This window comes from Nonomuraea turcica (genome assembly GCF_030718205.1).
Taxonomy (GTDB): Bacteria; Actinomycetota; Actinomycetes; order Streptosporangiales; family Streptosporangiaceae; genus Nonomuraea.
The window spans coordinates 222,313-277,276 of sequence record NZ_JAUZQF010000010.1; the positions used below are offsets into that span (position 1 = coordinate 222,313).

General features: G+C 71.4%; 54 protein-coding genes (2 of these 54 running past the window's edge). 25 read left to right on the forward strand and 29 right to left on the reverse strand.

The features are described from left to right. Positions 1-2,467: the 5' portion of a helix-turn-helix transcriptional regulator gene (locus Q9G87_RS26360; protein WP_305919149.1), read on the reverse strand. It extends 302 nt beyond the left edge of the window; the window shows 2,467 of its 2,769 coding nt (coding positions 1-2,467); its start codon is at positions 2,465-2,467; its stop codon lies beyond the left edge, outside the window. Positions 2,468-2,568: 101 nt separating this feature from the next. On the opposite strand from Q9G87_RS26360, the gene Q9G87_RS26365 reads away from it, so the two are divergent. Both Q9G87_RS26365 and Q9G87_RS26370 read left to right on the forward strand, forming a co-directional pair. Next, positions 2,569-3,183, forward strand: a complete 615-nt coding sequence (locus Q9G87_RS26365; RefSeq protein WP_305919150.1) for a LysE family translocator — start codon at positions 2,569-2,571, stop codon at positions 3,181-3,183. A gap of 5 nt (positions 3,184-3,188) precedes the next feature. Further along, positions 3,189-3,728: a TetR/AcrR family transcriptional regulator gene (locus Q9G87_RS26370; RefSeq protein WP_305919151.1), complete on the forward strand. Its 540-nt coding sequence runs from the start codon at positions 3,189-3,191 to the stop codon at positions 3,726-3,728. A 2-nt stretch (positions 3,729-3,730) separates the two neighbouring features. On the opposite strand, the gene Q9G87_RS26375 is transcribed toward Q9G87_RS26370, so the two are convergent. Then, on the reverse strand, positions 3,731-5,185 hold the full coding sequence (locus tag Q9G87_RS26375) for a flavin-containing monooxygenase (RefSeq protein WP_305919152.1): 1,455 nt from the start codon (positions 5,183-5,185) through the stop codon (positions 3,731-3,733). A 98-nt stretch (positions 5,186-5,283) separates the two neighbouring features. Then, entirely contained in the window at positions 5,284-5,457 is a 174-nt protein-coding gene (locus Q9G87_RS26380; protein WP_305919153.1) for a hypothetical protein, read from the reverse strand. Between the two features lie 105 nt (positions 5,458-5,562). Between Q9G87_RS26380 and Q9G87_RS26385 the strand changes: the two genes are divergently transcribed. Together Q9G87_RS26385 and Q9G87_RS26390 are read left to right on the forward strand one after the other, a co-directional pair. After that, positions 5,563-6,345, forward strand: coding sequence for an SURF1 family protein (locus Q9G87_RS26385; RefSeq protein WP_305919154.1), 783 nt, complete (start codon positions 5,563-5,565; stop codon positions 6,343-6,345). Positions 6,346-6,348: 3 nt separating this feature from the next. Next, a complete protein-coding gene (locus Q9G87_RS26390; protein ID WP_305919155.1) occupies positions 6,349-6,660 on the forward strand; it encodes a DUF3817 domain-containing protein in 312 nt (103 codons plus the stop codon). A gap of 22 nt (positions 6,661-6,682) precedes the next feature. Here Q9G87_RS26390 and Q9G87_RS26395 read toward each other — a convergent pair whose 3' ends face one another. From Q9G87_RS26395 to Q9G87_RS26405, 3 genes are all read right to left on the reverse strand, one after another. Beyond that, positions 6,683-6,874: a hypothetical protein gene (locus Q9G87_RS26395; RefSeq protein WP_305919156.1), complete on the reverse strand. Its 192-nt coding sequence runs from the start codon at positions 6,872-6,874 to the stop codon at positions 6,683-6,685. A gap of 116 nt (positions 6,875-6,990) precedes the next feature. Further along, on the reverse strand, positions 6,991-8,058 hold the full coding sequence (locus Q9G87_RS26400) for a protein kinase domain-containing protein (RefSeq protein ID WP_305919157.1): 1,068 nt from the start codon (positions 8,056-8,058) through the stop codon (positions 6,991-6,993). Between the two features lie 39 nt (positions 8,059-8,097). Beyond that, positions 8,098-8,976: an arylamine N-acetyltransferase family protein gene (locus Q9G87_RS26405; protein WP_305919158.1), complete on the reverse strand. Its 879-nt coding sequence runs from the start codon at positions 8,974-8,976 to the stop codon at positions 8,098-8,100. Between the two features lie 72 nt (positions 8,977-9,048). Here Q9G87_RS26405 and Q9G87_RS26410 point away from each other — a divergent pair, with 72 nt between their 5' ends. From Q9G87_RS26410 to Q9G87_RS26435, 6 genes are all read left to right on the forward strand, one after another. Beyond that, complete coding sequence (locus Q9G87_RS26410; RefSeq protein WP_305919159.1) at positions 9,049-9,732, forward strand: response regulator transcription factor; 684 nt, start codon at positions 9,049-9,051, stop codon at positions 9,730-9,732. Continuing rightward, the gene (locus tag Q9G87_RS26415) at positions 9,729-13,385 is read left to right on the forward strand and encodes a DUF4153 domain-containing protein (protein ID WP_305919160.1); all 3,657 of its coding nucleotides are present in this window, start codon (positions 9,729-9,731) and stop codon (positions 13,383-13,385) included. The genes Q9G87_RS26410 and Q9G87_RS26415 overlap by 4 nt, the downstream gene beginning before the upstream one ends. Before the next feature lie 8 nt (positions 13,386-13,393). Further along, positions 13,394-14,956, forward strand: a complete 1,563-nt coding sequence (locus tag Q9G87_RS26420; protein ID WP_305919161.1) for an N-acyl-D-amino-acid deacylase family protein — start codon at positions 13,394-13,396, stop codon at positions 14,954-14,956. A 154-nt stretch (positions 14,957-15,110) separates the two neighbouring features. Continuing rightward, positions 15,111-16,217, forward strand: a complete 1,107-nt coding sequence (locus tag Q9G87_RS26425) for an alanine racemase (protein ID WP_305919162.1) — start codon at positions 15,111-15,113, stop codon at positions 16,215-16,217. Positions 16,218-16,245: 28 nt separating this feature from the next. Continuing rightward, the gene (locus Q9G87_RS26430; protein ID WP_305919163.1) at positions 16,246-16,626 is read left to right on the forward strand and encodes a RidA family protein; all 381 of its coding nucleotides are present in this window, start codon (positions 16,246-16,248) and stop codon (positions 16,624-16,626) included. A gap of 9 nt (positions 16,627-16,635) precedes the next feature. Then, positions 16,636-17,832 (forward strand): hypothetical protein, encoded by a 1,197-nt coding sequence (locus Q9G87_RS26435; protein WP_305919164.1) that lies wholly within the window; start codon positions 16,636-16,638, stop codon positions 17,830-17,832. Positions 17,833-17,838: 6 nt separating this feature from the next. Here Q9G87_RS26435 and Q9G87_RS26440 read toward each other — a convergent pair whose 3' ends face one another. Genes Q9G87_RS26440 through Q9G87_RS26455 form a run of 4 tightly spaced genes read right to left on the reverse strand, consistent with a single transcriptional unit; the run spans position 17,839 to position 19,695 of the window. After that, entirely contained in the window at positions 17,839-18,219 is a 381-nt protein-coding gene (locus Q9G87_RS26440; protein ID WP_305919165.1) for a VOC family protein, read from the reverse strand. After that, entirely contained in the window at positions 18,203-18,967 is a 765-nt protein-coding gene (locus Q9G87_RS26445; RefSeq protein ID WP_305919166.1) for a class I SAM-dependent methyltransferase, read from the reverse strand. Before Q9G87_RS26445 ends, Q9G87_RS26440 begins: the two co-directional genes overlap by 17 nt. Before the next feature lie 47 nt (positions 18,968-19,014). Next, on the reverse strand, positions 19,015-19,482 hold the full coding sequence (locus Q9G87_RS26450; RefSeq protein WP_305919167.1) for a Clp protease N-terminal domain-containing protein: 468 nt from the start codon (positions 19,480-19,482) through the stop codon (positions 19,015-19,017). 9 nt (positions 19,483-19,491) lie between these two features. Beyond that, positions 19,492-19,695, reverse strand: a complete 204-nt coding sequence (locus Q9G87_RS26455; RefSeq protein WP_371825826.1) for a hypothetical protein — start codon at positions 19,693-19,695, stop codon at positions 19,492-19,494. A 51-nt stretch (positions 19,696-19,746) separates the two neighbouring features. Between Q9G87_RS26455 and Q9G87_RS26460 the strand changes: the two genes are divergently transcribed. Beyond that, positions 19,747-21,225 carry an FAD-dependent monooxygenase gene (locus Q9G87_RS26460; RefSeq protein WP_305919168.1) on the forward strand — a complete coding sequence of 493 codons (1,479 nt, stop codon included), beginning with the start codon at positions 19,747-19,749 and terminating at the stop codon, positions 21,223-21,225. Here the strand turns inward: Q9G87_RS26460 and Q9G87_RS26465 are convergent. Together Q9G87_RS26465 and Q9G87_RS26470 are read right to left on the reverse strand one after the other, a co-directional pair. Further along, positions 21,206-21,853 carry a response regulator gene (locus tag Q9G87_RS26465; RefSeq protein ID WP_305919169.1) on the reverse strand — a complete coding sequence of 216 codons (648 nt, stop codon included), beginning with the start codon at positions 21,851-21,853 and terminating at the stop codon, positions 21,206-21,208. The two genes, Q9G87_RS26460 and Q9G87_RS26465, sit on opposite strands and share 20 nt — an antisense overlap. After that, on the reverse strand, positions 21,850-22,959 hold the full coding sequence (locus Q9G87_RS26470; protein WP_305919170.1) for a sensor histidine kinase: 1,110 nt from the start codon (positions 22,957-22,959) through the stop codon (positions 21,850-21,852). Before Q9G87_RS26470 ends, Q9G87_RS26465 begins: the two co-directional genes overlap by 4 nt. Positions 22,960-23,053: 94 nt before the next feature. On the opposite strand from Q9G87_RS26470, the gene ggt reads away from it, so the two are divergent. The 4 genes from ggt (at position 23,054) to Q9G87_RS26490 (ending at position 27,408) form a co-directional block, all read left to right on the forward strand. Next, a complete protein-coding gene (gene ggt / locus Q9G87_RS26475) occupies positions 23,054-24,784 on the forward strand; it encodes a gamma-glutamyltransferase (RefSeq protein ID WP_305919171.1) in 1,731 nt (576 codons plus the stop codon). 89 nt (positions 24,785-24,873) lie between these two features. Next, a complete protein-coding gene (locus Q9G87_RS26480) occupies positions 24,874-25,074 on the forward strand; it encodes a hypothetical protein (protein ID WP_305919172.1) in 201 nt (66 codons plus the stop codon). A gap of 44 nt (positions 25,075-25,118) precedes the next feature. Beyond that, positions 25,119-25,970 (forward strand): urease accessory protein UreH domain-containing protein, encoded by an 852-nt coding sequence (locus tag Q9G87_RS26485; protein WP_305919320.1) that lies wholly within the window; start codon positions 25,119-25,121, stop codon positions 25,968-25,970. A 52-nt stretch (positions 25,971-26,022) separates the two neighbouring features. Continuing rightward, the gene (locus Q9G87_RS26490) at positions 26,023-27,408 is read left to right on the forward strand and encodes a tetratricopeptide repeat protein (protein ID WP_305919173.1); all 1,386 of its coding nucleotides are present in this window, start codon (positions 26,023-26,025) and stop codon (positions 27,406-27,408) included. Here Q9G87_RS26490 and Q9G87_RS26495 read toward each other — a convergent pair. Then, complete coding sequence (locus Q9G87_RS26495) at positions 27,405-27,773, reverse strand: VOC family protein (protein ID WP_305919174.1); 369 nt, start codon at positions 27,771-27,773, stop codon at positions 27,405-27,407. The genes Q9G87_RS26490 and Q9G87_RS26495 overlap by 4 nt on opposite strands. Before the next feature lie 60 nt (positions 27,774-27,833). Between Q9G87_RS26495 and Q9G87_RS26500 the strand changes: the two genes are divergently transcribed. Together Q9G87_RS26500 and Q9G87_RS26505 are read left to right on the forward strand one after the other, a co-directional pair. Continuing rightward, on the forward strand, positions 27,834-28,151 hold the full coding sequence (locus Q9G87_RS26500; RefSeq protein ID WP_305919175.1) for a PadR family transcriptional regulator: 318 nt from the start codon (positions 27,834-27,836) through the stop codon (positions 28,149-28,151). Further along, complete coding sequence (locus tag Q9G87_RS26505) at positions 28,148-28,597, forward strand: VOC family protein (protein ID WP_305919176.1); 450 nt, start codon at positions 28,148-28,150, stop codon at positions 28,595-28,597. Before Q9G87_RS26500 ends, Q9G87_RS26505 begins: the two co-directional genes overlap by 4 nt. Here the strand turns inward: Q9G87_RS26505 and ald are convergent. Together ald and Q9G87_RS26515 are read right to left on the reverse strand one after the other, a co-directional pair. Next, positions 28,594-29,703 (reverse strand): alanine dehydrogenase, encoded by a 1,110-nt coding sequence (gene ald / locus Q9G87_RS26510; RefSeq protein WP_305919177.1) that lies wholly within the window; start codon positions 29,701-29,703, stop codon positions 28,594-28,596. The genes Q9G87_RS26505 and ald overlap by 4 nt on opposite strands. Positions 29,704-29,755: 52 nt before the next feature. Next, positions 29,756-31,138 (reverse strand): aspartate aminotransferase family protein, encoded by a 1,383-nt coding sequence (locus Q9G87_RS26515; protein WP_305919178.1) that lies wholly within the window; start codon positions 31,136-31,138, stop codon positions 29,756-29,758. A gap of 235 nt (positions 31,139-31,373) precedes the next feature. Here Q9G87_RS26515 and Q9G87_RS26520 point away from each other — a divergent pair, with 235 nt between their 5' ends. Next, the gene (locus Q9G87_RS26520) at positions 31,374-32,729 is read left to right on the forward strand and encodes a M20/M25/M40 family metallo-hydrolase (protein ID WP_305919179.1); all 1,356 of its coding nucleotides are present in this window, start codon (positions 31,374-31,376) and stop codon (positions 32,727-32,729) included. A gap of 8 nt (positions 32,730-32,737) precedes the next feature. Here Q9G87_RS26520 and Q9G87_RS26525 read toward each other — a convergent pair whose 3' ends face one another. Then, on the reverse strand, positions 32,738-33,193 hold the full coding sequence (locus Q9G87_RS26525) for an NUDIX domain-containing protein (RefSeq protein ID WP_305919180.1): 456 nt from the start codon (positions 33,191-33,193) through the stop codon (positions 32,738-32,740). A 40-nt stretch (positions 33,194-33,233) separates the two neighbouring features. On the opposite strand from Q9G87_RS26525, the gene Q9G87_RS26530 reads away from it, so the two are divergent. Next, positions 33,234-33,860, forward strand: coding sequence for a class I SAM-dependent methyltransferase family protein (locus Q9G87_RS26530; RefSeq protein ID WP_305919181.1), 627 nt, complete (start codon positions 33,234-33,236; stop codon positions 33,858-33,860). Here the strand turns inward: Q9G87_RS26530 and Q9G87_RS26535 are convergent. Continuing rightward, the gene (locus Q9G87_RS26535) at positions 33,799-34,377 is read right to left on the reverse strand and encodes a TetR/AcrR family transcriptional regulator (RefSeq protein WP_305919182.1); all 579 of its coding nucleotides are present in this window, start codon (positions 34,375-34,377) and stop codon (positions 33,799-33,801) included. The genes Q9G87_RS26530 and Q9G87_RS26535 overlap by 62 nt on opposite strands. A 93-nt stretch (positions 34,378-34,470) precedes the next feature. On the opposite strand from Q9G87_RS26535, the gene Q9G87_RS26540 reads away from it, so the two are divergent. Further along, positions 34,471-34,875 (forward strand): ester cyclase, encoded by a 405-nt coding sequence (locus tag Q9G87_RS26540; protein ID WP_305919183.1) that lies wholly within the window; start codon positions 34,471-34,473, stop codon positions 34,873-34,875. Here Q9G87_RS26540 and Q9G87_RS26545 read toward each other — a convergent pair. Both Q9G87_RS26545 and Q9G87_RS26550 read right to left on the reverse strand, forming a co-directional pair. Further along, complete coding sequence (locus tag Q9G87_RS26545) at positions 34,869-35,285, reverse strand: winged helix-turn-helix domain-containing protein (protein ID WP_305919184.1); 417 nt, start codon at positions 35,283-35,285, stop codon at positions 34,869-34,871. The two genes, Q9G87_RS26540 and Q9G87_RS26545, sit on opposite strands and share 7 nt — an antisense overlap. Positions 35,286-35,302: 17 nt before the next feature. Then, positions 35,303-35,809, reverse strand: a complete 507-nt coding sequence (locus tag Q9G87_RS26550; protein WP_305919185.1) for a pyridoxamine 5'-phosphate oxidase family protein — start codon at positions 35,807-35,809, stop codon at positions 35,303-35,305. 76 nt (positions 35,810-35,885) lie between these two features. Here Q9G87_RS26550 and Q9G87_RS26555 point away from each other — a divergent pair, with 76 nt between their 5' ends. Beyond that, entirely contained in the window at positions 35,886-36,524 is a 639-nt protein-coding gene (locus Q9G87_RS26555; RefSeq protein ID WP_305919186.1) for an alpha/beta fold hydrolase, read from the forward strand. Here Q9G87_RS26555 and Q9G87_RS26560 read toward each other — a convergent pair. Next, positions 36,503-37,033 carry a cysteine dioxygenase family protein gene (locus tag Q9G87_RS26560; RefSeq protein ID WP_305919187.1) on the reverse strand — a complete coding sequence of 177 codons (531 nt, stop codon included), beginning with the start codon at positions 37,031-37,033 and terminating at the stop codon, positions 36,503-36,505. The genes Q9G87_RS26555 and Q9G87_RS26560 overlap by 22 nt on opposite strands. A 110-nt stretch (positions 37,034-37,143) precedes the next feature. Between Q9G87_RS26560 and Q9G87_RS26565 the strand changes: the two genes are divergently transcribed. From Q9G87_RS26565 to Q9G87_RS26575, 3 genes are all read left to right on the forward strand, one after another. Beyond that, a complete protein-coding gene (locus Q9G87_RS26565; protein ID WP_305919188.1) occupies positions 37,144-38,019 on the forward strand; it encodes a LysR family transcriptional regulator in 876 nt (291 codons plus the stop codon). A 21-nt stretch (positions 38,020-38,040) separates the two neighbouring features. Then, complete coding sequence (locus Q9G87_RS26570) at positions 38,041-38,667, forward strand: LysE family translocator (protein ID WP_305919189.1); 627 nt, start codon at positions 38,041-38,043, stop codon at positions 38,665-38,667. A gap of 101 nt (positions 38,668-38,768) precedes the next feature. Next, positions 38,769-44,507, forward strand: a complete 5,739-nt coding sequence (locus Q9G87_RS26575; RefSeq protein WP_305919190.1) for a hypothetical protein — start codon at positions 38,769-38,771, stop codon at positions 44,505-44,507. On the opposite strand, the gene Q9G87_RS26580 is transcribed toward Q9G87_RS26575, so the two are convergent. The 5 genes from Q9G87_RS26580 to Q9G87_RS26600 are packed head-to-tail and all read right to left on the reverse strand — an operon-like array spanning position 44,497 to position 50,680. Further along, on the reverse strand, positions 44,497-46,083 hold the full coding sequence (locus Q9G87_RS26580) for an acyl-CoA synthetase (protein ID WP_305919191.1): 1,587 nt from the start codon (positions 46,081-46,083) through the stop codon (positions 44,497-44,499). The genes Q9G87_RS26575 and Q9G87_RS26580 overlap by 11 nt on opposite strands. Beyond that, positions 46,083-47,231 (reverse strand): thiolase domain-containing protein, encoded by a 1,149-nt coding sequence (locus Q9G87_RS26585; protein ID WP_305919192.1) that lies wholly within the window; start codon positions 47,229-47,231, stop codon positions 46,083-46,085. Before Q9G87_RS26585 ends, Q9G87_RS26580 begins: the two co-directional genes overlap by 1 nt. After that, positions 47,231-48,250, reverse strand: coding sequence for a thiolase domain-containing protein (locus Q9G87_RS26590; RefSeq protein ID WP_305919193.1), 1,020 nt, complete (start codon positions 48,248-48,250; stop codon positions 47,231-47,233). Before Q9G87_RS26590 ends, Q9G87_RS26585 begins: the two co-directional genes overlap by 1 nt. Next, positions 48,247-49,146 carry a Zn-ribbon domain-containing OB-fold protein gene (locus Q9G87_RS26595; protein WP_305919194.1) on the reverse strand — a complete coding sequence of 300 codons (900 nt, stop codon included), beginning with the start codon at positions 49,144-49,146 and terminating at the stop codon, positions 48,247-48,249. The genes Q9G87_RS26590 and Q9G87_RS26595 overlap by 4 nt, the downstream gene beginning before the upstream one ends. Then, on the reverse strand, positions 49,136-50,680 hold the full coding sequence (locus tag Q9G87_RS26600; protein WP_305919195.1) for an acyl-CoA synthetase: 1,545 nt from the start codon (positions 50,678-50,680) through the stop codon (positions 49,136-49,138). The genes Q9G87_RS26595 and Q9G87_RS26600 overlap by 11 nt, the downstream gene beginning before the upstream one ends. 121 nt (positions 50,681-50,801) lie before the next feature. Between Q9G87_RS26600 and Q9G87_RS26605 the strand changes: the two genes are divergently transcribed. Next, positions 50,802-51,611, forward strand: coding sequence for a crotonase/enoyl-CoA hydratase family protein (locus tag Q9G87_RS26605; protein WP_305919196.1), 810 nt, complete (start codon positions 50,802-50,804; stop codon positions 51,609-51,611). A 41-nt stretch (positions 51,612-51,652) separates the two neighbouring features. On the opposite strand, the gene Q9G87_RS26610 is transcribed toward Q9G87_RS26605, so the two are convergent. From Q9G87_RS26610 to Q9G87_RS26625, 4 genes are all read right to left on the reverse strand, one after another. Next, positions 51,653-52,759, reverse strand: a complete 1,107-nt coding sequence (locus Q9G87_RS26610) for an NAD(P)H-dependent flavin oxidoreductase (protein WP_305919197.1) — start codon at positions 52,757-52,759, stop codon at positions 51,653-51,655. 84 nt (positions 52,760-52,843) lie between these two features. Then, positions 52,844-53,581: an SDR family NAD(P)-dependent oxidoreductase gene (locus Q9G87_RS26615; protein ID WP_305919198.1), complete on the reverse strand. Its 738-nt coding sequence runs from the start codon at positions 53,579-53,581 to the stop codon at positions 52,844-52,846. Continuing rightward, positions 53,578-54,897 (reverse strand): FAD-binding oxidoreductase, encoded by a 1,320-nt coding sequence (locus Q9G87_RS26620; protein WP_305919199.1) that lies wholly within the window; start codon positions 54,895-54,897, stop codon positions 53,578-53,580. The genes Q9G87_RS26615 and Q9G87_RS26620 overlap by 4 nt, the downstream gene beginning before the upstream one ends. Continuing rightward, positions 54,894-54,964, reverse strand: the 3' end of a protein-coding gene (locus tag Q9G87_RS26625; protein WP_305919200.1) for a decaprenyl-phosphate phosphoribosyltransferase. It continues 817 nt past the right edge of the window; 71 of the gene's 888 nt are visible here — the last part of the coding sequence; the start codon falls outside the window, past its right edge; its stop codon occupies positions 54,894-54,896. Before Q9G87_RS26625 ends, Q9G87_RS26620 begins: the two co-directional genes overlap by 4 nt.

Here is a 54,964-nt window from a genome sequence, read left to right on the forward strand (position 1 = left end):
TGCCCGCCGTCTCCCTGGCCAGCTCCCACTCCGCCTGCGCCGCCACCCGGTCACCGGCCGCGAGCAGTGCCTCGGCCAGGCGCCAGCGGGCCCGCGCCACCTCGTAGACGAAGCCGAAGTCGAACGCCGAGACGACCTTCCGCCACGACTCCACGTCATGGCGGCCGTGGACGCGGTGCCACTCCGCCTCGGCCCGCAGCGCCCACGCGATCCCCTCTGGCCCCAGATGCCCGCGCTCCCCGGTGAGGCCGCGCTCGACGACGAAGCGGACGCGCTCCAGCAGGTCGTCGGCGCCCTCGGTGGTGCCGAGCTCGGCGAGCGCCCACAGCCCGACGGTGGCCACCCGCAACACGCCGTGCTCGCCCGGGATCAGCATCGCCAGGACCTCGTGCACGTGCTCCAGCGCCGCGGCCGGATCGCCGTGCCACAGCGCATGCTCGGCCGCCAGACCCCTGGAAATGTAGCCGACCAACTCGTCGGACCAGAACGGCCGCAGCCAGCCGAGCCGGCTCCCGACCGCGGGCAGATCCCGCCCGACCTCGACGAACAGCGCGAACGACGACAGGGTCGCCTCATGAATCGTGCCGACCCGCACGGGGAAGCCGGCGGCCACGGTCTCCGCCTGGTCCCACTCGCCTGCCACGTAGTGGATGAGGAAGCGCAGGAAGCGCAGGTCGGTGCCGTAGGTGCTCCACTTGAGCCCGGTGTCCACGGCCATGCGAATGCCGTCGTCGGCCATCTCGGCGGCCGCGGTCAGGAACCCTTGCTCGTGGTGGATCCGGGCATGATGGAAGCGGGCCCGCAGGTCCATGGCGAGGTCGCCTGAGCTCTCTCCGGAGGCGAGCTCGAGCAGGTCGTGCGCCTGGTCCACGTCGCCCTTGTGCTCGAAGTAGGAGGCCAGCACGATCAGCGCGCCCGCCTCGGCGTCCTTGGCTCCGGCCGAGCGGGCGGTCTCCAGCGCCTTGATGGCGAGGACCTCCGCGTCCCGGTGACGCGGGCTCCAGAGCAGTGTGCGGGCGTGGGTGGCCAGCGCGCGGGCGAGGGAGGCCGGGTCCTCGGCGCTCTCGACCGCCCGCTCGGCCGCCGCGATGGCGCCTGGCTGATCGTCGGTCTCGTAGAGGTAGTAGGCCAGACGCTCGCTGACCTCGGACGTCTGCGGCAACGCACGCAACTGGACGACGGCCCGGTGGTTGTCGCCGCTGTCGGCCGCCGTCACCGCACTGCGGAAGGCCAAGGCCGTCCGGCTCTCCCCGGCCAGCTCCTCCGCCCCGTCAACCTGATCCCACAGGCTCAGCGCCTGGTCGTAGTGGCGGTGCGCCTCGGCGGGAGCGCCCAGCCGCTCGGCCAGCCGGCCCGCCTCGGCGCAGGCCGCGAGCGCGCCGGCCAGGTCGTGGCCGGCGAGATGGTGGTGCGCCAGCTCGGCAGGGGAGGTCAGCAGGCGGGCGAAGGCGGCGTGCAGCCGGGTGCGCTCGCCGGGCAGCAGGTCGGTGTAAACCGCTTCCTGCAGCAACGCGTGGCGGAAGGCATAGCCGAAGCCGTCGACCCTGAGCAGCCCGCGCGAGACGATCTCCCTGACCGCCTCCTCGAACTCGGCCAGCGGCAGCCCCGACACCTCCCTCAGCAGCTCGTCCTCCACCCGCCGCCCGGCCACGGCGGCGGCCCGAAGCACCTGCTGGCCGGGCTCGGGCAGCACCTCGACCCTGGACATCAGCAGGCTGGCCAGCCCGTCGGGCAGGTTGTCGCCCTCCGCCACGGCCGCGAACAGCTCCTCGGCGTAGAACGGATTGCCGTCGGCCCGCGTGACGATCTCGCCCAGCTCGCGGGCGTCGACCTGGCCCAGCGTGGCGACGTAGTCCGACAGGTCGCCCGTCCCGAGCGGCCCCAGCTCGACGCTCGTGACCGTCGGCAGGCGCTTGAGCTCGGCCAGCACGGACCGCAGCGGGTGGCGGCGGTGGATGTCGTCGGTGCGGTAGGTGCCCACGACGCAGACCTGCTCGGCCTGCACCATGCGGCTGAGGAAGACCAGCAGGTCGCGGGTGGAGCGGTCGGCCCAGTGCAGGTCCTCGATCACGAACAGCACCGGCTGCACGTCGGCCAGCAGCCCGAGCAGCGAGCCGAACAGCCGCTGCTGGGTGAGCCCGGTCGAGGGCGCGCTCTCGGTGCCGGGCAGCAGCTGGCCCAGCATGGGATGCGCGGCGGCGGCCTCGCGCACGGGCGGCTGCGCACCGCGCAGGGCGTCGGCCAGCGGCAGGTAGGGCAGCGCGTCACCCAGCTCGGCGCACTGGCCGACCAGCACGTGGACACCCCGCTCGCGGGCCTGCTCGACCAGCTCGGAGACCAGCCGGGTTTTGCCGATGCCCGCGTCCCCGCCGACGAGCGCGACGCCGGCCGTGCCCTCGACGGCAGACTGGAGCACCCGCACGAGTCTGGCCAGCTCCGCTGAGCGCCCGACGAGAAGACCGTTCACGTCAGCAACTATGCCACGCCGCACCGACAGTCGATTGGTCCACGAAATTAGCCTGCCATTGGCACTCGGAGGCGTACCAAAGCGGACCTAAGCTGCTCTTCATGATCTCCCCCACCACGTACGTCTTCTTCGTCAGCGCCTCGCTGGTCCTGGTGCTCATCCCCGGCCCGAACCACCTGTACATCACCGCCAGAGGGCTCGCCCAGGGCCGATCGGCAGGCCTGGCCAGCGCCTTCGGCGTGGAGGCCGGCACGCTCGTGCACATCGTCGCCGCCGCGGCGGGGCTGTCGTACGTCATCTCGCAGTCGGCCACGCTGTTCGCCCTGGTCAAGTGGGCCGGCGTCGCGTACCTGATCTATCTGGGGATCCGCGCGTTCACCGGCAAGCAGGAGGAAGGCCGGACGCCGCCCCCGCAGCCGCTGCGCAAGGTCTTCCTCGAAGGCGTGCTGGTCAACGTGCTGAACCCCAAGGTGGCACTGTTCTTCCTGGCGTTCCTGCCGCAGTTCGTGGACCCCGGCGCGGGCTCCCCCGCGCTGCAGGTGGTGGTGTTCGGCCTGACGCTGCTGCTGCTGGGCCTGCTGTCGGACATCGTGTACGCGTGCGCGGCCGGCGCCCTCGGTACCCGCATCAGCAGGCAGACCAGAGCCCTGCGGTACGTCAGCGGCGTGGTCTACCTCGGCCTGGGCGTGGCCACGGCGTTCACCGGGAGAAAATGACCCGTATGGCGCCGAGGAAGCAGCAGGAGATCTTCGATGCGACGTTGCGACTGGTCGCCGAGAAGGGCTACGACGGGCTGACCGTGGAGGGGGTCGCCGAGCGCTCCGGCGTCAACAAGACGACGATCTACCGGTGGTGGCCGTCGAAGGCGGCGCTGCTGGGGGCGGCACTGGTGGAGGCGGACGTGCTGGGGTTCGACACCCCGGACACGGGCAGTCTGCGCGGCGACCTGGTGGCGCTGGTCGAGTCCGTCAAACGGCTGCTCACCGAGCCTCCGGCCAGCGACATCGCCGTCGCCGCGCTGGCCGCCGCGGTGCGCCACCCGGAGCTGGACGCGCGCAGGTTCTTCGCCGACCGGTTCGCGCGGGAACGGGAGATCTTCGAACGTGCGGTGCGGCGGGGCGAGCTGAAGGAGTCGGCCGATCCGATGCTGATCGTCGACCTGCTGGCCGGGGCGGTGTGGATGCGTACGGTGTTCCGCGGGCTGCCCGTGCCGGACGACTTCGCCGACGAGGCGGTGGCGGCGCTGCTCGACGGCGTCTGAAGTCAGTAGATGAGCTCGTACGCGTCCGGCCGCACCCGCCTGGTACGCGCCCAATACTCGAACGTGAACCCCGGCCAGATCGTCCGGTTCGCTCCATGCTCGTCCAGATACCAGGAATGGCAGCCGCCCGCGTTCCACACCAGCGGGTCGAGCCGCGCGCGCAGCCGCCGGTTGAACGCCCGCTGCGCCTCGGGACGGACGTCGAGGGCCCTGGCCTGGGTCCTGGAGAGCAGGCGCAGGCATTCGACGACGTAGCGGACCTGCGATTCGATCATGAAGACGACGGAGGTGTGCCCGAGGCCGGTGTTCGGGCCGAGCAGGAAGAACAGGTTCGGGAAGCCGGCCGTGGCGATGCCGTAGTAGGCCTCGACGCCCTCCTTCCACGCCTCCTGGATCGTCAGCCCGCCGCGGCCGGCGATGCGCCGGTCGGCGAGCGCGTCCACCACCTTGAAACCCGTGCCATAGATGATCACGTCCACCTCGTGCTCGACGCCGGCGGCATCCACGATCGACCGCTCGCGGATCTCGGTGATCCCGTCGGTGACGAGTGAGACGTCGTCCCTGGTCAGGGCCGGGTAGTAGTCGCTGGAGACGAGGACGCGCTTGCAGCCGATCAGGTAGCCGGGCGTGAGGGCGCGGCGCAGCTCCGGGTCGGGGACCTGGGCGTCCAGGTGCCTGCGCGCCAGCCTCTCGTGGGGCTTCATCAGGCGCGGGTGCACGGCGAAGCCCAGGGCCCTGGTCTCCAGGGCCCAGTAGAGGGCGTTGCGCAGGGTCCTGGTCGCGCCGGGCAGGCGGAGGAGCCTGCGTGCGCCGGGCGAGAAGGCGAAGTCGGGCTTGGGGATGAGCCATGGGGGCGTGCGCTGGAAGACGGTCACGTGAGCGGCCGCCGGGGCGATCTGGGGGACGAACTGAACGGCGGACGCGCCGGTGCCGATGACGGCGACCCGCTTGCCGGTCAGGTCCGCCGAGTGGTCCCATTCGGCGGAGTGGAAGGCGGGACCGGCGAACGTCTCCCGTCCCACAATTTCGGGAAATTTTGGGATGTGGAGGGCGCCAATGGCGGAGACCACCGCGTTCGTCCGCAGGGTCTCACCGTCCTCGGTGGTGACCGACCAGGCACGGCGGTCGTCGTCATACTCGAGGGCGGCGACGTTCTTGCCGTACCGGATGTGCGGCGTCACGCCGTACTTGTCCGCACACGAGCGCAGGTAGGCCTGGATCTCCTCCCGTGGCGGGAACATCCGGGACCAGCCGGGGTTGAGCTCGAACGAGAAGGAGTAGAGGTGCGACGGCACGTCGCACGCGCAGCCGGGGTAGGTGTTGTCACGCCAGGTGCCGCCCAGCTCGGCGGCCTTCTCCAGGATGACGAAGTCGTGGTAGCCGGCTTCTTTCAGCTTGATGGCCATGCAGATCCCGGCGAAGCCGGAGCCGACGATCACTAACCCTGGGTCGCCCATGAGGAACCTCCTATTGGACTCATCGTCCAATGTAGGTCATGGGAGGCCACCACGAAAACCCGCCACGTCGTCGTGGCGGGTCGTCCTGGGCTCGGGGCCTACTGGAGGAGGAGGAAGGCGGCGACGCCGATGACCACGATCACCGCGACGATCGCGAGGATGGGCAGCAGGGGCGACTTCTTGGGCTTCGCCGCGGCCTCCTGCTCACGCGCGTGCGCGAACGCTCGGAAGGCCTGGGTGTTGCCCGCAGGGTCGATGTGCTGGTCAGACATGGCCAGCAGCTTAGCGTGATCGGCTGCGCCGTTTGTGCTGTTTGGCGGGATCTGTAGACAACCCCTGATGAGGGGACCACCCCATTCGGCGGATAGCTTTGAAGCATGCTCAGGACCCTTCTCTCACCCCGCGTCATGGGGTTGCACCTGCTCACGATCGGGGTCCTGATCGCATTCATCCTGCTGGGACGCTGGCAGCTCGGCGTTTTCCAAGATTCGGGAAAGCCTCAGGCCGCCGCGGACCCAGGGCCCGTCACGGTCGCCACGCTCGCTCCGGTGGGCGCGCAGATGAGCGGAGAGGCCGTCGGCCGCAGGGTCGCGGCGGAGGGCGTTTACGAGGCCGATCGCCAGCTGCTGGTGGCCGACCGGCGGGCCGACGTCGACGCCCCCGGCGGCAAGGCCTCGCAGGACGACGGCTACTGGGTGCTCACCCCGCTCAGGCTCGACGACGGCACGCTGATGCCGGTGGTGCGGGGTTGGGTGGCCACGAGCGACGATCCAGCGGTGTCGGCCGTCCCGCAGGGCAGGGTCGCGGTGGCCGGGCGGCTGCGGCCGCAGCAGGGCACCGACAGCGTGCAGCGGCGCTCCGAGGGCCTGCCGGCCGGTCAGGTCCAGACAGTGTCCACGGGCGAGCTGATCAACCTGTGGACCGGGCAGAAGGTACGCACCGGTTATGTGGTGGCGCAGCCGCCGTCCGGTTCGCTGACCCAGGTCAAGGTGGCGCCGCCAGAGGTCGGTGGCACGCTGACCTGGCGTAATCTGGCATATGCCGCTAACTGGTGGATCTTCGCCGGATTCGCCGTTTTCATGTGGTTCCACTTCGTCCGCGACGCCGTACGGGCGGATCGGGACCGCGCCAAGTCCCCTCAGATGGCTCTGGAAGGTTAAATCGTGGAATCGGCTCTGAAGCCCTTCCGGGTGCTCGCCTACGTGGTCGGCGTCATGCTGCTCGTGCTCTGCCTCGCCATGGTGCTGCGTTACGGTTTCGGCGACCCGGCCATGTCGAAGATCACCGCGCCGATCCACGGCGGGTTCTACATGATCTATCTGCTCGCGGTCATGAATCTGGGCATGAAGGCACGCTGGACGTGGCAATACATGCTCGGCGTCATGCTCGGCGGCACGGTGCCGTTCCTGTCGTTCTACATCGAGCGCAGGGTGACCCAGCGCGTGCAGTCGGCGCTGGCCGCGGCGGAGGCCTGAACGGCCCCCGCCGATCGGGGACTCAGCGGCCGATGCCGCGCTTGCGGACCCTCTTGAGCCGCTCGCGCTGCGACGGGTCGAGCATGAAATAGCCGACCACCGGGGCGGCGACCACACCGAGGACAACCAGTAGGGTGAGCCATCCGGGCAGGAAGATCAGCGAGAGCAGAACCGCGGCGCCGGCGCCTATGGCGTACTTCTGGACTGGCGACATACTCAACTTCCTCCGAGCTTCGTCCGAGCACGGAGCGCATGCCCCGCCTCTTCCACATTCTGCGTCGTGGATCCAACGAGTGAGCCCATTGTCTTGGTTCCCGTTCGCGATGTATCTCAATGACGCGCCACGGTGTGCAGATCCCGGCGCAGGTCGTCCAGGGACGGGCGGTCGGCCGGATTTCCCGACAACAGCCTGGCCAGGATCGGGGCCAGCGGGCCTGCCCTGCCCAGCGAGGCGCCCGGAGCGGGCGGCGTGCCCTCGACGGCGGCGAAGAGCGTGGCCCCGAGCGACCACAGGTCGGCCGCCGGACTCTGCCCGCCCTCGGGAGCCGTGTAGGCGGGCAGGGTGCCCGAACGCAGCGACGGGAGCAGGGTCGCCCGGCCGTGCGCGTCCATGAGAACGTTCCCGGGTTGCACCCCGCCGTGGATCCCTCGCTCGAGCCGGTCCAGCGCGGCCAGCCCGATCGCGGCGACCTCGGCGGGCGGCAGCGGCCCCAGAGACTCGATGAGCGAATCCAGCGGCTGGTCCAGGGCCAGCCGTTCGAGCGTGTCGCGGATCACCTCGACCGGTGGCGGTCCCGTGGGGTGCAGCGTCGCCCTGATCAGCGACCTGAGCGGGTCCGGGCCCTCGGCAGGCGCCTGGCCCGGCGGCCTGCCCTCGATCGCGAAGTGCAGCGTGGCACCCAGCGACCACAGGTCCGCCGACGGCCACGTGCTGCGGCTCGGCAGCCCGAACCCGGTCAGCACCGCCCGGCCCGTCCTGGTGAGCAGCACGTTGCCGGGCTCGACGTGCCCGTGCACGATCGCCGCCGCGTGCGCGGCCGTGAGCGCGGACAACACGCCGACGCCGACCCTGGCCGCCTGCATGACAGGGAGAGGGCGGCGCGAGCGCACGGTCTGCTCCAGCGACGACCCCGAGACGAACTCCATGATCAGCCACGGCGTATCGTCCTCGACCACCACGTCGAGCACCCGCACGATCGAGCCGTGCCGGAGCGCCATCGCCCGGCGCGCCCGGTGCAGCGCCGCGTCACGCAGCTCGGGCTGGATCCGCAGCTGCCTGACCGCGACGTCACGGTGCCCCTGCTCGTCGAAGGCCAGGCGCACAGAGCCCGCGCCCAGGGGGTTGAGCAGCCGGTATCGACCGGCTAGCTTCCTGGTCTCTCCCATTTCGAGGTGCACGATAGCCTCCGTCCGCACCCCGTGGCCATCACGCCCTGTTCACGGCCTCACTTCGTGAGGCGGGTTCGGTACGCCGCCGGCCATCCAGGCTTCGTGCGCGTCGTGCAATCTACGCCAGAGCTTGTCCTTCTCCTCGGCGCTCACGTCGTCCAGCGGCAATGAGAACACATCCGCCAGCGCCGCGTAATAGTCGCGTGCCGTGCTCAGAGTGACCGCGTTGGCGCCGACGCCGATGCGGGACAGGACGAGCCCGCGCAGGCTGTCCACACCCCAGGCGTCCCGCCGCTGGACCGCGGCCACGCGGACGAAGCCGGACGTCGGAGACGTGGTCAGATGGCGGTGCATCTCCACGAACGCGGACATGTCCGTGGGGGCCGCATCGAAATCCATGCCTTGGAACGAACCACTCGGATCGTGGTCGAACCGCCAGCCGCCGGGCGCGATCTCCGACGGGCGCAGGACGTACTCGAAGGGTCCTTGCCGGTACGTGCCCGCGACCAGCGGCAGCGGCTCGTGCAGCGCGTCACCGAGACCGAGGTCCACCAGCCACTCGCCGCCAGGATTGTCATCCGACGGCAGGCCGCGCACAGTCAGCACCAGGTGGTTGGCGTCGAGGTTGGCCTCGCCGCCGCGGGGCTGCACGCCGCCGACGTGCCTGGTCACGTCGTAGCCGAGCGCCATGGCGAGCGCGGAGAAGGCGCCGTTGAGGTGGAAGCAGTAGCCGCCCCGGCCCCGGATGATCCGCTCGGCGGATTCGAGGGGATCGACGGTGGTGGGGCGGCCCAGCCAGATCTCCAAGGCCTCGTAGGAGACCTTCTCGATGTGCGCGACGTGCAGCGCGCGCAGACTCTCAGCGCTGACAGGGGCGTTGAGGAGATGGGGCAGACCGATGCGGCGGAGGTACCCGGCAGTGTTCACCCGCCAAGTCTGCACCGTTTATGCACGCTAAGGAGGTAGTCGCCTGCACAGGGCGCTTCTAGGCTTTCGTACGTGGCAGAGCAGCGACGCATCCTCGTGGTCGAGGACGATGAGACGATCGCACTGGCCGTACGGAATCGGCTGGCCGCCGAGGGCTTCGACGTCAGGGTGGCCGGCGATGGGCAGGACGCCCTCGTCCAGTACGGCAAGGCGGATCCCGACCTGGTGATCCTTGACCGGCTGCTGCCGGGCATCGACGGGCTGGAGGTGTGCCGCCGGATGCAGGCGGCCAGGCCGGTGCCGGTGCTCATGCTGACCGCGCTCGGTGAGGAGACCGACGTGCTGGTCGGCTTGGGGGTGGGCGCGGACGACTACCTGGCCAAGCCGTTCAGCATGCGCGAGTTGGTGGCCCGGATCCACGCGTTGCTGCGCAGGGTGGAGCGGGCGGCCCAACTCGCCGTCGAGGACACCGTGATCAGGGTGGGCGATGTGGAGATCGACACCGCGGCCCGCCGCGTGTTCGTGCGCGGGCTCGAGGCGCAGCTCACCAGGACCGAGTTCGACCTGCTGCGCCGTCTGGCCGAACGGCCCGGGCAGGTCTTCGAGCGCGACCGGCTGTTGTGCGACGTGTGGGGCTTCTCCGAGGCCGCCGCGACCAGGACCGTGGACAGCCACGTCCGGGCGTTACGCCGCAAGCTGGGCTCCGACGTGGTGCGGACCGTGCACGGCGTCGGCTACGCGCTGGTGCGGCAATGAGGCCGTTGGACTTCCTCGGCCGGATCAAGGTCAAGCTCGGCATCGTGATCGTGCTGGCCGTGGGGACGGCCTTCATCGTCAACGAGGTCGGTCTCAACTCCGGGTTGTCCCGCGAGGTACGCATCGCGGTCGCCGTCGTCCTGGCGTTGATCATGGTGCAGGTCCTGGCCATGGGAATGACCAAGCCGCTGCGCCAGATGGCCAGCGCCGCGCAGACGATCGCCAAGGGCCGCTACGGGCTGCGGGTCACCGCCACCTCGCGGGACGAGGTGGGCGAGCTGGCCAGGGCGTTCAACGCGATGGCGGCCGACCTCGGCGAGGTGGACAGGCAGCGCCGCGAGCTCGTCGCGAACGTCAGCCACGAGCTGCGCACCCCGATCACGGGGCTGCGGGCCGTGCTGGAAAACGTCGTGGACGGCGTCTCGGCGCCCGACCCCGTCACCATGCGGACCGCGCTCGCCCAGACCGAGCGCCTCGGGCGGCTCGTGGCGCAGCTGCTGGACCTGTCGCGGCTGGACTCGGGGGCACGGCTCATGGAGCCCGAGGCCATCGAGCTGGCGCCGCTGATCGAGCAGGCCGTGCGCGAGGCTGCCATGGCCCGCGAGGATGTCGTGATCCGGGCCCAGGCGCCGGGCGATCTGGCGCTGAGGGCCGACCCCGACCTGCTCGCGCAGGTCCTCGCGAACCTCCTCGACAACGCGGTACGGCACAGCCCCCTGAACGGGGTGGTGACCGTGAGCGGGGCGGCGGAAGGGGCCGGCGTGCGAGTGGTCGTCGCCGACCTGGGGCCGGGGATCCCGGCCTCGGCCAGAGGGCGGGTCTTCGAGCGCTTCTCCCGGCTGGACGCGGGGCGGGCGGCCGACTCCGGGGGCGCGGGGCTGGGGCTGGCCATTGTGAAGGAGATCGTCGAACTGCACGGGGGTTCCATTCGCATCGACGATGGTGCGGGGTGCCGCATGGTCGTCGATTTACCAGGGAGGACGACGATGGCTGACGCGCCGTTAGAGGCGGAACAGCAGGCGGCGCTGGACACGCGGCCGGATCCGGCCGCCGTACCCGCCGAGGGGGGCGTCGTGACAGGGGTCGGTGCTTCGGTGACCGGCCGCTTCGCGACCGCACCCGGCCCGATGACCGCGGGGGCTGATCCGGACGGGCTTGTGGTGGCAGGCGCCGGGCCTGCCGGCGACGGCACCGTCGCGCGTGCCGACAGCCACCCGGCGACCGCCGGCGGCGCTCCGTTCGACAGCGAGGCCGCGATCGCGGCCGGCGCCGCGAACGACGGGCGTCCTGCGAACGTCGCAGGCGCCTCGACCGCCGGCGGGAACACCCCAAGCGACGGTCGCGCCGTGGCGGGCACCGGTGCCGGGGTGGGCGCCGGTGCCGGGGTGGGCGCCGGTGCGCTGGCAGGCGGCAGTGCCCTGGCGGGCGGCAGTGCCCCGATGGGCGTTGGTGCCGTGGCGGGCGGCAGAGCCGTAGCGGGCAGCGGTGCCGTGGCGGCGGTGCCGGGTGCACTCGCTGGAGCGGCGCTGGGTGCACCGAGTCCGCCGTCGCCGGGCAGCGCGTTGGCCAGGATGATCGGTGGTGGCGTGGTCGGGGTGCTGATCGGCTTCCTGGTCGGCATGTTCGCCGCCGTGCTGGTCAGCATGACCGCCGGGGATGCGATGGCGTTGGTCACGCTCGTCATGAGCACCGCGGTCATGGGGGCGATCGGCGCGTCCATGGGCGTCGGCTCGGCCCGCCGGGCGGCGGCCACGGCCTACCAGTCGGCGTACCATGCGGCCACCCATTCCATGGCGCAGGCAGGCCAGGCAGGAGTGCAGCCCGCAGCCGCGGCAGCGGCACAGTCCATGGGCCAGGCGGCATCGCAGCCCGCAGCCGCAGGCCAGGCATGGGCGCAGCACGCAGTCCTAGCGGCGGCGCAGACCACAGGCCAGGCAGGGACGCAGCCCGCAGCCCCGGCGGCACCGCCGGCCGCAGGCCAGGCGCGATCGCAGCACGCAGCCCCGGCACCGGCGCAGGCCGCAGGCCAGACAGGAGTACAGCCCGCAACGGCGGCGCAGGCCACAGGCCAGGCATGGGCACAGGCCGGAGGCCAGGCGGTAGGCAGGGTGGCCGGTCCGCCCGGGACCCCGATGGGAGGGCGGTTGGTGCCGCAGGCAGGAGGGCAGGCGCCACCGCCGCCGTATGTGCCGCCGCCGTTGTTCCCGAGGCCTGAGTTGCCCGAGACACCCCGATGGTTGTTGCCCGCCGCCGCAGGAGCAGGCGTGTTCGCGGCGGTGGCGTTGCCCGAGGCGCAGGTCGGGCTGGGCATCGTGCTGGTGTCCATGGTGCTGGGCGCGGCGGCGCTGCCGGCGGTGGCGCGGCGGATGACGCCGTGGACGGTGGCGTTCGGACTGACGGCGTACTGGCTGATCGCCATGGCGGCGGTGCGCGACGCCGACTGGCTGGTGGCGATTCTGCTCGTGGCGGGAGCCGGGCTGGGTGCGCTGGCCGTGTCGGGGGCGGGCGCCGGGTGGCTGGGCGTGATCAGGGGCGGCGTGTCCGTTCTGCTGGCGCTGGGCCCGGTGCCGTGGTTCCTGGCCGTCCCGTTGAAGAAGCTGACGGCCAGGCGGCGCGTCATGCCGATGCTCGCCGCACTCGGCATCACGGCGGTGCTGCTGCTGGTGTTCGGGCTGCTGTTCAGCTCGGCGGACGCGGTGTTCGCCTCCTACGTGGAGCGACTGACCACCGCACCCGCCTGGGCGGAATCGGCGCCGATGCGGATCTTCCTGTTCGGCGTCTTCGCTGTGGTGCTGGCGGCCGTGGTGCTGGTCGCGCTCCGGCCGGTGGTCGACCCCGTCGGCCCGGACACCAAGTTCACAGTGAGCAAGAGTGTCTGGGTCATCCCGCTCACGGCGGTGAACCTGCTGTTCGCGTCGTTCGTAGCCGTGCAGATCACGGCGCTGTTCGGCGGCAACACGTGGGTGCTGAAGACGGCGGGGCTGACCTATGCGGAGTACGCCAGGGAGGGGTTCTTCCAGCTCGTGGTGGTCAGCGTGTTCGTGCTCGGCATGGTCGCGGTGGCCGGCGGGCTGCTCAAGACCGAACGCCGCGAGCGCTGGGTGCTGGCCTGCCTGCTGGGCGTGCTCTGCGGGCTGACAATGGTCGTGCTGGCCTCGGCCCTGCACCGGATGAACCTCTATACCGAGGCCTACGGCCTGTCCAGGCTGCGGATCACGGTGCAGGCCACGGTCTGGTGGCTCGGCACGGTGTTCGCGCTGGTGCTGCTGGCCGGGGCGGTACGGCTCGGGGGCCGCGGCTCCGGCTGGCTGCCGCGGACGATCGTCCTGATCACCGGCATCGGCCTGGGCGCGTTCGCGATCGTGAACCCCGACCTGCGGGTCGCGTACACGCAGGTGGAGGTGCGCGGCGTCGCCAAGATGGACTCCGACTACCTGGGGGACCTCGGCGCGGAGGCGGTGCCGGCCCTGGACCGGCTGCCGGAGCCGCAGCGCAGCTGCGTGCTGGCCGACGTCGTCAGGGCCAACGGGCTGGATCGGCCCGACCCGTGGAACGGCTGGAACATGGCCCGCGCCGAGGCGCGCGACCTGCTGGCCGTAAAACCGATCGACAAGTCGGCCGTCTGCGCGGAGGTGTCGTCGCGCTCTGATTGAATCCTGAGGTGAGGTTCGACGTAGTCATCAGCGGTGGGCGGGTGCTCGACGGCACGGGCGCCCCGCCGCACCGGGTGGACGTGGCGATCGACGGCGATCGGATCGCGGCGGTCGGCCGGCTGGACGGCGCGCAGGCGGAGACCGTGATCGACGCCGCGGGGCGGTTCGTCGCGCCTGGCTTCGTGGACTGCCACGCCCACGGCGACGCAGCCGTCTTCGACCCGGCGGTGCAGCAGGCGGCGCTGCGACAGGGGGTGACGACGTTCGTGCTGGGGCAGGACGGGTTGTCCTTCGCGCCCGGGTCCGCCGAGACCGTCGCTTACGCCTCACGCTACTTCGCCGCCGTCAACGGCCCGCCGGCCAAGAGCGCCCCCTCCGGGGAGCACGTGCCGCCGTTCGAGGGATCCCTCTCCGTCGGCGAGTTGCTCGCCTCCTACGATCGCGCGGTGCCGCTCAACACCGCATACCTGCTCCCCCACGGCACCATCCGCTACGACGTCATGGGCCCGTCCCCGGATCCGGCCACGCCGGACGACCTGGCGAAGATGCTGCGGCTCGTCGAGCGCGGCCTGTCGGAGGGCGCGGCCGGGCTGTCGAGCGGACTCGAATACCTGCCGGGCCGATATGCCACCGCCGAGGAGCTGGCCACGTTGTGCGAGCCGCTCGGCGCTCTCCCCTATGTCACCCACATGCGGGCCTACGGCGCCAGGGCCGGCGTGGGCATGGCCGAGGTCGTCGAGATCGCCGGCCGTTCCGGCGCCGCCGCGCACGTCTCCCACCTGCACGGGCCCGCCGACGTGCTGCTGCCGCTGGTCGAGGACGCGCTGGCCAAGGACGTCGATTTGACCTTCGACACCTACCCCTACCTGCGGGGCAACACGATCCTGGCGATGTACGCACTGCCGCCGTCCGTGCCGGGCGCCGAGCCGGACCGCGCGCTGGAGATGATCGCCTCCGGGGAGTTGGACGGTTGGTGGGCGACGCTGGCCGAGTCGTGGCCACGGCTGACCATCTCGCATGCCCCCGGCATGGAGTGGAGCGAGGGTCTGACCATGGTGGCGGCGGCCGAGCGGGCCGGAGTCGAGCCGGGCGAGCTCTGCCGCCGCCTCCTGACGGAGACGCGCCTGGAGGCGGGGGTGGTGTTCGCCCGCCCCGACGAGGGACCCGAAGGCGAGGAGTCCGTACGCCGAATGTTGCGCCACCCCTCGCACACCGGCGGCTCCGACGGCATCTACGTGGGCGGGCATCCGCATCCGCGGGGCTACGGGGCGTTCGCCAGGTTCCTCGGGCGGCATGTCAGGGAGCTGGAGGACTGGACGTGGGAGCAGGCCGTCGTGCACCTGGCCTCGCATCCGGCCCGGCGGTTCGGGCTGGCGGAGCGGGGGCTGGTGCGGGCGGGGTTCGCGGCCGACGTGGTGGTGTTCGACCCGGCCGCGGTCGGGGACCGGGCGACGTACGCGGCGCCGCGCATGCTCGCGACCGGCATCGACGACGTGCTTGTGTCGGGCGTGCGCGTGCTGGCCGGGGGCGAGCTCACCGGTGCCACCCCCGGACGCGCGCTCCGTTCCTGACCGCCGGTGCCCGGGCGAGGGCTGACCGCCGGCGCCCGGGCGAGGGCTGACCGCCGGCGCCCGGGCGAGGGCTGCGCTCGTGGACCTTGGGACGTGGGCGTGGGATCCGTTCCTGGTCATTGGGATAGGGTCGGACCGGGATGAAGGGGGTGCTGTGCAGTCCGTCCTCGAGCAGGCCATCCTCCAACAGGCCGACCGGAGACTGTCGATCTTCGACGGCGGGCTCGGCTTCCCGCTGATGGTGGTGCATCGGGACGCGCTGGAGCACAACGTCGCGACGATGGCGGCCTTCGCCGGTGACCACGGGCTGGAGCTGGCCCCGCACGCCAAGACGCACATGTCAGCCGAGATCGCCGCCCTGCAGCTCGCGGCGGGCGCCTGGGGGCTGAGCGTGGCGACGCCGCGGCAGGCCCAGATTGTCCGGGGGTTCGGGGTCGATCGCATCATGGTGGCCAACCAGGTCGTGGATCCGGCCGGGCTCGCCTGGGCGGCTGCCGAGCTGGAGCGGGATCCGGCGTTCGAGTTCCTGAGCTTCGCCGACTCCGTGGCCGGGGTGGACATCCTCGCCGGGCACGCCGGGGCGCGGCCATTCCGGGTGCTGGTGGAGCTCGGGCACGAGGGCGGGCGGGCGGGCTGCCGCACCCTCGAGGAGCTGCTGCGAGTGGCCGGGCACGTGCAGGAGACGCCCGGGGTGGAGCTGGCCGGGGTGGCCGGGTACGAGGGCGCGCTGAAGAGCACCGACGAGGTCCGGAAATATCTGGACTCCCTGCAGGAGGCCGTCGAATACGTCCGCGTCAAGAGCCCCATCCTCAGCGTGGGCGGCAGCCAGTGGTTCGACGTGATCGGGCGGGAGCTCGTCGCCGCCCAGGCCAGGATCCTGCTGCGCAGCGGCGCGTACGTCAGCCACGACGACGGCTACTACCGCGAGCGCACCCCGTTCAACCGCATCGACGGCGAGTTGCGCCCGGCACTGGAGGTGTGGGCGCATGTCTTGTCCACACCTGAGCCCGGGCTGGCGATCGTGGGCATGGGCAAGCGGGACGCGCCCTTCGACGAGGGGCTGCCGATCCCGCGCCGCGACGGCGTCACCGTCGTGCGGATGCAGGACCAGCACACGATCGTGCGGGCCGCCGGGCTCAAGCCCGGTGACCTGCTGGCTTTCGGCATCTCCCATCCCTGCACCGCCTTCGACAAGTGGCGCGTGCTTCCCCTGGTGGACCGGGACTACCGTGTCGTAGGCACGATAAAGACCAACTTCTAGGGAAAGACCAACTTCTCAGGGAGATCGCGTGAAAAAGGAGCTCCGGACGAGCGAGGGCGCCGCCCCCATCGGCGCATACTCGCAGGGCCTCGTGGTGGGCGATTTCGTCTACACCTCCGGCATGGGGCCGCTCGACCCGCAGACCGGCGAGATCGTCGGCGACGACGTGGCCGCCCAGACGCACCAGGTTATGCGCAATCTCGGCGCCATCCTCGCCGCGCACGGCCTCGGCTTCGATGACGTGATCAAGTCCACGGTCCACCTGCAGCACCTCAAGCGGGACTTCGCCGCCTACAACGAGGTGTACAAGTCCTATTTCAACGCGCCTTACCCCGTACGCACCACTGTGGGGTCCGAGCTGCTGGACATCCTCGTGGAGATCGACTTCGTCGCGCACAAGAGCGCATAAGGTCGGCTCGTGGACAGTTCGGTTTACGTCTTCGTCGAGGACCTGCGCGGCGAGGGCGTCGAGCGGGTGCTCGACAGGATCAGCGGGTACGGCGTGACCGGCATCACCGTCGGAGCCGTGCACCACGCCTCCCGCGACGTCACCCCGCACGGGCTGTCCAGGCTGACCGTCCGGCACGACGGGGCGCACTTCGCCCCGCCGGCCGATCTGTTCGCCGGGCTGCGGTTGGCGCCGGTGCCCGGCTATCTGGAGGCGTTCGACGGGCTTCGGGAGGCCTGTGCGAAACGGTCCATGAAGCTCCACGGATGGACGGTGTTCCTGCGCAACGCCACGATCGGCATGGAGCATCCGGACGTGACCGTACGCGACTGCTTCGGCGACCGCGGCTCCCCCACCGACCTGTGCCCGGCCCATCCGGACGTGCGCGACTACGCCGTCGCGCTGGCCAGGGCGGTGGCCAGGCTGGGGGTCGACAGCGTGGTGGCCGAGTCGCTGCACTTCCGGCCACTGAAGGCACAGCGGTCGTTCGTGCCGCTCGGGCCGATGGACGCCTACCTGTTCGGGCTCTGCTTCTGCGACTACTGCATGCGGCGGGCCACCGACCTGGGCGTGCGGGCCGAGATGGCGCGGGAGGAGTGCGCCGGGATCGTGGGGCGGGTGTTCGACGGCGACCCGCCCGCGCAGGGCGAGGTGACCAGGGCGGCGCTGACCGCGTACGCGGGGCCCGACGTCGTGGCCTACGCCAGAGCCCGGTCCGAGACCGTCACGACGCTGGTGTCGGAGGTGGCGTCCGCGGTCGCCGAGGAGGGCTCCAAGCTGGTGTTCGTGGATTCGACGGGCGCGGTCAAGGGGTATGCCGACGGGTTGCCCACGCCCGGCCTCGCGGCGCACGACGCCTGGCAGTTCGGGGTCGATCTGGTGGCTCTGGGGGACCTCGTGCCGGCGTTCGGGGTGCTGGCGTACGCGCGGGACGCGGCGCGGGTGGCCGACGACGTGGGCGCCTATCTGCGGTCCGTGGGCAAGGACCGGGAGGTGCGGGCGGTGTTGCGGCCGGGCCATCCCGACAGCGATTCCGCCGACCGGCTGGTGGCCAAGGCCCGCGGGGCGAAGGCCGCCGGGGCGCAGGCGGTGGACTTCTACGCGTACGGGCTGGTGCCGCACCCGGTGCTCGACCGCATCCCGGCCGCCCTATCCGAAGCTGTGTGACTCCCCTTAGGCGGTGCTGAACAGGCAGAACTCGTTGCCCTCGGGGTCGGCCAGCGTCACCCAGTCGTCGTGCGTGGCCTGCAGGGTGGCGCCCAGCGCGGTCAACCGGGCCAGCTCGGCGTCGGGGTCGGTGCTCTCCAGGTCCACGTGAACGCGGTTCTTGACGATCTTGCGTTCGGGGACGCGCTGGAACCACAGCCGCGGTGGCCCGCCCTCCACAAGCACCGTCGGATCGTCCTCCGGATCGTTGATACCTTCGGCACGCAGCCGCGCCAGCTCGGCCTCGTCGTAGGGGGCGATGGCGTAGCCGTCCAGCGCGGCGGCCCAGAACCTGGCCAGCGAGGCCGGGTGCCGGCAGTCGATCACGATGTCACGCAGCCTGGCCACCGGGCCGCCTCGCCTCGATGAGGAACCGGCTGGAGTGCGCCACGAACGGCCCCTCGGCCTCGATGCGCTCGTGCAACGCCCGCACCTTGTCGCGGTGCCGCTCCACGGAGAACCCCGGCACGATCCAGATCACCTTGCGCAGGAAGTAGATCACCGCGCCGATGTCGCGGAACTCCATCCGCAACCGCTCATACCTCAGGTCCACGACCTCCAGCCCGGCGGACTCGGCCTCCGCCCTGGCTCGCTCGGGGTCGCGGCCCGAGCCGTCGTGGGGCCCGAGGAAGTGGTCCGTGAGCTCAGCCACGCTCCACGGCCCGATCTGCTGGGAGAAGTAGGACCCACCGGGCCGCAACACCCTGGCGATCTCCGCCCACCACGTCGTCACCGGGTGGCGGCTGCTGACCAGGTCGAAGGCCCCGTCGCGGAACGGCAGGCGCGGCTCCTCGTCGTCGGCCACCACCCACGCCCCGCGCGGGCGCAGCCGGGCGGCGGCGAGATGGAGGTTGGGCGGCCACGATTCGGTGGCCACGGTCACCGGCGGCAGGGTGGGCAGGCCCGCGATGATCTCGCCGCCGCCGGTCTGGATGTCGAGTGCCGCTCGCGCCCCCGCCATCCGCTCGCCGAGCAGGCGCGCGTAGCCCCACGAGGGCCGCTCCTCGCTGGCCCGGCCGTCGAGCCAGGAGAAGTCCCAGCCGTCCACGGAGACCGTGCTCGCCTCCCGGACAAGGTCCTCGTACGTGCTATGCATGGTTTGACCTTGTCAGCGGCCCGGCCCGGCGTTCAACCAAATTACGGTCACGCCGCGGACCCCTCCCAGCGAGCGCCTACGGCCGCGCGGTCGATCCGGAGCTGGTCGACGAGCTGGGCGACGGGGTCGGGTCGCCGCTGCGCCAGCAGGGTGAGGGCGAGCTGCCGGGGCGCCTCCTTGGCCCTGTTCCTCGCCGTTGTGGCCTTGATGGCCTGGTTGATGGCCGCCCGGGCGCTGGAGGTGAGCGCCGTGGAGGGAACCCGGGGGTGCTTGCGCGGCACCGCCGGCAGGTCGCCGGCCTCGAGGCCGAGCATGCGCAGCGCCGCCTTGTCGAGGTCGTCGAGCGCCGCCCGGGCCCCCTCCAGGTCCACGCCCAGCGCCCGTGCCGCGTCCGGGTGGTGGAGGAGGCCGAGCAGCAGGTGCTCAGTGCCCAGTCGCCGGTCACCCCGCAGCCTGGCTTCCTCGAACGCGGCCGTGACGACCACATGGAACGGGGTCTTCTGTCTGCCGAACATCGCGAATCCTCACTTCCCGTACTTGGCGTGCACAGACTGCCGTGACATGCCGAGCGCGTCGCCTATCTGCTCCCAGGTCCAGCCCTGCTCCCTGGCGAGCGCCACCGACACCGCCTCGACCTGCTCGGCCAGCCGGTGCAGCGCGCCCACCGCCCGCAGACCCATGGCGGGGTCGCCGGACCTGATCCGCTCGGAGAGCTCTGTAACGTCCACGCTGTCAGGCTAGCTTGACAGCCGCAGATTTGTCAATCTAGCCTGACAGGCATGGATGACGTGTTGATCGTAGGGGCGGGACCCGTCGGCCTCATGCTCGCGTGCGAGCTGGGCCTGTCGGGAGTCCGCCCGATCGTGCTGGAGAAAAGGACCGAGCCGAGCGAGCAGCCCAGGGCCAACGGCCTGGGTGGGCAGATCATCGAGCTGCTCGACCACCGCGGCCTGCTGGAGCGTTTCAGCGAGGGCAGCCCGTTCGCGGGCCGGGCGCCGGGGTTCCCGTTCGGCTCGGTGCCGCTGCGCTTCGATGGGCTGGACGACATCCCCCTACGCCTGCTGCTGATCCAGCAGCCGCGCATAGAGCGGCTGCTGACCGAACGGGCGATCGAGCTCGGGGCCGAGATCAGGCGAGGGTGCGAGGTGGTGTCCCTCGCCCAGGACGCCGAGGGCGTGACGCTCGGCCTGGCGGACGGCCAGGTGCGGCGCGCCCGCTACGTCGTGGGCTGCGACGGCGGTCGCAGCCTCGTGCGTGAACTGGCTGGGATCGATTTTCCCGGCACCACCGACGACCACGTGCTGCGGCTGGGCCACTTCAGTACGGATGGCGTCGCCGATCCCTTCAAGCCCCTGGAGCTGGCCGGGCTGGAACCGGGCTGGAACCGGACGCCGCGCGGCCGCGTCCTGCTCACCTCGCTCCAGCACGGCGTGCTGATCGCCGGCGTCCGGGAGAAAGGGGAGCCTCAGGACGGGCCCGTGACGATCGAGGACTTCCACGCGGCGGTGCGCCGCGTCCTTGGCCGCGACCTGCCCTTGGGGGAGCCGATCTGGTTGTCGAGCACGGCCGCGCAGGCCAGGCTGGCCGGGCGGTACCAGGCCGGGCGGGTGTTCCTGGCGGGGGACGCCGCGCACCTGTTCCCCGCGGGCGGCTCGGCGCTCAACGTCGGCATGACCGACGCGGCCAATCTGGGCTGGAAGCTGGCCGCCGCGCTCCACGGCCGCGCCCCGGAAGGACTGCTCGGCACGTACGAGGCCGAGCGCCGCCCGGCCGCCGAGCGAGCCCTCGTCCAGACCCGTGCGCAGGCGGCCCTGGACCGCCTGGACGACGAGGACGGGGCCGCACTGCGTGAGCTGCTCGCCGAGGTGTTCGCGTACGAGCAGCCGGCCCGCCACCTGGCCACGCTCCTGCACGGCTCCGACGTCCGCTACGGCTCCGCGCCGCATCCGCTGGTCGGCCACTTCGTCCCTGACCTGGCCCTGAAGGACGGCCGCCGGGTGGCCGAGCTGATGCGCGCGGGCCGGCCGGTGCTGCTCGACCTCGGCGGCGGGGCCGAGCTCGACGGCGCCGCGCTCGACGGCAGCGAGCTCGGCGGCCGCGCCGAGGTCGGCGGCGGCTGGATCGACGTGGTCAGCGCACGTGCCGACGATCCGCCCGCCGACGCGCTGCTGATCCGTCCCGACGGCTACGTGGCCTGGGCAGGCGCGGCCGGCATGCCGGAAGCGGTGTCCGCATGGTTCACACCCAGCCCGGCTTGACCAGCCCCGACTCATAGGCGATCACGACCAGCTGGGCCCGATCCCGAGCGTGCAGCTTCATCATCGCCCGGGACACGTGGGTCTTCGCGGTGGCCGGCGACATGAAGAGCTTGGCGGCGATCTCGTCGTTGGTCATGCCGGTGCCGACCAGGGAGAGCACCTCACGCTCGCGCTCGGTGAGCTGATCGAGGCCGTCGGCGGCGATCGGCTCCTTGGCGCGCGAGGCGTACTCGGCGATCAGACGGCGGGTCACGCTCGGCGACAGCAGCGCCTCGCCGGCCGCGACCACCCGGACGGCCTGGATCAGCTCGGCCGGCTCGGTGTCCTTGACCAGGAAGCCGCTGGCGCCGCCGCGCAGCGCCTCGAAGACGTATTCGTCCAGCTCGAACGTCGTCAGGATGATGATGCGCGGCCCCTCGGGCATCTGGCGGGTCGCGGTCAGGCCGTCGGTGCCGGGCATGCGGATGTCCATGAGCACCACGTCGGGCCGGTTCTGGGCCGCCAGCCGCACCGCCTCCGCGCCGTCGGCGGCCTCGGCCACCACGGTCATGTCCGCCTGGGCGTCGAGCAGCGCCTTGAAGCCCGCCCGGACCAGCGCCTGGTCGTCGGCCAGCAGCAGCTTGATCATGAGGTCTCCTCGGGTAGGGGCAGCCGGGCCTCGACCTGGAAGCCCCCGCCTGACGGGCCTGCGACCAGCGTGCCGCCCAGCGCGGCGGCCCGCTCCCGCATGCCGGGAATGCCGTTGCCGCTGCCGGACTCGGACAGGACGGCAGGCGTGGTGGCGCCGGTGTCGGTCACGCGGATGACGAGCTCGCTCGAGCAGTATTCCAGCCGCACGGTCACCGCAGAGCCGGGGGCGTGGCGGGCGGCGTTGGTGAGCGACTCCTGCACGATCCGGTAGGCGGCCCGCTCCACCGAAGGCGGCAGGGGGCGTGAGCCGACCCGCTTGAGCGTCACCTCCAGGCCCGAGCGCTCGATCAGCTCGTCGAGCCGGTCGAGCCCGGCCGTGGGCGAGCGCGGGGCGCCCTCGCGCAACACGTTCAGCACCGAGCGCATCTCGCCCAGGACCTCCTTGGACGCGGTCTTGATGGTGGCCAGGGCCGTCCTGGCCTGTTCGGGATTGTCGTCGATGAGGTGCAGCGCGGTCGACGCCTGGACGTGGATGAGTGAGATGTTGTGCGCGAGTACGTCGTGCAGCTCCTGCGCCATGGTCAGCCGCTCCTCGCTGGCCTGCCGCCTGCTCTCCTCTTCGGCGGCGCGCTGCTGCTGGGCCCGTCGTTCGCGGGCGATCCTGACCAGTTCCGCCGCGACCATGGTGAGTAGGATGAATGAGGAAACCGCCAGGTCGTGGAAGAGCCCGCGCTGCGGCTGGAGGGTGACCCAGGAGTAGAGGATGAAGGCCGCGAGCGTGATCCCGGCCAGGATCCACGCCACCAGCCGATGGCGCCGCAGGACCAGCAGGAACAACATGACGATCGGCGCGACGAACACTCCGCCGTAGGGGTAACCGCCCCAGACGTAGACGTAGGTCGCCAGGAAGGTGACGACGGCCGTGCTGATCGGGAACTTCCGGTGCAGGACGATCATCAGTGGCCCGACCAGCAGCAGCCCGTAGGCGAACGGGTCGAGCGGCTCCCTGGACGTCTGCCCGCGCTGCGCACCCTGGGACAGCCCCACTTGGAACACGGCGGTGATCAGGGCGAAGTAAGGGGCGAAGCCGGACTTCGAGTGCACGCCTCAACGCTAGGTCACCACTCTGACCGGCGCATCACCCTCATGTCGCAGGGGGCCCTACCACGACAGGCGTACCTGGTAGATGGTGGAGATCATGCGTCGAATGCTCATTCCCGCAGCAGCAGCAGTCCTCATCGCGCTCGTGCCCACGGCTCCCGTGTCGGCCGAGCCCCAGCAGAAGGTCCCGGTCGCCAAGGGGTACGGCGGCGCCGTCTCCACCGTCGACCTGGACGCGAGCAAGGCCGCCATCTCCGTGCTGAGAAAGGGCGGCAACGCCGTGGACGCCGCGGTCGCGGCCGGTGCGGTGCTCGGAGTCACCGAGCCGTACTCGGCCGGGCTGGCCGGCGGCGGTTTCATGGTCTACTACGACGCCAGGCAGCGTAAGGTCTTCACGATCGACGGCCGGGAGACCGCGCCGCAGGCCATGACGTCGACCGCGTTGGAGGGCATCCCGTTCGACCAGGCCGTCACCAGCGGGCTGTCGGCCGGCGTGCCCGGCACGGTCGCGAACTGGGACCTGGCCCTGCGCAGGTTCGGCACGATCTCGCTCAAGCAGGCGCTCCAGCCGGCCATCGAGGTGGCCGCCAAGGGCTTCGTCGTGGACCAGACGTTCTCCGACCAGACGGCCGCCAACGCCGCCCGCTTCAAGGACTTCATCTCCACGGCCTCGTTGTACCTGCCGAACGGCGCCCCGCCGCCCGTCGGCTCGGTCTTCAGGAATCCGGAGCTTGCGGACACCTACCGGGAGCTGGCCAAGCGCGGCCCCGGCTGGTTGTACGGCGGCCGGCTCGGCGAAGAGATCGTGACCACGGTCAAGAACCCGCCGGTCACCCCAGGCAGCACCCGCAACGTGCGGCCCGGCCTGATGGAGCTGGCGGACCTGCGTGCGTACCGCGCCCTCATGCGCGAGCCCACCAAGGTCTCCTATAAGGGCATGGACGTCTACGGCATGGCTCCCCCGTCCTCCGGCGGATCCACCGTCGGCGAGGCGCTCAACATCCTGGAGCCCCTGCCGGAGGTCGGCCTGCACGAGTACCTGGAGGCGTCCAGGCTGGCCTTCGCCGACCGCGGCAAGTACGTCGGCGACATCCCCGGCGTCCCTCTGGAGGAGCTGCTGTCCGACGGCTTCGCCAAGGAGCGGGCGTGCCTGATCGGCGAGCGGGCGATGACGCACCCGGCTGCGCCGGGCAGCCCGGACGGCTCGTACGAGCCCTGCGCCCAGCCCACCGGGAGCGCCACCCCGGTCGCGGACGAGGGCCCCGAGACCACGCACCTCGTGGTGGCCGACCGCTGGGGCAACGTGATCGCCTACAACCTGACCATCGAGTCCACCGGCGGCAACGGCATCGTGGTGCCGGGCCGCGGCGTGCTCCTCAACAATGAGCTGACCGACTTCACGCCCGGCCCGGCCCCCGGCGACCCGAACCTGCCGGGCCCGGGCAAGCGGCCGCGCTCGTCGATGGCGCCCACGCTGGTGTTCGACGACGGCAGGCCAATGCTGGCGGTCGGCTCCCCCGGCGGCTCGACCATCATCACGACCGTGCTGCAGATCCTCCTCAACCGGTACGAGTTCGGCATGAAGCTGCCCGAGGCGCTGGCCGCGCCGCGCGCCACGCAGCGCAACACCGCACAGACGCAGGCCGAGCCGGCGTTCCTGGCCCTGCACCAGAAGGATTTGATGGACCGCGGACACAGCTTCGCCCCCAACCCGGAGATCGGCGCCGCCACGGCGCTGGAGTTCCTCGGCGGGGGCCGCATCCAGGCCGTGGCCGAGCCGGCGAGACGAGGCGGCGGCAGCGCGATGGTGGTGGTGCCGACCCGATAAACCTCACCAAGGTGCAACTACTGTCACTGGCCGCGTCCAGGAGGTCGCGTTACGTTGCGTATACGGCTTCCGAATGAGTGGGGACACGCATGCAGTCCATCGCCAGGTTCTGCGGCCAGTGCAGCTGTGGTTGCCCTGAACTGTTCGTCGACCGGGACGCGCCCGAGGAGCGCCAGGTCATCATCACCGACGACTTCGGGCAGCGCGTGGAGATGAGCCTCGACCAGTTCGGCTCCATCGTGGAGGCGGCCAAGAGCGGGTCCCTGGACAGCCTGGCGCTCGCCCACTGAGCGCCCAGGCGGCCGGCCTGCTGGCCGGCGGGCTCGCTGCGGGACTGGTGGCAGGCACCGCGACCTGCACCGCGACGCAGAGCGGGCTGCTCATGGGCCTGGCCGATCGGCCGCACGGGCGTGGTCCGGCGCTCGTGGGGTGGTTCCTTGCCGGGCGGCTGGCCTCGTACACGTTGGCCGGGGCGCTGCTCGGGCTGCTCGGCTCGGCCATCAGCCCGCCGCCCGCGGCCCGTGCGGCGCTGCTGGTCGCCGCCGGTGTCACGGTGATCGTCTTCGCCGTCAGGCTCATGCGGCGTGGGCACTGCGCGGCGCCGCGCGACGGCCAGGTCTCCCGCTACAAGGCCCCGCTCCTGGGGGCGGCCACCATCCTCGTGCCGTGCGGCGTCACGCTCAGCATGGAGATGATCGCCGTCTCCAGCGGCTCGCCGCTGGCGGGCGCGGCGGCCATGGCGGGTTTCGTGGCCGGCACCGCCCCGGCGTTCGCGCTGCTCGGCTACGTCTTACGGCGGGTCTCTCGCACCAGGCTCGCCAGACTCACCGGGCTCGTGGCGATCGCCGCCGGGCTCTGGACCGTCGGTGCCGGGCTCAACCTGGGCGGCTGGTTGCCCGCGGCCCCGCCCCCGTCCACGCCCCCGGCCGCGGCGCGCCCCGTCTCGACGACCGTCACCGTGTGGGCGACCCGGGACGGCTACCGCCCGGCCATGGTGCCGGCGCCCGCCGGCGTCCCGGTCGAGATCGTCTTCAAGCAGGCCGACCGGGGTTGCACCGGCACGGTCGTGATCGGCGGGCGCGACGTGGCGCTGCCGGCCACCGTACGGCTGCCGCCCCAGCCGCCCGGCACGCTGCGGTACGTCTGCGGGATGGGCATGTACGCGGGCTTCATCAACTTCTCCTAGTGTGTCGGCCATTACGGTTCGCGATCGCGTGATCACGTGCCACCCTGTCGCCATGGCCTGGCAAGGAGAAGTGGCGGCGCCTGCCATACCGGCGCCCCGCGTGGGAGATGAGCCCGAGCTGCTGGCCGCCGCGCGCGCAGGCGACCCGCAGGCCGCGCACCGGCTCGGCAAGCTCTATGCGCAGCATGGCGACCGGGTGGCCGCCAGGCACTGGTGGGAGCGGGCCGCCCTGAGCGGCAACGTCGACAGCGCCTTCAACCTGGGCGTCTGGCACGAGAAACACGGCAGCCTGGACGCGGCGATCACGTGGTACGAGACGGCCGCCGCGACCGGCGACGCCGAGGCCGCGACCAACCTGGCGACGCTTCTGCTGGAGCAGCGCGGCGACGTCGCCGGGGCCAGGAGGTGGTTCGAGAGCGCGGCCCTCGCCGGTTCCCGGGCCGCGGCGCGCAGGCTGGCACTGGTGTGCGAGGACGCGGGCGAGCTCGGCGGGGCCCGCGAGTGGCATCGCCGCGCGGCGATCGACGGCGACCCGGCCTCGGCGCACGACCTCGGCTTCCTGGCCTACGCGGCGGGCGACGACGAGGAGACCGTGCGGTGGTGGGAATACGCCGCCAGGGCCGGCCACGCCGAGTCCGCGTACTGCATGGGCCTCTACCTGAACGCCGGGCGCGACCCCGAGGGCGCCGAGGCGTACTTCCGGCTGGCCGCCAAGAGCGAGCACCCGGGCGCCGCCTCCTGGCTCGGCGGGATCGCGCTGTCCAGGGGCGACCTGCGTACCGCACGGGCCTGGTTCGAGCAGGCCGCGAACGCGGGCCGGGTCGAGGACCAGCGGATGGCCGGGTTCGTGTGCGTGGAGCTGGGCGACTGCGGGGCGGCCAGCCACTGGTTCGGCCGGGCGGCGGCCGGCGGGGACGCCGAGTCGGCCTTCAACTACGGCCTGCTGCTCATCGCCGAGTTCGGTGACCTGGCCGGCGGCCGGCACTGGTTCCGCCAGGCCGCGCTGGCCGGCCACCACGGAGCGGCGCTAGAGCTGGGCGGGCTGTTGTCGGTGGCCGGCGAGCTGGGCGAGGCGCGGGAGTGGCTGTCCGACCCGCCGCCGCCTGCGTGGGCCGGCCCCACGGAGCCCGAGCTGGCCGCGCGGGCCGAGCTGGCCGCGGCAGCCACCGGCCGCAGGGGCGGGGTCCCGCTGGACGTGGCGGCGCTGACCGAGGTCCTGGGCACCTGGGACGTGGTGACCAGGCCGCTGCACGACCATTCGGACGTGGTGGGGTGGCTGGTGCGGCGCAGCGGGGTGCACGTGAGCGCCATCGAGCACCTGGCGTCCGTACGCGGCACGCTGCTGCGTCCCGGCAGCGCGCCGTGGCCGAGCCCCGGCGAGATCCAGCACGTCCTGGCCACGGCCAGGGACCTGCGCAAGCGGCTCGGCGTGCGTTAACGCTGGCCGAGGTGGAACAGGTTGCCGTCCTCGTCCTTGAAGACCGCCGACCAGCCCCAAGGCTCCTGCTTCGGCGCCTGCGTGAACTCCACGCCGCGGGCGGCGAGCTCCTCGTGCGTCTTGACGATGTCGTCGGCCTCGAACAGCACGTAGTTGGGCATGTCCTTGACCATCGCGGGCCACTTGGGGTCGGCCTTGATGATGGCCAGCCTGGTGCCGCCGGCGGGCGGCTCGACCTCGATCCAGCGGTCCTCGCCGTAGGGCATGTCCCTGGTGACCGTGCAGCCCACCTTGCCGCTCCAGAAGTCGAGGGCACGCTGCTGGTCCTCAACGTAGATGGTGACCTGGCTGATGCCGAGCGCCATTGCTCCTCCTCTGATTGTATCCACGTTGGATATAACCATCGCGGTGCTATGGTGTCAATCATGCTCACCGCGGCCGGGTTCCACGTGCTGCTCGCCCTGGCCAGCGGCGCGGGGCACGGCTACGCGGTGATGCGGTTCGTCGAGGAGGTCAGCGGCGGTGCGGTCCGGCTGGGTCCTGGCACGCTCTACCGGACGATCAGCCGCCTGGTGGCCGACGGCCTGGTCGAGGAGTCCGACGTCGCCGACCCCGCGGCGCCGCACGACGCCAGGCGGCGCTATTACAAGCTGACACCGGAGGGCGAGCGGGCCGCGCGAGCCGAGGCCGAGCTGATGGCCCGCGTGGTCGGCGCGGCGCGTGAGGCAGGATTGATCGCATGACATCGCTACGGCCGCAGGGGCTGTGCCCGCACCTGTTCGTGCGCGACGCGCAAGCGGCGATCACTTTCTACCGCGAGGGCCTGGGCGCGGTGGAGGTGTTCCGCAACACGCTGCCGGACGGAACGATCCTCTTCGTGGAGCTGCAGCTCGGGGCCGGGCGGCTGCTGGTGAGCGAGGAGACGCCGGGCCTGGGCGCGCTGGCGCCGCCGACGCTGGGCGGCAGCCCGGTGCTGATCCTGCTGGAGGTGGCGGACCCCGACGCGGTGGCCGAGCAGGCTATTGACGCCGGGGCCGAGGTGGAGCAGCCGGTGCGGGAGGTGTTCTGGGGTGAGCGCTACGGCGTGCTGCGCGACCCCTTCGGCCACCGGTGGGCGGTGACGACGGCCAGGGAGCAGCTGACGCCCGACGAGATCGTGCGGGGCACAACGTACCGCCCAGAGGACTAGACGACCTCGGCGACCGGGGTGAAGGGCAGGCCGAGGGCCTCGGCGACCGGCTGGTTCGTCAGCAGGCCGGCGTGCGTGTTGAGACCGCCAGCGAGGCCGGTGTCGGCCTTGACCGCGTCGCGCCAGCCCTGGTTGGCCAGCTTGACCGCGTACGGGAGGGTCGCGTTGGTCAGGGCGTACGTGGAGGTGTTGGCCACCGAGCCCGGCATGTTGGCCACGCAGTAGAAGACCGACTCGTGCACCTTGTACGTCGGCTCGGCGTGCGTGGTCGGGCGCGAGTCCTCGAAGCAGCCGCCCTGGTCGATGGCGATGTCGACGAGCACCGAGCCCGGCTTCATCCGCGCGACCAGGTCGTTGGAGACCAGCGTCGGGGCCTTCGCGCCGGGGATCAGCACCGCGCCGATGACCAGGTCGGCCTGCAGGACCTCCTGCTCGATCGCGTACCGCGTGGAGACCAGGGTCTTGAGCCGGCCCTGGTAGATGGCGTCGATGTAACGCAGGCGGTCGATGTTGGTGTCGAGGACGGTGACCTCGGCGCCCATGCCGACGGCGATCTGCGCCGCGTTCAGCCCGGAGACCCCGCCGCCGATCACGACCACCTTCGCCGGGGCCACGCCCGGCACGCCGCCCGGCAGGACGCCGCGGCCGCCGTTGAAGCGCATCAGGTTGTACGCCCCCACCTGCGGCGCCAGGCGGCCGGCGACCTCGGACATCGGGGCGAGCAGCGGCAGCGCGTTGCCGACCTGGACGGTCTCGTACGCGATGCCGGTCGTCTTCGCGCTCAGCAGCGCGTCCGTGCAGGCGCGGGAGGCGGCCAGGTGCAGGTAGGTGAACAGCACCAGCCCCTCACGCAGCCGGTGGTACTCCTCGGCGATCGGCTCCTTCACCTTGAGCACCATGTCCGCCTCGCCCCACACGGCGTCGGCGCCGTCGAGGATCTTCGCGCCCGCGGCGAGGTATTCCTCGTCCGTGATGTGCGAGCCCAGGCCCGCGCCCCGCTGAACGAGGACGTCGTGGCCGTTGCGCACCAGTTCGTGAACGCCCGCGGGCGTGGCGGCGACGCGGTACTCATGGTTCTTGACCTCGGCAGGGACGCCGATCTTCATTGGAGTGGTTCCTTTCGGGAACCGGCACACCGTCGTGCCGGATGGAGGGGTATCAGAGCCGGGCCCAAGCCTCGGTCAGCACGCCGCGGAGGACCGAGCCGATCTCCTTGAATTCCTCAGGGCCGGCGACCAGCGGGGGTGCGAGCTGGATGACGGGGTCGCCGCGGTCGTCGGCGCGACAGTAGAGCCCGGCGTCGAAGAGGGCCTTCGACAGGAAGCCGCGCAGGAGCCGCTCCGACTCGTCCGCGGTGAACGTCTCCTTGGTGGCCTTGTCCTTGACCAGCTCGATGCCCCAGAAGTAACCGGCGCCGCGCACGTCGCCGACGATCGGCAGGTCGCTCAGATCATCGAGGGTCTGCTTGAACAGCGGCTCGTTCCTCGTCACGTGCCCGAGCAGGTCCTCGCGCTCGAAGATGTCGAGGTTGGCCAGGGCCACGGCCGCGGACACGGGGTGCCCGCCGAAGGTGTAGCCGTGCGCGAACATTTCGTCGCCGTTCTTGAACGGCTCGAACAGCCGATCGTGCGCGATCATGGCGCCGATGGGCGAATAGCCGCTGGTCATGCCCTTGGCGCAGGTGATGATGTCCGGCACATAGTCGAACTTCTGGCCGCCGAACATGGTGCCCAGCCGGCCAAAGGCGCAGATGACCTCGTCGGAGACCAGCAGCACGTCGTACTCGTCGCAGATCTCGCGCAGGCGCTGCCAGTAGCCGGGGGGCGGCGGGAAGCAGCCGCCGGCGTTCTGCACGGGCTCGGCGAAGACGGCGGCCACCGTGTCGGGGCCCTCCATCTCGATGGCGCGGGCCACGCGGTCGGCGGCCCAGATGCCGTACTCCTCGGGCGTCATGCCCTTGACGCCGGTGATCTCGTCGGCGCGGTAGTGGTTGGTGTTGGGCACGCGGACGGACCCGGGCACGAGGGGCTCGAACATCTGCTTGAACGCCGGGATGCCGGTGATCGACAGTGCGCCCTGCGGGGTGCCGTGGTAGGCGATCTGGCGGCTGATGACCTTGTGCTTGAGCGGCTTGCCGATCAGCTTGTAATACTGCTTGGCCAGCTTCCACGCGGTCTCGACGGCCTCGCCTCCGCCGGTGGTGAAGAAGACGCGGTTCAGTTCGCCGGGAGCGAGGGCGGCCAGGCGCTGGGCCAGCTCGGCGGCCTTGGGGTGGGCGTAGGACCACAGCGGGAAGAACGCGAGCTCCTGGGCCTGCTTGGCGGCGGCCTCGGCCAGCTCATGGCGTCCGTGGCCGACCTGGACCACGAAGAGCCCGGCCAGGCCGTCGAGGTAGCGCTTGCCGTGGATGTCGTAGACGTACGACCCCTCACCGCGCACGATGGTGGGGATCTCGGACTGCTCGTAGGCGCTGTGCCTGGTGAAGTGCAACCACAGGTGGTCTTGCGCGGCCTTCAGGACGTCGTGTTCCGGCTGCGTCATGGCTATCTTCCCTCGTCTCTGAACTCCCCACAGTCTGCATGTTCACCTGCGGTTTGCCAAGCGAATCGGTCGCGCCATTGTGGATGAAAGTCGAGATCCGCAGAACCACTATGTAACAGCAACGAAATCCGCATGTAGATTGACCCGGGGGTCACGCGTGTTCCCACACCCAGGGGTCCTGGTGTGATCCAATGAGAGACAAACTGTCCAGATTTGTTTACCGGGGGACCCGTCCGTGACTCCTGATCATATTGAGAGCGCCGTCGCCGCCTCGATGCCCCAGGCCGTCGAGGAGCTCAAGCGGCTGGCCGCCATCCCCTCCGTGGCCTTCCCCGGGCACCCGCAAGAGCCCGTTCTCGCCGCCGCCGCGGCGACGGAAGAGCTCCTGCGTTCCGTCGGCCTGCCGCACGTCCAGCAGGTGGCCGTCGAGGGCAGCTTCCCGGCGATCTACGGCGAGGCGCCCGCGCCTCCCGGCACGCCGACGGTCCTGCTGTACGCGCACTACGACGTGCAGCCCGCCGGCGACCCGGCCGCCTGGCGCACGCCGCCCTTCGAGCCGACCCTGATCGACGGCCGCCTCTACGGCCGCGGCTGCGCGGACGACAAGTCGGGCATCATTTCCCACGTCACCGCCCTGCGTGTTTTCCAGGGCCGGTTCCCCGTGGGCATCAAGGTCATCATCGAGGGCCAGGAGGAGTACGCGGGCGAGCGTCTGGAGGCGTTCGCCGAGCGCAACCCCGACCTGCTGCGGGCCGACGCCATCGTGGTGGCCGACACCGGCAACCCGCGCGTCGGCGACCCGGCCGTCACCACCTCGCTCCGGGGCATGGCCGCGTTCACCATCGAGGTCCGCACCCTGAGGGAGGCCGTGCACAGCGGCTCCTTCGGCGGCGCCGCTCCTGACGCGCTGGCCGCCCTGATGCGCATGCTGACCGCGCTGCACGACGACAACGGCGACATCCGCGTGCCCGGACTGCCGCGCGGGTCGTTCCTCGGGCAGGGGCCGTCGGAGGAAGAGTTCAGGAAGACGGCAGGCGTTGTGGACGGCGTGTCGCTGGTGGGCTCGGGGTCGTTGGCGGACCGGCTCTGGTCCTCCTACGCGATCACCGTCACCGGCCTGGACGTGCCGACGGTGTCCGGCGCCGTGAACGCCGTGCAGCCGGCTGCACGCGCCCGCGTCACGGTGCGCGTGCCCCCGGCCGGAGACCCGAAGACGACCGTGAACGCGGTGGTGGAGTTCCTGCGCCAGGTGGCCCCGTGGGGTGTGCAGGTGGCGTTCGGCGACTTCACGGTGGGCTCGGGCTTCCAGGCCGACTCGGGCGGCAAGGCCCGTTCGGCCCTGAACCGGGCGATGGAACGCGCCTTCGGCCGGCCGCCGCGCGACGTGGGCGCGGGTGGCTCGATCCCGCTGGTCAACACGCTGCTGCGGCAGTTCCCCGCGGCGGAGATCCTGCTGTTCGGGGCCGAGGACGAGGACGCGGCCATCCACGCGCCGAACGAGCGGGTGGACCTGGAGGAGCTCCGCAAGGTGGCCACGACGGAGGCCCTGTTCCTCCAGGAGCTCAGCCTGCCCTCGGTGCTGGGCATCTGAGTCGGCCGTCAGAGGTGTGAGCAGAACTCGAGAAGCTGCCGGTGGGAGCCCTGTGTTCCCTCCGGCAGCTGATCGGGCCGGCACCACTTCGCTTCAAGGATCTCCAGCGGGTCGAGCTTGAGCGTGCCGCCCGTCAGCACGGCCTCGTAGGCCACCTCCACCCGGAGGGCGAAGCCGCTCTTCAGCCGTATGAGCCGGCCTGCCTTCACGGTGAGTCCGGTCTCCTCGAAGACCTCCCGTTCGACGGTGTGCTCGAACGTCTCCGACCGCTTCGCATACCCGGTGGGGAACCCCCATTGGCGGCCGTCCGGCCAGAGCCGGTGCTTGAGCACCAGCACCTGCCCTTCGTCGTCCCGTACGACCCCCGTGACGCCGACCATGAACGTGGCGTGCTTCAGCCACACCAGTCGCCATTGCAGGCGGCCGCCCAGAGACCGCCACACCCGGGTGAGCAGCCGTAGCACTGTGCCCCCTTCGACTTGATCGTTCCCTAGAGTCTGTCTCATGGACTGGCAGGAATGGCATGACGAATACGATCGCCCGGACTCACGCCTATCCCAGCGGCTGCGGGTCGTCCAGGGCCGTGTCCGGCAGGCGTTGGATGCCGCGGCGCCGGGGCCGGTGAAAGTGATCAGCCTGTGCGCGGGGCAGGGTCGCGACCTTCTCCCCGTGCTGGCGCAGCATCCACGCCGTGGTGACGTGCGAGCGCGTCTTGTGGAGCTGGATCCCGGTAACACCGCGGCCGCGCGATCCGCGGCCGAGGCCGCCGGGCTGGATCAGGTCGACGTGGTGACGGGCGACGCGACGCTCACCGACCAGTATCACGGCATGGCCCCGGCGGACATCGTGATGTTGTGCGGCATCTTCGGCAACATCGCCGATGACGACATCAAGCGCGCCGTTGGATTCTCCCCACAGCTGTGCGCCAGCGGCGGCGCGGTGATCTGGACCCGCAATCGCCGTGCGCCTGACCTGGTTCCGGTGATATGCGCCTGGTTCGAAGAGCTCGGTTTCGAGCGGGAATGGGTGTCGGATCCGGACACAGGCTTCGGCGTGGGCGTTCATCGTTTCACTGGCCGGCCCCGGCCGCTGGCGGTGGGTGAGCAGATGTTCCGCTTCGCCAGTCGATGAGAGTGAGGAGCCGTTCCGCCTGAGCCGCGTCCGCCGCGGTGAGAGCGATGCCCTTGATGAGGGCCAGCAGGTCCCGTACGTCGAGGTCGGCACGAACGGCATGCGTCTGCTTGGCCGCGTCCAGCAGTGCGGAGGCGGTGGTGAGCATGGATTGGTGCCACTCCGCGACCAGGTCAGTGCCCTGGCCGTCGGTGGCGGCCAGGGCCAGGTCGCGTTTGGCGGTGATGTGCGCCATGAACAGGCGGAGCCACTCGTGGAGCGCGTCTGCAGGGGACTCGGCGCCCAGGAGGGTCTGGCCACGTGCGCACAGCCGCGCGACCTCATCGGCGTAGACAGCTACCAGGAGGTCTGATCGGGTCGGGAAATGTCGGTACATGGTGGCGTTGCCGACCCCGGCCCGACGGGCCACCTCGTCGAGAGGAGCGTCGGTGCCGCGCTCGGCGAAGACCTGAGCGGCCGCGGCCAGCAGCAGATCGTGGTTGCGTTGCGCGTCCGCGCGGCGGGGGCGCGTTGCCACATTCGCCTCCTTGCTAATTGGGGAACTCCCCGGTTAGTGTAGCGACATCTCCATAAATGGGGACTTCCCCACTTAGAGAGGCGGATGTTGGTGATGACAGCCGGCGAGGTGCATCGGCGGATCGTCGAGCTCTACCCCGAGATGATCGCGAGCGGCCGCATGGAGGAGGCATTGGCGCTCGTCGATCCCGAGGTGATCGACCATCGGGGCGGCGCGGACGGCGACCACTACGGGATCGACGCGTGGCGGGAGAAGTGGGAGCAGGTGCTCTCCGGAGGGAGCGGGTTCCATGACGTGTCCGTCGTCGTCGAGCAGAACGTCGCGACGGATGATTTGTCGGCGAATGTCTACCTCAGCCGGGGTACGCACACCGCGTCGGGGCGGCGCTACGAGGTGCGGGGAATGGACATGATCCGGGTGCGGGACGAAAGGATCGTCGAGCACTGGGCCATACGGGACGCGGTGGCGATGCGGCACCAACTCCAGGTGGATCAGTGATGCGCGGCGCGGCGGTGGAGCACGCGGAGGCCCGTTTCCACCAGGGCCCAGCCCAGGCGGGTGCGTAAGGCCGCGTTGCGCCAGGCGTCGTCCCACGTCGGCTGGGTGTCGAGATAGCTCTCGTACAGCTCGTGCTGCTGGCGGGCGTGCATGCGACTCACGGCGGAATGGGCGGCGGCTCGCTCCGGGGCGTCGCGGAAGTCCTCGTCCCTGGTGGAGAGGCCGGCGGCGGCCGGCCGCCACCACCGCTCCCGGGCGTCCCCGCTGCCCGCCTGCGCCTCCTCGATGACGCCATGGGCGGCCAGCTTGCGCAAGTGGTAGCTGACCAGGGAGACAGTCTCGTCCACCTGGTCGGCGAGTTGCGAGGCCGTCGCCGTGCCCGCCACAGTGAGGGTGCGGCAGAGCTTCATGCGCGCAACTTTCTTTTCTATCTAGGGAAGCGCCAGCTGGTCTGGCTGTATTCGCCCTTGCCGAAGCCCAGCACCTTGACCGGCCGCACTTCGAACACCAGCGCCTCCCCGCCCTGCGGGTGGGTGAACACGCCGTCCCCCACGTCGAAGTGCCACGCGCTGCCGTACTTCGCCTCCCAGGCGGTGGCGAGGCCCTTGAGCTTGCCGGGGTCGGTGACGCGCTCGGCGGCGCCCTCGACCACCAGGTCGAGCCCTTCGTGCAGGGCGCTGGCGCCGGTCGTGAGCGCGCAGTTGCGGTTGGACTCCAGGTTTCTGGCCTTCTGCTCCTCGGCGCCGGTGCAGAAGTAGATCGCGTCGTCCTGCCAGACGGCCAGCAGCGTGGTGACGTGCGGGCGGCCGTCGGCGCGTACGGTGGTCAGCCAGTACGTCTCCGCCTTTTCCAGCTGGTCGCGGGCCTGCCCCCAGGACGTGGCGGTGGCGTTCGGATCGCTGAAACGGGCATCCAGTTTCGTGGTCGGTTCCATGGCATCTCCTAAGCCGGGCTCCTACGTTTGGATGGACCTACCGGAGCTCAGGAACTCATCGGCGGAAGGTGAAGCGATGGCGACGTTCGCGCTGATTCACGGTGGCGGCGGGTCCGCCTGGGAATGGCATCTGGTGGCGGAGGAACTACGCGGGCGGGGACACCAGGTCGTGGCGGTGGACCTGCCGATCGACGATGAGTCCGCCGGGCTGTGGGACTATGCCGATGCCGTGGTGGACGCCGTCGGGGAGCGGCAGGACCTCGTCGTGGTGGCACATTCGTGGGGCGGGTTCGTCGGCCCGCTCGTCTGCGACCGCCTGGCTGCCGACCTCCTGGTACTGGTCACGGCCATGATCCCGGTGCCGGGCGAACCGCCGAGCGACTGGTGGGGCAACACCGGATTCGGACACAAGGACATCAGCGACCCGATCGGGTTGTTCCTGCACGACGTGCCCAGGGAGCTGGCGGAGGAAGCGGTCAGGAGAGAGCGCGAGCACGTGGGCATGGCGTACGGGGAGCCGTGGCCGCTGGAGGCGTGGCCGGACGTGCCGACCAGGTTCCTGTTGTGCCGCGACGATCGGTTCTTCACGCCTGAATTCATGCGCGGTGTCGTCCGCGACCGGCTCGGCATCACGCCGGACGAGATCGACGGCGGGCACGCCCCCATGCTGGCGCGCCCCAAGGCGCTGGCCGATTACCTCACCGGCAGGTCGTAGACGCGGCGGACGCTGCTGCCGAGCCGGCTCACGTCGGCCCCGTACACGTGGATGGACACCCCCACCTCACCGCTGGTGTTGCGGACCATGTGGATGTCCCCGGGCGGGGCGAACCCGCTGACCTCCCCAGGCCGGTTGTCGTTGCGCCCGATCTCCAGCAGATGGTCGCCCATGTCCCGGTAGAGGGTCTCGTGCTCGATGCCGCTGATGATGCCGAACGTGCACCACGCCACGTGGTCGTGGATCACCGTCTCCTGGCCGGGGCGCCACACCACCGACACGATGGAGAAGTCCTCCTGGGCGTGGAGCGGGCGGGAGACGTACCCGTCGGGCGAGCCTTCGCGCTCCTGCGGCGTGAGAATGTCGAGGCGGGGCAGGCGGTCGCGGAGCAGGTCGGCGACGGTGTACGCGGTGCGGCGTGGCCCGAGCCGCCGGGCCACGATGTCAGAGATGCCGGTCACGAGCGGCTCGAGGCCCGGTCTGGCCAGAGTGGTGGCGCGCATATTCATGGTGTCCCCCTAGGGAATGAGGATAATCATCCTTCCCCTTCTACGGTCCTACGCCGCGACCGATAGGTCCAACAGAAGTCTTATGGGCGAGCCATAGATACGATTGATGAATGCTGGATGTCGTCCGTCTCCGTGTCCTCCTCGCGGTCGCCCGCAAGGGCTCGCTGACCGCGGCCGCCAAGGAGCTGCACTACTCGCAGCCGTCCGTCAGCCACCACCTCGCCCGGCTGGAGGCCGAGACCGGCGCCCGGCTCATCCAGCGCGCGGGCCGCGGCATCAGGCTCACGGACGCGGGCAGGCTGCTCGCCGAACGGGCCGCTGAGATCATCGGCCGGCTCGACGCCACCGCCGAGGAACTGGCCGCGCACGTGGGGCTGCGGTCCGGCCGCGTGCGGCTGGCCGCCTTCCCCTCGGCGCTCGGCACCTTCGTCCCGAAGGCGGCGACGGTGCTGGGCGAGGCGCATCCCGGCCTGCGCCTGCACCTCACCGAGACCGAGCCCCCGGAGGCGCTCAGGCTGCTGCGGGCGGGGCGGGTGGACGTGGCGGTGGTGTTCAGGTACGACGACACCGCGCCCGAGGACAGCGGCATCACCATGATCCATCTCCTCGACGACCCCAGCTACCTGGTGTCCCGCGCGCCCACGGACGGAGAGCTGGCCGGGCACACCGAGGCGTCCTGGATCGCGGGCTGCGACCGGTGCCGCAGCCACCTGCTGGACATCTGCGAGAAGGCGGGGTTCGAGCCGCGGATCTCGTTCACCAGCGACGACATCGTGGCCGTGCAGGCGCTGGTGGCGGCGGGGCTCGGGCTGACGATGCTGCCTGGGTTGGCGTTGCGCGCCCACCGGCATCCCGACGTGGAGGTGGCGGAGGTGCCGGGTTCGACCAGGCACGTGTACGCCGCCGTCTACGGCGACCCGCCCCACCCGCCGGCCACCGGTGCGCTGCTGGAGGCCCTACGGGAGGCGCTGAAAGAAAGGCTTTGACGCCGCTCCTACGATGGCTTCATGCCGGATATTTCGACACTCGCCCTCTTCAGTGTGGTCACGCTCGGTCTGCTCGTGGTGCCCGGGCCGGCGGTCCTGTACATCGTCACCCGGAGCGTCTCCCAAGGCCGCGCGGCAGGCATGATCTCCGTGCTGGGCGTGCACGCGGGCTCGGTCGTGCACGTGGCCGCGGCGGCGCTGGGCATCAGCGCGCTGCTGGCCGCCTCCGCCACGGCGTTCACCGTGGTCAAGTACGTCGGCGTCGCTTACCTGGTCTGGCTCGGCGTACGCAAGCTGGTGCGGCGGTCCGAGGGTGAGCAGGCGATCGAGCTGCGGGTGCAGTCGAAGCAGCGGCTGTTCTGGGAGGGGTTCGTGGTGAACGTGCTCAACCCCAAGACGGCGATCTTCTTCCTGGCGTTCCTGCCGCAGTTCGTCAAGCCGGACGTCGGCCCGGTCGGACCGCAGATGCTGCTGCTCGGGCTGCTGTGGATCGTCCTCGGCATGGCCTCCGACGGCACGTACGCGATGCTCGCCTCGGCGCTCGCCGATAGGGTACGCCGCTCGGCCCGCGCACGGCGGCGGCTCGATGTGGGCAGCGGGCTCGTGTACCTCGGGCTGGCGGCCTGGCTCACCACCGAGAAGGCGTGACAAGCCAGGAAATTTCTCGCCCATAGTGCGATAGTGAGATCAAACGCTGATCGAGGGGACGGCACGTCCGGACGCACCAAGTAGGCCTATAGGCGGACCCCATGGACACGCCACCGCACCGCCTCGGGCTCGAGCGGGCCGTCGAGGTTTATTCCGGTCACGATGACCTCGTCGGCGTGACCGGTTCGGGCTATGCCATCGGCGCCGATCTCGTGCTCACCTCCGGCGACCTCGTCGATCCCGAGGCGCCGTGCCGGGTGCGCGCGGCGTGGTCGCCGCGGTGGGTCCGCGCCGAGGAGGTCTGGCGGGGGCGCGGCGGCACCGGGGCCGTGCTGCTGCGGGTGACCGGCGCCTCGTCCGACGAAGCACCCTGGCGTGGGGTGCCGGGCATCGAGCACGTGCGCTGGGCCCGGGTCGGTCAGGGACCGTACAGGCTGCGCTGCGTGGCCAGAGGCTTTCCCAGGGACGGCGAGGGTGCCGCGCAAACGTTGTCGGGTCTGGTGGACCCGCCTGCGGGCGCGGTGTCCAAGGCGCTGGCGGCCGGCGTGCTGGATTCCCTGCCGATCTCCCTCTGGGAGGGCATGTCGGGCGCCGCCCTGCTGGCCGAGCCGGCCGCGCAGGTCATCGGCGTGATCGTCACCGGCCGCGACGGGTACGCCCAGCGGCGCCTCGACGTCATCCCGGTGACCGCGTTGCTGAGTGACGAACGCTTCCGCGAGCTGGCGAACGTGCCGCCCGGACGGCTCGAAACCGTGGCCGAGGGCGATCCGTCGGTGCTCCTGCCTGATCTGCTCTCGCCCGCCCGCGAGGACCTGCCGCCTGACTGCCCGGACTGGAGACTGCTGATGCCGCGGCACGCGGTGGTGCCGTTCCTGGGCAGGGCGGAGGAGCTGGCCCGGTTACGGGAGTGGGCCGAGGAGCCTGGGGCACTGTCGATCGCCGTGCTGAGCGGGCGCCCCGGCACGGGGCGGACCAGGTTGGCGGGCGAGCTGTGCGAGGTGCTCGCGCGGGCGGGGTGGGACGCCGGGTTCCTGCCGCTGGGCTCCGTCTGCGCCGCCCTGTCCGATGAGGCGGAGGGCCGGGCCGTGACGTTGGACGTGCTGCGCCCGACCCTGCTGGTGGTCGACCACCCCGAGCCGTCCTCGCCGCTGGTCGGAGAGCTGGTGCGGCGGCTGGCCAAGCACGAGCACAATCCGCCCGTACGGATCCTGCTGCTGGTCCGTGAGCCGGGCGAGCCCGAATGGTGGCGGCGGCTCGACACGGCCGCGGGCGGCTGGCTGCGGCGGCTCAACACCGCGACCGTCCAGCTCAACGCCCGTCCGCTCACCCTGGACGAACGGACCGAGCACGCGCACGCGGCCATGAAGGCGTTCGCGCCCAGCAGGGCAGCCCTTCCCTGGCCGCCTCCTCTCGACGACCCCGACTTCGGTCTGCCGCTCCATGTCCACCTGGCCGCCCTGACGCGTCTGCGGGACGGCGCTCACGGCAACGTCGAGGCGGGCGGGCTGGTGGACCGGCTCTTGGAGCGCGAATTCGAGCAGTGGGCGCACGTATGGCCGGGTGAGCGGGTGAACGACCTGCCGGCACGGCACGCCGTGGCGGTGGTCACGCTGACCGCCCCGGCACCCGCCGAGTTGCCCGGCCTGCTGACCGCCGTGCCGGGTCTCCACATCGGCGCCGCGGTGCAGTGGCTCGGCCGGATCTTCGACGACGGCCGGCCGCTGGGGCCGGATGTGCTGGCGGAGCGGCTTCTGGCCGAGACGCAGGACCTGGACCGGCTCGTGCTCGCCTTGCACGATCACGAGGGCCGTACAGCGCGGCACCTCGTGCGCATGCTCGACGCCCTCCGGCTGTCGGCGGGCTCGGCGCGGGTCAGGTCGGCACTGCGGGAGCTGGTGACGGCCAGGATCGACAGCATGGTGGCGGAGGCCGCGGCGGCGTCGGGGACGCGGCTGGGGGACGCGCTCCATGCGGCGCTGGGGCTGTTCGCCGGCGATCGGGAGATCGCGCGGGCCGGAGCTCGCGCGGCCGGTCTCCCGGTACGGCGGGACGTGCGGCTGGGGCTGCGGGCCCTCCACGTGACGATCGGTGAGCTGGCCGTGCGGCACCTGCGGGTGGAGGGCGGGCCCATCGCGCTGGCCGGTGCGCTGTCGGTCTTGTCAGAACGGCTGGCGGCCGCGGGCCGGGTGGGTGAGGCGGTCGTGGCGGCCGCCGAGGCCGTCGACATCTTCGCCGCCGCTCCCCCGTACGAGGCGGCGGGCGCGCAGGCGGAGGCTCTGGACAACCTGGGCGCGTGCCTGTTGCTCGCGGGCGAGCCCGGCAGTGCGCTCAAGCCCGTCCAAGAGGCGGCGGCCAGGTTCCGCATCCTCGCCGAAGAGGAGCACGAGCCCCGGTATGCGGGGCGAGCCGCGCGGGCGCACTACAACCTGGCGTGTGCGCTGCTGGGAGTCGGGAGGACGGACGAGGCCGTCCAGGCGTTCTCTGCGGCAGGCGGCGATCCCGAGGTCGCGGCGAACGTGGCAGGCGTCCTGTCCGCCGCCGAGCCGATGCCCCCGCTCGAGGAGCTCATCACCGCCGCGCCGCTGGCGCCGTTCGAGGGTCTCGAGGACGGGCCGCCCACCGCCGCGCTTGCGGAGCTGGCCGCCTGCCTCACCATCGCCGCCACGGCGGCCGTCAGGACCGCCGCTCCCACGGACCGCGATCTGGCCCACCGCCTCCACCTGCTCGCGGCCTGGCTCCACGACCGCGGCAGGACCACCGACGCCCTCGTCCCTGCCGCCGAGGCGGTGGCGCGGCTGCGCGGCCTGGCGGCCGAGGAGCCCGGGCTGCGGTTCCTGCTGGCCACGGCGGCCGGCATGCTGTCCCGGCTGCACGGCGCTCTGGACGACCTGGACGCCGCCGCGCGGGCCGCCGCCGAGGCCGCGCGCAACCTGCGTGCGCTCGTCGTGCTCGATCCCGGCGAACATCGCCCCGCGCTGGCCGGGCAGCTGCTCGACCTGGGCGAGCTCCTGCTGCTGGACGACCGCCCCGAGGAGGCGCTCGACCCGCTGCACGAGGCCATGGGTGTGGCGGACGGGCGCCACCCGCAGGCCAGGGCCAGGCGGCTGCTCGGCCTGTGCCTGGACGAGCTGGGACGCTCCGCGGACGCCCTGGCGCAGCTCGAGATCGCAGCCGAGCTGTACGACGTCCTGAGCGCGGACGACGACGGCTACCGGCGCCATCTCGCCGAGGTACGAGCCCGGCTGGGCCGCATGGGAGCGGTCCCGGCACCGGGCGGCGCGCGGCACTGGATGCTGGCGCTGGTCACCTCCCGGCCCGACGAGGCCGTGGCACGGGCTGAGCAGCTGGTGGCCGAGCGCCGCGAGTCCGTCGAAGGCGCCGGCGAGTCGAAGCTCGAGGAGATCCACGCGTACCTGTCCGCCCAAGCCATGCTGGCCCGCGCCTGGTCGGACGCGGGCCGGGCGGCGGACGGGCTCGCGCTCGCAATGCGGGCGGCCGAGCTGCTCCAGCGGCACGCGGGACAGGATCGGCCGCACGCGATGGCGGTCGGCCAGGTGGCGGCGGCGCTCGGGCGCACGCTCGTGGGCCTCGGGCGGCACACGGAGGCCGTACCCCACCTGCTCACCGCCATCGAGTCCCACGGGCAGGCCGGGGCGAGCCCGGCGTCGGGGAAGGAGCTGGCCGAGCTGCTCATCCTGGAGACCGTCGCGCTGTCCCACGCCGCCTGCGCGGCGGACGCGGAGGCGTCGGCGGATCGGCTGGTCAGGCTGTACGCCGCGCTCGTGTCCGAAGGCATCGAATCCCCCCTGGCCCTCGCCGGGGCCCTGCTGCTCCAGGGCGGCATCCGCTTCACCCGGCAGGACGTGGGCGGCGCGCTCAAGTCGGCGACCCGGGCCCTCGACGTCCTCACGCGGGAGCCGTCGAGCGGCGATCGGCTGGTGAGCGCCGCCTGCCTGGAGCTGAGCGGCCTGTGCCTGGCCGAGCTGCACGACGAGGACGCCGCCAGGACCAAGCTGGCCGAGGGCACCGCCTTGATGGCCGAGCACGGTCCCCCGCCCGCCGATCTGGCGGAGGTGCACCTGTCGGCCCTGGTACGCCTGGCCAAGCTGCGGGCCCGCGAGGAAGGCCCGGCCGCCGGGATCGTCATGTACGCCCGGATCCTGCAGACGCGCCCGCTCCCGGAGGCCGGCGTGCTCAGGACCCTGATCGACGAGCTCACCGCCTACATGGGCGATCTGCCGGACGGCGCGGATCTGGCCGTGCTGCTGCCGCCGCTCACGACCTTCACCGAGGCGCTCGAACGCGAGGTGCCGCTGAGCGCCGACGCCGACCTGCACGACAGGCACGCCCGCTGCCTGTCCCGCCTCAGCACCGCCGCCGCGCAGGCGAACGACACCGAGAGCGCCATTCAGGCCGCCAGGCTGGCCGTCCGCGTGCGCCGGCATCTGACCGCCCTCTCCAGCGCATACCGCGGCCGGCTGGGACTGGCGCTCGCCGCCCTGGCCAGGCTCGACCGCACCGATCTGGCCGCCGCCGAGCAGGCGATCGCACTGCTCGACGACGCGGAGCACGTCAGGGAGCTGGCCTCCACCCTCGCCCGGTACGCGGCCGAGCTGCTCGAGCGCGGCCGCCCGGTGGAGGCCCTGGCCCACTGCGAACGGGCCGCGGACCTGTGCGACGAGCTGGACGACCCGGCCGTCGCCGCCGCCGTCTACGCCCAGCTGGGCGACAGCCTGGCCGCCCTGGACCGCCCGCACGCCGCGCTGGAGGCGGTCACCTGGTCGCTGGCCGAGCTGGAACGGGCAACCGAGCGGGGGGAGGAGCTGCCGCACGTGCGCGCCCAGGCCATCGTGGTACGGGGCCGGGTGCTGCGGGCCTCGGGACGGACGCACGAGGCGCTGGCGCACCTGGTGGAGGCGCTGCAGATCTACACGCGGCTCTCGCACCGGTCGGCCACCGCCGAGGTCGCCGCGATGATCGCCGACGATCTGCTGGCCGGCGGCCGCGCGGAGGAGGCCGCCGAGTACGCCAGGACCGCCACGACCGGACACGAGGCGGGCACGGTCAAGCACGCGCTCGCCCTCCAGCGGCTGGCCAGGTGCCACATGATGCTGGGCGAGCTGACCGAGGCCAACGCCCTCGTGGAGCAGCTGATCCCCCTGGCCAGACGGTCGCCGGACGATCTCACGTACCGGGCGATCCTGGCCGACTCCCTGGCCCAGAGCTCGGAGCTGCTGCCGCTGCTGCGGCTGGACGGCGGCACCGAGGCCGAGGCCAGGGCCCGCGAGGCCATCGCGATCTACGACGACCTGATGACCACGGGCATGAACGCCGAGGCGCTGCACACCAGCCGGGCAGGAGCCAGCCTCACGCTGGCCGCCGCCCTGCGGATGCGCGACCTGGCCGCGGACGCGGTGCGGCCGCTCCGCGAGGCGGTGGCGGCGCTGGAGAGGTACGCGCCGGGCAACCCGCCGCTGTCCGGGCTGCTGTCCAGGGGGATGCTCATGCTGGGCGACGCCCTCATGGAGGCGGGCCGTCCGCTGGAGGCCGGTCTGGTCTTCCACCGGGGCACGCAGGTGACGCGCGACGTGCTCTCCAGGGCCGTCGCGCACGCCCGGCTCGGCCTGTGCCAGCAGGAGCTGGGCAGGGACGACGCGGCCGACGCCGCGCTCCGGGTCGCGGCGGGGCTGCTGCGTGAGCTGCTCGCCGGCGAGCGCGACGAGGGCCTGGCGGACCTGCTGCGCGATGTGCTGCGCAGCAGGCTGACGCTCCTGGAGAAGGCAGGCAAGGGTGAGGAGGCGCGGCAGGTCGAGGACGACCTGCGCGCCCTCAGGACGTGATGGCCTGCACCGTCTCCCGCGCCCACCGGTAATCGGCCTTGCCGGCCGGCGAGCGCACCATCTTCTCGACGAACGCGTACGTTCGCGGCACCTTGTACCCCGACAGCAGCTTCCTGCAGTGCGCGTCCAGTTCCTCGGCCGTGACCTCGACACCGGGCCGCGGCTCGATCACGGCCGCCACCTTGTTCCCCCAGCGCTCGTCCGGTACCCCGGTCACCACCGCGTCGAACACCGCAGAATGCCCCTTGAGCACGGCTTCGACCTCTTCGGGGAACACCTTCTCACCGCCGGTGTTGATGCACTGCGAGCCCCGGCCGAAGACGTTCACGGTCCCGTCGGTGTCGACGGTCGCCAGGTCTCCGGTCAGCAACCAGCGCGCGCCCTGCTCGTCGGTGACGAACGTGCGGGCGGTCTTGTCCGGGTCGTTGTAGTAGCCGAACGCGACCCGCCCCGACCGCGCCACCGTCCCGAGCTGCCCGGACCCGGGCTCGACAGGCCGGCCCTTCTCGTCGAGGACGGCCAGGTTGACCACGGAGTTCGGCTGGTAGCGCAGGCCCGTCTCCGGCGACGACCCGGCCGTGCCCGACGCCGTGTAGCCGGACTCGGTCGAGCCGAAGTTGTCCAGGATCATGACGTTCGGGAGCAGCTCCTGCAGCCGATCGCGGACCGCGCCGGACAGGATGGCGCCGGTTGAGCTGATCACGATCAGCGACGAGACGTCGTAGGAGCCCTGCGCCAGCGCCTCGGCCATGGGCCTGGCCATGGCGTCACCGGTGATGTTGATGGTGTTCACGCGCTCGCGCTCGACCGTCCGCCACACCTCGGCGCCGTCGAACTTGCGGATGTACGCGACGCTCCCGCCCATCCACCACGTGATGAACGTGGCCATCTGCGCGGCGCCGTGCATCAGCGGCGCAACGGGGAACATCAGCAAGGGACCTGACGCGACCGCGGCGTCGATCACCTCCTGCGGGGTGGCGCGCGGCTCGCCGTACGGGTTGCCGCCGCCGAAGCCCATGAACAAGTCCTCGACGTGCCACATCGCGCCTTTGGGCATGCCGGTGGTGCCGCCGGTGTAGATGATGTACACGTCCTGCCCGGAGCGCGGCGGGAAGCCCCGCTCGGGCTTGCCCTGCTCCAGCGCGGTCTCGTACGGCACCGCGGAGCCGATCGCCGACTCGCCGCCCACCGAGATCAGGTGCTGCAGCAGTGGTGCCTCGGCGGCGACGGCGGCCACCCGCGCGTCGAACTCGACGTCGTAGATCAGCGCCCGGATGTCGGAGTCCCGGTACAGGTAGAGCAGCTCGGCCTCGACGTACCGGAAGTTGACGTTGATCGGCACCGCCCGGATCTTCAGCGCGGCCAGCATGCCGGCGATGTACGGGATGCCGTTGTAGAGCTGGATGCCGACGTGCTGGCCCGGCTGAATGCCCAGATCCATGAGGTAGTGGGCGAGCCGGTTGGCCTCGGTGTCCAGCTCTGCGTAGGTGCGGCGATCATCACCGCAGATGACGGCGGTCCGGTCCCCGATCGCGTCCGCTAACCCCTCGTACAGGTCCGCATGGTTGAACTCCATTAGGGCTTCTCCCGTCCGACGATCCACATCGCGAAGAACTGGGCTCCCCCGCCATAGGCGTGACCGAGCGCCGTGCGGGCGCCGTCCACCTGGTGTTCGCCGGCCATCCCGCGCACCTGCAGCGCAGCCTCGGCGAACCTGATCAGCCCCGAGGCCCCGATCGGGTTGCTGGACAGCACCCCGCCCGAGGCGTTCCACGGAATGTCACCGTCGAGCGCGGTCGCGCCCGACTCGGTGAGCTTCCATCCCTCCCCCTCCGCCGCGAACCCCAGGTTCTCCAGCCACATCGGCTCGTACCAGGAGAACGGCACGTACGTCTCGGCCACGTCGATCTGCCGCCGCGGGTCGGCGATGCCGGCCTGGCGGTAGACGTCGGCGGCGCAGTCCTTGCCCCCCTGCGGGTTGACCGTGTCACGGTCCGCCCGGAAGATCGGCTCGGAGCGCATGGCGGTGCCGTGCACCCAGGCCGGGGTGCCGGTGACCGCGGACTCCGACGACAGGACCATGGCGCAGGCGCCGTCGCTGGACGGGCAGGTCTCCAGGTAGCGGATCGGCTCCCAGAGCATGGGCGTGGACTCGACCATCTTCTGGTCGATGCCGGGGATCTTGAGGTGCGCGTACGGGTTCTTGAGCGCGTTGATCCGGTCCTTGACCGCTACCAGCGTGCCGATGTGATCAGGGGCGCCGGACCTGCGCATGTACTCGCGGATGTGCGGCGCGAAGTAGCCGCCCGCGCCCACCACCAGCGACGAGCTGAACGGCAGGTGCGTGGACAGGGCCCAGGTGGCGTTGGACTCCGACTGCTTCTCGAACGCCACGACCAGCACCCGGTCGTGCACGCCGCCCTGGACGAGGCTGGCGCCGACCAGCGCGGTGGAGCCGCCGACGCTGCCCGCGGTGTGCACCCGCATCATCGGCTTGCCGGCCGCGCCGAGCGCGTCGGCCAGGTACGCCTCCGGCATCATGACGCCCTCGAACAGGTCCGGCGCCTTGCCGATGACCACGGCGTCGATGTCCTTGAACGTCAGCCCGGCATCCTCCAGCGCCCGCAGCGCCGCCTCGCGCACCAGCCCGGCGATCGACACGTCCCTGCGCCTGGTCGTGTAGTACGTCTGACCCACGCCGATGACCGCGCAACGATTACCCATCAGGCCTCCATGACGGTGACGAGATTGTGCTGCAGGCACGGCCCGCCGGCGGCGTGGGCGACGGTGCGGCGGGCATGGCCGTCGAGGATGCGTTGCGCCGCCTCGCCGATCCGGATGAGCCCGGTGGCCATGACGGGGTTCGCGGCCAGCGGCCCGCCGGACGGGTTGATCACCGTGTCGCCGGTCAGCTCCAGCGCCTCGCGCAGGATGATCTCCTCGTGCGGGAACTGGGCGTGCAGCTCGGCCACCTCGACAGGCCCCTTGCCGACTCCGGCGGCACGCGCGGCATCGGCCGCGGAGGCCGACCGGGCCAGGTCGCGCAGGCCCAGGTAGTGAGGCTCGATCCGATGCGCGATGCCCCTGATGTAGGCCGGACTGGCGGACAGCTCACGGGCCAGGTCGCCGGTCGCGAGCACGATCGCGGCCGCGCCGTCCGTGATCGGCGGCACGTCCGTCTGTCTCAGCGGCTGGACGGCGAAGCCTTCGTCCTCCGGCTCGGGCAGGTCCAGCGCGTACGGGTTGGCGCGGCCGCCGGCCCGGCTGCGGCGCACGATCTCGTCCAGTTCCTTCCGGTCCGCGTCGACGGCGGCGGCCTGGAGTGCGGCGTAGGAGAGCTGGTCGAGGCCCAGCGGAGCCAGGTAGTAGGGGTCGAGCTGGAGCGTCATGATCGTACGCAGGTCACCGAGCGACGACTTGCCGAACCCGTAGACCAGGGCCGAGTCGACGTCGCCGTGCTGGAGGCGCGCCCATGCCTCGTACAGCGCCCAGGCTCCGTCCATCTCCACGTGGCTCTCCGAGATGGGCGGCCAGGCGCCCAGCGCGTCGAGCGCCGACACGAACGAGAACGGCGCGCCCGCGAGATAGTCGCAGCTGCCCGAGCAGGTGAAGCCGAACCGCTCCAGCCCGGTGCGCCGCTTGACCTCCTTGATCACGGGCAGGATCAGCTCGGGCTCGGTCAGGCCGGTGTCGTGGGGGGTGTGCCGCGTCTGGGCGAACGCGACGATCGCGACCTCTCTCATGACAACTCCACGTCGGGCTCGCCGGTGGGGGCGAACCAGCGGATGTTCGCCATGGACGCCGTGCGCTCGCTCTCGGGCACCCACACGGCCTTGACCCGCATGCCCTGGCGCACCTCGTGCGCGGGCACGTCGCCGGTCAGGGCGATGATGGGGATGTCGGCCCCGTCGAGCAGGATGTACGCCGACACGAAGGGCACTTCAGGGGCCCGCGGGTCGGGCAGGTTGTTGATGGCGAACGTGGTGATCGTGCCGGTGTCGGGGAGCTCGAGCGTGTCGGGGATGGCGTTGCCGCATTCCGGGCAGGCCGCGCGGTAGGGGACGTACACCTTGGCGCAGTGGTCGCAGCGACCGCCGAGGAAGACACCCCGCTCGATGCCCTCGAGGAAGACGCGGAGCGCGCCGCCTGCCTGGAGACGATACTCGGCACGCACCGGGGAGACGATCTGCGTGACCTCGGGGACGAAGTGCGCGATGTCGGTGATGTGCCCGGTGGGCTGGTCACGCCACACGGGCCAGACCCGCATCCCGGTCTTCATCGCCTTGATGTGCTCGGGACACACCGCGTGCACCAGCGCCGTGTCGGCGCCGTCGAGCTTGATCAGCGCCCAGGCGAAGGGCCGGTCCAGCGGATGACCGTCGAGGGGCTCATGCACCCACGACCACGTGGTGACCGTGCCGGCCGGGCCGACCTCGACGTACTCGCCGGTGACCGGCTCGCCGGTGGCGGGGTCGTACTCGAGGGGCGGCACCAGCACCCGGCCCTCCGCCGTACGCGTCCCCACGATGCGGCCGGCGCGCAGCTCGCTCAGGAACCGGCCGACCACCGGCCCGGTCGAACGGGTGTAACCGCCGGGGAACTCCAGGACGTGCTGAGCGGCCAGCGGATCAGATGGCACGGTCGTGTCCTTCCCAGTAAGGGGCGCGGAGTTTGCGTTTGAGCAGCTTGCCGTTCGGCTCGCGGGGCATCTCGGCGATGAAGTCGATGCTCTTGGGCCACTTCATCCGGGCCAACCGGCCCTCCAGCGAGGCCAGGAGCTCCGCGGCCAGCTCCGGGCCCGGCTCGACACCCGCCGCCGGCTCGACCACGGCCTTGATCTGCTCGCCCCACTCCTCGTCGGGGATGCCGAACACGGCCACGTCCGCCACCTTCGGGTGGATCATGAGCTCGTTCTCGATCTCGGCCGGGTAGATGTTCGCGCCGCCAGAGATGATCATGTCGGCCTTGCGGTCGCAGAGATAGAGGAAGCCGTCCTCGTCCAGGTATCCGATGTCGCCGACGGTGAAGAAGTCCTTGAGCCGGTTCGCGGCCGTCTTGGCGGGGTCGCCTTTGTACTCGAACGAGGCGCCCATCATCTTCATGTAGATCGTGCCCGTGGCGCCGGTGGGCACCGGCTCGCCCTGCTCGTCCACGATGAGCAGCTCGCTGATGGGCCAGGCCTTGCCGACCGTGCCCGGATGCGTCTTCCAGTCCCCGGGCGTGGCCAGGGTGCCGCCGCCCTCGGTGGCCGCGTAGTACTCGTAGACGCAGTCTCCCCACCAGTCCAACATCGCCCATTTCACGGGGATCGGACAGGGGGCGGCCGCGTGGATCATCCACGTGAGCGAGGACAGGTCGTACTGCTTGCGGGTCGGCTCGGGCAGCGCGAGCAGCCGCTTGAAATGCGTCGGGACCAGGTGGGAGTTGGTGACGCGATGCCGCTCGCAGAGGCGCAGCAGCTCCTCGGCGTCCCACTTGTCCATGTAGACCAGCGTGTGCCCCATGTGCAGGGCCGTGCCGCCGAACTGGGTCACGGCGGTGTGGTAGCAGGGCGAGGTGACCAGGTGGGCGTTGGGCCGGCCCGGCGTGATGCCGAACAAGCCGAGCAAGAACGTCATGAGCTCGGCGGAGTCGTCCGGGTCCAGGCCGCTCAGCGGGCGCTTGACGCCTTTGGGCTTGCCGGTGGTGCCCGACGTGTAGTGCATGGTGGCGCCGGCGGTGCGATCGGCAGGCGCACTGTCGGGCTGTCCGTCGGTCAGCTCACTCGCCGCCCGGAATCCCGGCCCTTCTCCGAGCAGGAAGCGGCGATCCGGCTCGATGGCCTGCGCGCCCTCGGCCCCGGTCGCGGCGAAGCGGGGATGGACGAAGAACGCCTTGGCCTCGCTGTCGGAGACGATGTAGGCGATCTCCGAGCCGGTGAGGTGCCAGTTGACCGGCGTGTAGTACCAGCCTGCCTGCATCGCGGCCAGGTAGAGCACCAGGCCGTCGGCGCCGTTGGGCACCAGGCCGCAGATGCCGTCGCCGGGCTTGAGCCCGAGGTCGCGCAGGCCGTGGACGAGGCGGTTCGATCGGGCCAGGAGATCGCCCGCGCGATGCTCCGTGCCGTCGGGATCCACGGCCGCGATCCACTCGGGATCCGCCTGCGCGAGCCTCCAGAAACCGAGCGTGCCCATATGCGCTCCCTACTTATGGCGGCGCCGGCAAAAACAGGAACCTGTTCTCGTTCGCTGGTGGGAGCGTATCCTGGGGCCGAAGTGCGTAGCAAGCGCTTGATTAGAGACTTCGGAGGCATCCGTGGAGCTTCTGCCGATCAGCACCCCCCACTGCCGGGTGGAACGCGACGGCCACGTCCTCATCGTCACCATGAACCGGCCGGAGGCCCGCAACGCGCTCTCCTCGGACATGCTGATCGGCTTGGCCTCGGCGTGGGCGTACGCGTCGGCGGAGCCCGGGATCCGGGTGGCGATTCTGACGGGCGCGGAGGGCACGTTCTGCGCGGGCGCCGACCTCAAGGCCATGGGACAGCCGTCGGCGGACCCCGAGGTCCAGGCCAGGGCCGCGCAGATCCCCAACTTCCACTGGAAGGGCCTGCTGCGGGAAGACCTGCCCACCAAGCCGATCATCAGCGCGGTGGAGGGCTACGCGGTGGCCGGCGGGACCGAGCTGCTGGTGGGCACGGATCTGCGGGTGGTGGCGGAGTCGGCCACGCTGGGGTTGTTCGAGGCCAAGCGCGCGCTGTTCCCCATGGGTGGCAGCGCCGTCCGGCTGCCCCGGCAGATCCCGTACTGCCACGCCATGGACCTGCTGCTGACGGGCCGCGCGGTCACGGCGGCCGAGGCCCTGTCGATGGGGCTGGTCAACCGCGTGGTCCCGGACGGACAGGCGCTGGCGGCGGCCCGTGAGCTGGCCGACGACGTGGCCGCCTCCGGCCCGCTGGCGGTCCAGGCGATCCTGCGCACTTACCGGGACACGCTGGGGCTTTCCGAGCCGGAGGCACTGAAGGTCTCCGACGACCTGGGGTGGCCGGTCATCGGCTCGGAAGACGCCAAGGAGGGCACGCGCGCTTTCCGCGAGAAGCGCGCGCCGCGCTACGAGGGCCGTTGAGGCCGGCGACGGTCCCCGGCTTCGGCCGGAGACCGTCGCGCTCAGTCCTCAGTGATGCGGGACAGCCGGTCGAGAGCCTCGGCGTACTCCTCCACCAGCCCGAACACCACGTCCTTTGTGGAGCGGACCTGGTTCATCACCCCGATGATCTGCCCGGCGGGGAAGGTCGCCAGCTCGCTGGCGTCTGAGCGGCCGATGCGCCGTAGCGCGTCCGAGACCAGCATGAACTGCAGCGGCATCGGCAGCGTGCCCGGCGACTCCTCCGACTCCCACGCGTCGGTCCACTCGTTCTTGAGCAGCCGCGCCGGCTTGCCGGTCCAGCTGCGCGAGCGGACGGTGTCCCGGGAGGTGGCCTCCAGGATGCGGCGCTTGGCCATCTCCGGGGTGTCGGCCTCCTCGACCGTGAGCCACAACGAGCCCGTCCAGACGCCCTCCGCGCCCAGCGCCATCCCCGCCGCCATCTGGCGGCCGTTGCCGATGCCGCCGGCGGCCAGGACGGGGACGTCTACGGCGTCCACCACCTGGGGGATCAGGACCATCGTGGAGATCTCTCCGGTGTGGCCGCCGGCCTCCGTGCCCTGAGCGACCACCACGTCCACCCCGACCTCGACCTGCTTGAGCGCGTGGCGGGGCGTGGAGGCGAGGGCGGCGACCTTCACCCCGTGCGCATGGGCCAGGTCCACGACGTCGGCGGGAGGAGGGCCGAGCGCGTTGGCGAGGAGCGCGATCGGGTGCCGCAGGGCCACCTCGACCTGCGGCCGGGCCGTGGCGTCCGTCCAGCCCAGCAGGACCTTGCCGGCGTCGGCGTCCGAAGACAGCGGCGGCACGCCGTGCTTGGCCAGGAGGTCCTCGACGAACGAGCGGTGCCCGTCGGGGATCATCGACTGCAGGCGGCCCACCAGCTCCTCGGGCGCGAACTCGGCGCCCTCGTAGGAAGCGGGCATGACGACGTCCACGCCGTACGGCTTGCCGTCCACGTGGTCGTCGATCCATTTGAGCTCCATCTCGAGCTCTTCAGGCGTGAAGTAGAGAGCCCCGAGCACCCCCATACCGCCCGCGCGGCTGACGGCGGCCACCACATCCCTGCAGTGGCTGAAGGCGAAGATCGGGAGCTCGATTCCGAACATGTCCGTGACACGTGTCCGCATGAGCCGACGATAAGTCGCACACCCACCAAACTGCAACGCGTTCTACTCTAGAACCTTTGGTCGGTCGCTCTGATGGAACGGGTTCTAACGCGGCATCCTGCGCCACAGGGCGCGGGGCAGCAGCCGCAGCACCCCGAAGACCGGCCCGAGCGCGCGCGGCACCCAGACGGAGGACGTGCCCTCGCGCAGCGCCCGGACCGTGGCCGAGGCCACCTGCCGGGGTGTGGAGGACAGCGGGGCAGGGGTGAGCCCCTTCGTCATCCGGCCGATCACGAAGCCCGGCCGCACGATCAGCACCCGGGCGCCCGACCCGTGCAGGGCGTCGCCCAGCCCTTGAGCGAACCCGTCGAGCCCGGCCTTGGCCGAGCCGTACACGAAGTTGGCCTTGCGGACCCGCGCGCCCGCCACGGACGACAACATCACCAGCGTGCCGTGTCCCTGCTCGCGCAGCACCCTGGCCGCGTGCAGCCCCACCGACACGTGGGCGCCGTAGTTGACCGCCACGTCCCGGGCGGCGGCCGCCGGGTCGGCGTCGTAGTCCGCCTGGCTCCCCAGCACGCCGAACCCCGAGATCACCACGTCGAGATCGCCGACCAGCTCCACCGCCTTGTCGAAGACGGCGCCGTGCCCGTGGACGTCCAGCGCGTCGAACGGCAGGACGTGGACCTCCGCGCCCAGCGCGGGCGGGACGAACTCGCCGCGCACGGCCAGCACCACCCGGCTCGCGCCCAGGGCCACCAGCAGTCTGACGATCTCCAGGCCGATCTCACTGCGCCCGCCGAGCAGCAGCACGGTGTCGACGGCGCCGAGAGCGTTCTTCACAGCCGGAGCCTCCTGGCCAGGTCGGAGCGGAACAGCCCGGCGGGATCGGCCTCGTCCCTGATCCGCCGCCACCGCTCCAGCTCGGGATACATCGCCGCCATCATGTCAGCGCGCAGCCGCGAGTCCTTGGCCAGGTAGACCCGTCCGCCGACCTCGGCGACCTGCCGGTCGAAGCCGCGGAGCAGGCCGGCGAGGCCGCGCTGCCCGACGGGGATGTCCAGGGCCAGAGTCCAGCCGGGCATGGGGAAGGACAGCAGCCCGCCCGACTCCGGCCCGAACCTCTTGAGCACGGTGAGGAACGACACGGTGCCGTGCGCCGACAACGACCCGACGATGTCGCGCAGGGTGTCCTCCGCGCCGAAGGGCACCACGAACTGGTACTGGACGAAGCCTCGCGAGCCATAGACGCGGTTCCAGTCCTCGACGAAGTCGAGCGGGTGGAAGAACGGCGCGATGCCCTGCACGATAGTCCGGCGGCGCGGCGCCTTGCGATACCAGACCTCGTTGAACGCGCACACGCTCAGCCTGTTGAGCAGCCCGCCGGGCACCCATGTGGGCGCCCGCAGCAGCGCGCCCGGCGCGAAGGCCGGCGGCTCCTTCCCTTCGGCACGTGGCAGGTGATCGCCTCTGGTGAGCACGCTGCGCCCCATCGCAGGGCCGCGGGCGAGCAGGTCGATCCAGGCCACCGTGTAGCGGTAGCGGTCGTCGGTGGCCGCCATGGTCGCCAGCGTCTCGTCCAGGTCGCCGGTCCGCTGCACGTCCACCCGCATGAGGGCGGTCTCGACGGGCACGCAGGCGAACGTGGCCTCGGCGATCACCCCGGTCAGCCCCATGCCGCCGACGGTGGCCCAGAAGAGCGGATCGCCGGGGCGCAGCGTGCGGACCGTCCCGCCGGCGGTCACCAGGGTGAGCGAGCGGACGTGCGTGCCGAAGGAGGAGTCGCGGTGGTGGTTCTTGCCGTGCACGTCGGCCGCTATGGCGCCGCCGACGGTGACGTGCCGGGTGCCCGGGCTGACCGGGACGAACCAGCCCCGGGGGACGAGTGCCGTCATCAGGTCGTGCAGGCTGACCCCGCCGGAGGCGGTCACCAGTCCTGCCGCCTCGTCGAAGGTCCACGTGTCCAGGCCGGTGCAGTCGAGGACGAGGCCGCCGGCGTTCTGTGCGGCGTCGCCGTACGACCTGCCCAGGCCGCGCGCCACCGCGCCGCGCCGTGGCGCTGAGGCCACCAGCTCGCTCAGGTGCTCGACGGAACGGGGCCGCGCGAGCGTGGCCGGCGTGGGCGCCGTGCGCCCCCAGCCGGTCAGGAACGTCGTCATGTGTAGATCCCCAAGGCCACCAGCACGATCAGCCCGGCGGCGAACAGCAGGGTTGGCCGGTCGCGGG

Excerpts from the sequence above, each read along its gene's own strand:
- Q9G87_RS26415 (WP_305919160.1), top strand. The coding sequence starts at position 9,729 with ATGAGGCCGTTGGACTTCCTCGGCCGGATCAAGGTCAAGCTCGGCATC.
- Q9G87_RS26590 (WP_305919193.1), bottom strand. The coding sequence starts at position 48,250 with ATGAGAGAGGTCGCGATCGTCGCGTTCGCCCAGACGCGGCACACCCCC.
- Q9G87_RS26565 (WP_305919188.1), top strand. The coding sequence starts at position 37,144 with ATGCTGGATGTCGTCCGTCTCCGTGTCCTCCTCGCGGTCGCCCGCAAG.
- Q9G87_RS26550 (WP_305919185.1), bottom strand. The coding sequence starts at position 35,809 with ATGGAACCGACCACGAAACTGGATGCCCGTTTCAGCGATCCGAACGCC.
- ald (WP_305919177.1), bottom strand. The coding sequence starts at position 29,703 with ATGAAGATCGGCGTCCCTGCCGAGGTCAAGAACCATGAGTACCGCGTC.
- Q9G87_RS26575 (WP_305919190.1), top strand. The coding sequence starts at position 38,769 with ATGGACACGCCACCGCACCGCCTCGGGCTCGAGCGGGCCGTCGAGGTT.
- Q9G87_RS26375 (WP_305919152.1), bottom strand. The coding sequence starts at position 5,185 with ATGGGCGACCCAGGGTTAGTGATCGTCGGCTCCGGCTTCGCCGGGATC.
- Q9G87_RS26560 (WP_305919187.1), bottom strand. The coding sequence starts at position 37,033 with ATGAATATGCGCGCCACCACTCTGGCCAGACCGGGCCTCGAGCCGCTC.
- Q9G87_RS26445 (WP_305919166.1), bottom strand. The coding sequence starts at position 18,967 with ATGCATAGCACGTACGAGGACCTTGTCCGGGAGGCGAGCACGGTCTCC.
- Q9G87_RS26365 (WP_305919150.1), top strand. The coding sequence starts at position 2,569 with ATGATCTCCCCCACCACGTACGTCTTCTTCGTCAGCGCCTCGCTGGTC.
- Q9G87_RS26540 (WP_305919183.1), top strand. The coding sequence starts at position 34,471 with ATGACAGCCGGCGAGGTGCATCGGCGGATCGTCGAGCTCTACCCCGAG.
- Q9G87_RS26610 (WP_305919197.1), bottom strand. The coding sequence starts at position 52,759 with ATGCGGACACGTGTCACGGACATGTTCGGAATCGAGCTCCCGATCTTC.
- Q9G87_RS26545 (WP_305919184.1), bottom strand. The coding sequence starts at position 35,285 with ATGAAGCTCTGCCGCACCCTCACTGTGGCGGGCACGGCGACGGCCTCG.
- Q9G87_RS26490 (WP_305919173.1), top strand. The coding sequence starts at position 26,023 with ATGGCCTGGCAAGGAGAAGTGGCGGCGCCTGCCATACCGGCGCCCCGC.
- Q9G87_RS26530 (WP_305919181.1), top strand. The coding sequence starts at position 33,234 with ATGGACTGGCAGGAATGGCATGACGAATACGATCGCCCGGACTCACGC.
- Q9G87_RS26465 (WP_305919169.1), bottom strand. The coding sequence starts at position 21,853 with ATGATCAAGCTGCTGCTGGCCGACGACCAGGCGCTGGTCCGGGCGGGC.
- Q9G87_RS26600 (WP_305919195.1), bottom strand. The coding sequence starts at position 50,680 with ATGGGCACGCTCGGTTTCTGGAGGCTCGCGCAGGCGGATCCCGAGTGG.
- Q9G87_RS26570 (WP_305919189.1), top strand. The coding sequence starts at position 38,041 with ATGCCGGATATTTCGACACTCGCCCTCTTCAGTGTGGTCACGCTCGGT.
- ggt (WP_305919171.1), top strand. The coding sequence starts at position 23,054 with ATGCGTCGAATGCTCATTCCCGCAGCAGCAGCAGTCCTCATCGCGCTC.
- Q9G87_RS26585 (WP_305919192.1), bottom strand. The coding sequence starts at position 47,231 with ATGGGTAATCGTTGCGCGGTCATCGGCGTGGGTCAGACGTACTACACG.
- Q9G87_RS26380 (WP_305919153.1), bottom strand. The coding sequence starts at position 5,457 with ATGTCTGACCAGCACATCGACCCTGCGGGCAACACCCAGGCCTTCCGA.
- Q9G87_RS26370 (WP_305919151.1), top strand. The coding sequence starts at position 3,189 with ATGGCGCCGAGGAAGCAGCAGGAGATCTTCGATGCGACGTTGCGACTG.
- Q9G87_RS26495 (WP_305919174.1), bottom strand. The coding sequence starts at position 27,773 with ATGGCGCTCGGCATCAGCCAGGTCACCATCTACGTTGAGGACCAGCAG.
- Q9G87_RS26480 (WP_305919172.1), top strand. The coding sequence starts at position 24,874 with ATGCAGTCCATCGCCAGGTTCTGCGGCCAGTGCAGCTGTGGTTGCCCT.
- Q9G87_RS26515 (WP_305919178.1), bottom strand. The coding sequence starts at position 31,138 with ATGACGCAGCCGGAACACGACGTCCTGAAGGCCGCGCAAGACCACCTG.
- Q9G87_RS26555 (WP_305919186.1), top strand. The coding sequence starts at position 35,886 with ATGGCGACGTTCGCGCTGATTCACGGTGGCGGCGGGTCCGCCTGGGAA.
- Q9G87_RS26500 (WP_305919175.1), top strand. The coding sequence starts at position 27,834 with ATGCTCACCGCGGCCGGGTTCCACGTGCTGCTCGCCCTGGCCAGCGGC.
- Q9G87_RS26395 (WP_305919156.1), bottom strand. The coding sequence starts at position 6,874 with ATGTCGCCAGTCCAGAAGTACGCCATAGGCGCCGGCGCCGCGGTTCTG.
- Q9G87_RS26450 (WP_305919167.1), bottom strand. The coding sequence starts at position 19,482 with ATGTTCGGCAGACAGAAGACCCCGTTCCATGTGGTCGTCACGGCCGCG.
- Q9G87_RS26580 (WP_305919191.1), bottom strand. The coding sequence starts at position 46,083 with ATGGAGTTCAACCATGCGGACCTGTACGAGGGGTTAGCGGACGCGATC.
- Q9G87_RS26620 (WP_305919199.1), bottom strand. The coding sequence starts at position 54,897 with ATGACGACGTTCCTGACCGGCTGGGGGCGCACGGCGCCCACGCCGGCC.
- Q9G87_RS26460 (WP_305919168.1), top strand. The coding sequence starts at position 19,747 with ATGGATGACGTGTTGATCGTAGGGGCGGGACCCGTCGGCCTCATGCTC.
- Q9G87_RS26505 (WP_305919176.1), top strand. The coding sequence starts at position 28,148 with ATGACATCGCTACGGCCGCAGGGGCTGTGCCCGCACCTGTTCGTGCGC.
- Q9G87_RS26385 (WP_305919154.1), top strand. The coding sequence starts at position 5,563 with ATGCTCAGGACCCTTCTCTCACCCCGCGTCATGGGGTTGCACCTGCTC.